Raw genomic sequence first — 56521 nt, forward strand, 5'->3', positions numbered from 1 at the left:
CGCCGGCGTGATTCTGCGCGGGCGTCTGCGCCGCCGCGCGCGCGGCCATCGGGCCCACACCCGCGGCGAGCGCGAGCGCGCACGCAAGCTTCCGAAACCCCATGATGCCGGCCAAGGTGCCACCGCGCCCCGCGCCCAGGACGTGCGGCCGCTCACATCGAGCGCGGTCCCTCATCGCTTTGCCTTGCGTTCGAGACCGGCCGCGCGGCGCAGCACGCTCACATATCCGCGGACCGTGTCCTCTGCCGGCTCGACATCGGGAAAGAGATCGCGCCAGAGCGCGTTCGAGAGCAGCGCGCCCACCAGCATCCCGGACGCTGGAAGGACATCGAGATCTGCGCGCACCTCGCCCTGCGACTTGAGCGTCTCGAGAAACCGCGCGAGCTGCCGGTATTCCTCGTTGGCGTCCTGGCAGAAGGTCGGCGCGATCTCGGGGCGCTCGACCGAATCGCCCATCAGGCGGCGGATGAGGTTTCGATGCTGGTAGAAGCGGTGGAAGGCGGCGAGCGCCCAACGCTCGAGCTCTCCGCTCGGGTCAGGCGCCGCCGAATCGAGCATCGGCCGGCTCCGCAGGTTGGCCGAGGAGAGCGCCTCGCGGATGAGCGCCTCCTTGGTGCCGAAGTGCCGAAAGAGCGTGACCTCGTTGACCTCGGCCTCCTGCGCGATGCGGCGGGTGGTGGTGCCGTGGTACCCCGCCTCCGCGAAAATGCGGGCGGTGACCTCGAGCAGTCGGTCATGGGTGTCTGCCATGCAAGCAAGTATCCACTTGCATCAGGCGCTGTCAACCTCGGGGCTGTCCTCCGCTCGGTAACGCTTGTTCGCCCGCGGGTGCCCGTCGGCGCCGATTCCCCCGATCATTGGCCGGCAGGCGGTTGCCAGAGTTCTACCTTGTTTCCCTCCGGATCGATGACCCAGGCAAACTTGCCGTACTCGGAATCGTCGATCTTCTCGAGCACGTTGCAACCCTCTTCGCGTAAGACTTTGACGAGGGCGTGGAGATCGTCAACCCGGTAATTGACCATGAACGGTGCAGTGCTGGGCGCAAACTGGTCGCTTTGCGCCGAAGCAATGGACCAGGCGGTTGTTCCGGCAACCGGCTTGCCTTCCCCATCGGTCCAGGTAAAGGCCGCGCCGCCCCAAGATTGGACATCGATTCCGAGGTGCCGCTTGTACCAAGCCTGGAGTGCCGGAGCGTCTTTGGCTTTGAAGAAGATGCCGCCAATGCCGGTGACTCGCTTCATAGGAGCTCCGAGGAGGGGTGGTCGGGCATCTCAATTGGCTCCAGCTTGAGGCGGCCAAGCTCCGCGTTGACGGCCGGAACGCCGCGATTCAGCTCAGCGGTGAATCGCGCGAGCCAACCATCCAGCTCGGCCGAGAGCTTCTCGAAGACCGCGTACGACTGCGCCGTCGGTTTCGCCTCCGTGCTCGCAACCACCCCGGCCAGTGCGGCGATCTCGTTGTTGAGCCGGATCGGATAGTTGAGCGGATCCTGCGAGCTTCGGTTCTTCACTTGGTAAAGCGCGGCTTCGATGGTGTCGAGCCGGGCGACGAACGGCCGCGCCACGCGTGCGAGCCCGGCGGCACTGCCCGTGGGCGCCCTGTGCTCCCGGTCTTCGAGCGCCGCGCGCACACGGCGAATGTTGCGCACCGCCTCGTTCGCCGCCGAGGTCCGGTCGCGGATCTTGATAAGGAGCGCGTACTGCTCGGCCAGATCGGCCGGCGTCGCGCTGGTGCGCGGGTCCTTGAGGACGGCAAACGTATCCGTGGACTGCGCACCCCCGACGCTCATGCGCACGCTGTACCGCCCGGGCGGCACGACTGGCCCGCGGAGCGTGCCCGCCCAGAAGACGAGGCTGTCGAAGCCCACCGCATCCGGCGCGCGCAGGTCCCACACGAATCGATTGAGCCCGGCCTTGTTCCCCACGCGGGGCGGACGCGGCGCCGTGGGCGGGCCCTCACCTTCCTCCGGCTCCTCGCCCTCCCGTCGGGCCAGCTCTTCGCCGCTCGCGCGCGAAACGCCGAGCCGCTCCAGGCTATCGACCCGCGATTCGAACGCGAGGCTGTCGGCGGCGGTGAGGCTGTCGGGATCGCTCGTGAAGCGCCGCACCAGCGCGCCGGCTGAATCGAAGAATTGAAGGGTGACGTGCTCCCGCGGCTTGGACAGCGAGTACCAGACAACCGCCCCGCTCGGCGGATTCGCTCCGCTGCCCGGTTCCGCGCGGCCCCACTGAATCCGGTAGGCGTCGCGCGGGCGATAAAGATGCGCCACGCCGCTCCCGGCCGCCCCTGAGTCCGTCGTGAATTGGCGGAGCATCGAGAGATCGTCGAGAATCCAGAACCCGCGCCCGTGGGTCGCCGCGACGAGATCGCCGCTCTTCACCGCGAGGTCGTGCACCGGCACCGGCGGCAGGTTCCGTTGGAGCGAGCGCCAGTGCGCGCCGCCGTCGAACGACACCATCACGCCGCGCTCGGTGCCCGCGTAGAGCAGATCGGCACGCGCGGGGTCCTCCCGCACCACGCGCACGAACGCGGGCGGCTCGAGACCGGCGTCGATGCGCCGCCAGGTGGCGCCATAGTCGTCGGTGCGCCAGCCGTAGGCGCGGAGATCGTCGAGCTGATACCGGTTGGCCGCCACGAACGCGGTGCCCGGCGCGTGCGGCGACGCCTCGATCATCGACACCCGCGTGAATGGCGCCATGTCCGTCGGCGTGACGTTGGTCCAGCTCCCGCCGCCATCGCGCGAGAGGTACACCAGCCCGTCGTCCGAGCCGGTCCACAGCACTCCGCGCGTCTTGGGCGACTCCGCGATCGTGAAGATCGTGCCGTAGTACTCCACGCTCGTCTGGTCCTTGGTGATCGGTCCACCCGAGGGCCCGAGCGTCTTGGGATCGTGCCGCGTGAGATCGGGGCTGATCACGTCCCAATGCTCGCCTTCATCGGTCGAGCGGAAGAGCACGTTGGCGCCGGCGTACAGCGTCTTCGGATCGTCGGGCGACACCAGGATCGGGTACGTCCATTGGAATCGGTAGCGGATGTCTGCCGCCGAGTGGCCCATCGGATTCCGCGGCCACGGATTTACGTCGCGCATGAGACCGGTGCGTGCGTCGCGCCGCGTGAGATACCCGCCGTAGCTTCCGGCGTACATGATATCCGGCTCATCGGGCCGGGTCACGACGTAGCCCGACTCGCCGCCGCCCGCGTCGTACCATTCGCCGATGCCGATGCCGTCCTCCGAGCGGCTGGGCCCGCACAGTGTCGTGTTGTCCTGCTGCGCGCCGCAGACTCGATAGGGAAAGTGCGTCGTGGTCGAGACGTGATAGAACTGGCCGGTCGCGTACGCCTGCGGCGTCCAGCCGTGCCCGCCGTCGCGCGAGACGGTGGCACCGCCGTCGTCGCCCTCGACCATCCGCATCGGGTCGTCCGGCGCGATCCACAGCGCGTGACTGTCACCGTGCGGCGCGCGCACGGCCTTGAACGTCCGCCCACCGTCGGTCGATCGCTGCATCCGCACGTTGTTCACGTAGACCGTATTGGTGTCGCGCGGGTCGGCGGTGATGCGGGTGTAGTACCAGGCGCGCTGGCGCAGCTTGCGCTCGGAGTTCACCCGCCGCCAGTGGTCGCCCGCGTCGTCCGACACGAACACGCCACCCGAGTCCGCCTCGACGATGGCCCACACGCGCGACGGCTTGGCCGGCGACACCGCGAGCCCGATGTTGCCGATGATGCCGCGCGGAAGACCCGGATTCCGCGTCAGCTCCTTCCACGTTGTGCCGCCGTCCGTCGATTTGAAAATCCCGCTTCCGGCACCCCCGCTCACCAGCTTCCACGGCATGCGGCCGGCCTGCCAGAACGCGGCGTAGAGCGTGGCGGGGTCGGAGGGATCGAAGGCGAGATCGATCGCTCCGGTCGAGTCGTTGCGGAAGAGAATCTTCTTCCAGGTGACGCCGCCGTCCGTGCTGCGGTAGATGCCGCGCTCCAAGTTCGGCGCCCACACGTGCCCGAGCGCCGCCACGTACACCACGTCCGGATTCTTGGGATGCACCAGCACCCGCGAGATCTGCCGCGTCTCGGCCAGGCCGAGATAGCGCCAGGTCTTGCCTCCGTCGTCGGTGCGGTAGACGCCGTCGCCGTGGGAGACGTTGCCGCGGATGTCGAACTCGCCGGTACCGACGTACACGATGTCCGGCTTCGATTCGCTCACCGCGACCGCGCCGATCGTCCCGCCGAAGTAGCCGTCGGACACCGCATGCCAATTGAGGCCGCCGTCGGTCGTCTTGAACACGCCGCCGCCCGTCGTGCCCATGTAGTACTCGTTGGGCCGCGCGGCCGATCCGGCCACGGCCACCGAGCGGCCGCCCCGGTACGGGCCGATCTCGCGCCAGGTGAGCGCCGCGAACGCGCCGGTATCGCTCGACGCTCGGGGGTCGAGCTTCGGCGCCTGCGCCACCGCCGTGGTCGCGAGCAGCCCGACGGCAGCGGCAATCGTTGCCGAGGTACGAGCAACCCGACCGATGTCACCCCGCATGCATGTCTCCCGGATCAAGGTTCAGCCGGATCTGTGGCCTCGAGCGCTTCCATTGCGGCGCCCGCGGCGGCCCAGCGTTCGAGCGCCGCATCGAGCGCCTGCCGTGCGCGCGCCAGCTCGGCCGAGAGCGCGCCGGCGCGCTCCCGCGCATCGGGCGCCGTGTAGTCGGCCGGCTCGTCAAGCCGCGCAGCCAGCTCGGCCACGCGCCCTTCCGCCGCGTGGGCCGCGGCTTCGGCCTCCGCCAGCTCGCGGCGCCCCGCGCGCAGGGAAGAGCGCCGTCCGCGGCGCTCCGCATCGGCCGCGCGGCGGCTCTCCTTGTCGCGCACGCGCCGCCGTGCCGCCAGATCGGGCGGAGCATGACGGCGCTCCCCCCGCGGCGCCCCGCTCTCCTCCCACTCGGCGAATCCACCGCCGAAGTCGGTGATGCGCCCCTCGGCGAGGCGCCAGACGCGCGTCGTCACCGCGCGCAGCAGTTCCCGGTCGTGGCTCACGAGTATGATGCTGCCGTCGTACGCCTCGATGGAGTCCTCCAGCGCCTCGATCGATTCGACGTCGAGATGATTGGTCGGCTCGTCGAGCAGAAGCAGGTGCGCGCTCTCGAGCATGAGCATCGCCAGCGCGAGCCGCGCACGCTCGCCGCCCGAGAGCGTCCCAGCCACGCGCAGCACCTCGTCGCCCGAGAAGCCGAACCGGCCGAGGTGGTCCTGTACGGCGCCGCGACCCCAGTGGGGGCGCAGTCCGGCGATGACGTCGTACAGCGTGAGCTCGGTCGGCACCTGGGTGAGATCCTGGCGATAGTACGCGACCGCGAGCGACGGCGGCACCCGCACCATGCCCGCCTCCGGCTGTCGCTCGCCCGCGATCGCGTGCAGCAGCGTCGACTTGCCGGCGCCGTTCGGACCGATGAGGCCCACCACTTCGCCGCGGCGTATCGTGGCGGTGAAATCCTCGAGCAGCGTGCGCCCGGCCGCCTCGAGCCGCAGACGCTCGGCCACGAGCACCTGATCTCCGCCGCGGCCGGGCGTCGAAAGCCGGAGCGCCATCGCGCCCTCGTCGCCCGGCGGCGCGCTCAGCCGCTCGACCCGCGCGAGCCGCCGGCGCCGTCCCTTTGCCTGCCGGCTGTTCTGCCCCGCGATGTTGCGGCGGATGTACTCCTCCTCCGCCGCGATCGCGAGCCGCTGCTGCTCGAACGTCCGCTGCTCGGCGAGGCGGCGCTCGCCGTGTTGGTGCATGAAGCCGGACCAGCCGGCCGCGTATGGTGTCGCTGTCCCGCCCTCGACGTGCAGCACGTGATCGACCACGCGCTCGAGGAAGGCGCGGTCGTGGCTCACCACGAGGCTGGTGCCCCCGAAGCCGAGGAGGTACTGCTCGAGCCACGCGGTGGTCTCGAGATCGAGGTGGTTGGTCGGCTCGTCGAGCAGGAGCAGATCCGGCGCGGCGACGAGCTGGGCCGCAAGGCCGAGCCGCCCCCGCTCGCCGCCGCTCAACCCGGCGATGCCGCGCGTGCGCGCCTCCGCTGGATCGAACCCGAGCCCGTGCAGCACCGCATCGACGCGCGCGGCCACGCGGTAGCCGTCCTCGCGCTGGAAGCGTTCCAGCTGGTGGCCGTACCGCTCGAGCAGCTCCGGAGGGCAGCGCTCGCCGAGCGCGGCGATCCGGTCCGCCAGCTCGGCCAGCTCGCGCTCCCGCGCAAGCAGGCCCGCGACCGGCGCCGCAGCCACCTCCCACGGCGACGCGAATTCGGTGAATTCCCGGTGCTGGTCTAGCAGCCCCACCCTGAGCGCCGCCGCCCGCGACACCACCCCGCGCGTGGGCGCAAGCTCGCCCTCGATGAGGCGGAACAGCGTCGTCTTGCCCGTTCCGTTCCGGCCTACCACGCCCCAGCGGTCCCCGCGCGCCACGGTAAACGTGACCTCGCGCACGAGCGGCACGCCGGCAAAGGCGATGGTGATATCGGCGAAGGAGAGGACGGTCATGCGGGCGCTGCGTCGCGCGCCCCGAGCACGCGCTGCACCGCGGCCTCGCACTCCGCGTCCGCCAGCGCATGATCCGCGGCCTTGGCCGCCGCGAGCAGCGCCGCGATGAGCGCCGAGTCCCCCGCGTCGTAGCCGTGCATGGCGAGCCAGTGCCGCACGTTCGATTTGCCCGACATCGGCGAGATCGCGATCCGCTGCGCGAGCCCGAACTCGCGGGCCGGCAAGCTCGAGTAGAGCGCGTCGGCCAGCGCATCGTCCCCCCGCCCGAGCGCCTTGAGCACGGCCGCCGCGTGCACGCCGCTCGCCGTACGGAATGCATCGCCGCCCACCACCGGGTGGTTGGCCGGGATCGCGACCCCCATCGCACGCGCGGCAGTGATACAGTATTCGGGAAGCCGGGTGAGGTCACCGTATGTGCAACCGCGAAGCCCGAGATTGGCGAGCAGCAACTCCATCTCCGCGTTGCCCGCGCGCTCACCGGTGCCGAGCGCGGTGGCGTGCACCCGGTCCGCACCGGCGTCGATCGCCGCGAGGCAGTTTGCCAGCGCGAGTCCGCGATCGCGGTGCCCATGCCAGTCGATGCCTACCGGCTCAGGCGAGGGCGCCACGACCTCTTCCCGGACGAATTGCACCAGCCGCCGGACACCCTCCGGCGTGGCGGAGCCCGCGGTGTCCGCGAGGCAGATGCGCCGCGCGCCGCACTGGACGGCCGCACGCCCGAGGGTGCGGAGCGTGGCGGGTGCCGCGCGACTCGCGTCCTCCGCCACGAACATGACCGCGAGCCCCTGGCCCACCGCGAACCGCACCGCCCGCTCGAGCGCGCCGACCATCCCGCCGAGCGTCCACCCCTCCGCCGCCATGCGCACGCCCGAAGTGCCGATGAACGCCGCCGCCTCGAGCGCCACGCCGGTCTCGGCCTGCACCGCCGCGATCGGCGCCAGGTCCGCCTCGAGCGTGCGAGCCGCGCAGTTGCCCGCGAGCGGCAAGCGCGCCCGCGCGATTTCCGACGCGAGCAGCCGAGTCTGCGCGAGCATCCGCGGCCCCGCCGCCGGATATCCCAGCGTAACCGCGCCGATGCCGAGCTCAGCCATCAAGTGCAGCAGACGGAGCTTCAGGTCCGGGCCGGGATCGATTGCCGAGGGGCTCTGGAGACCGTCGCGGAGGGTTTCGTCGTTGAGCGCGGGGCACCGGACAGCCGCGGGCGACGGCGGTCGCTCGCCGTTCCAATCGTGGATCAGGCTCTCGGGGTTCAGGATTCGGGGCGCTGAGCGTAGCGCAGCTCACCGAGGAGCGCGCGGGCAGGAATCCCCTCGCGGCTCAGGCGCAGCACCAGCTCGCCGGCGCCGGCGCGCACCACGATGCCCTCGACGCGCACCTTGGAATCACGCTGGAGCCACACGGTGCCCTCGACGATCGAGCCGAGCAGCCAACGCTCGGGATCGCCGCAGCGGGCGCGCAGCCCGCGTTCGCCCAGGTCGATGATCTCGTAGGCCCGCTCGTCGATGACGAGCAACGGGCAGCTTTCGGAGGTGTACGGGAACCGCTCGCGCGAGCGGCGCTCGGGATTGGACATCGGTCGGCGCACCGGAAAATCGGTGCACCCATACTGCGCCTATTCGCCCTCCGGCACAAGCGCCTAGGGCGATCCGGCCTCGTCGCCGCCGAGCTGGGTCTCGCTGCCCGCCGTCGCGAGATCGACGCCGCCGGCGCCGAGCAGGCGGAAGAGCGCCCACTGCGCCCGCTTGGCGGTGCGCGCGCGGGCGCCGTTATAGAGTGCGCTGATCACCAGCACGCCGTCGCGGCGGCCGAGGTAGCCGGCAAGCGCGGAAACGCTGTCCAGCGTGCCCGTCTTGGCGCGCACGACGCCCGGCGCCAGTACCCCGCGCCCGAGCCGGCGCAGCGTGCCCATGCCGTTGGCCGGCAGCAGCAGTGGGAACTCCTCGGCTCCGGGCCGTCTCGGCAGCTGCGCGAGGTAAAGCGCCTCCGTGCGTGCGGCCACCCGGTCATCGGGTGAGAGACCGCTCCCGTCGTGCAGCTCCACGACCGCCGCCGGGCCAACGACCTGGCGCACGTGTCGCGTGAGCCGCTCTGGCCCGTGGCCCGCACCAGCCGCCCAGCGCAACAGCAGCTCGGCGCCGACGTTGAGGCTCCGCCGGTTTACTTCGCTCGCAATCGAGTCGAATGGAGGGGACGACACCTCGGCCAGCACGGCGGGCGCGTCGTCCGGACTCGTACGCGGGGTGACGCGACCGCGGTCCCAGGCGATGCCGGCCCGCTCGAGCGCCGCGCCCCATGCGCATTCCAGCACCTGCTCCGGGTCTTCCGCCACCGCACTGAAGCCCTGGGGGCGCGCAGACAGGCCGATGCTGCCCGTGATGGTCCACCCACCGTCGCCGGTTGCCGCCATGTGAAGGTGGCGCGCGCTGCCCGCGGCGGTGCTCGCCTCGACGCGCACCATCGACTCCAGTCCCGCCGGGATCGTGAAGACGACTTCCGGCGGGTCGCCCAGCTTTCGGCCCGGACGCGCCGTGATGCTCACCGTGTTCTCGTGCAGTGTCACGGCGCCGATCGGCGGGGCGTAGAGCTCGCCTGGGTAGCGGCCGTCCCAGGCCGCGGGAATCACGGTCGCCGTGCGCCCGTTAGCGCTCGTGGTCGTGAGCGCGCCGATAAGCGTGCGCACCCCGAGGGCGTGGAGCTGAGCCGTGAGCTGGCGGAGCATTCGGCCGGACCGCAGGGTGCGCTCGAACGTCGGGTCGCCGTTCAGCTCGAGGGTCCAGGCTCCCTGCCACGTCCCGGCGGAATCGACGTGCCCGAGCCCGACCACCCGTGTCGGCAGCGTCGCGTCGGGGCCCACGATGCTCCGGGCGAACCCGGTCGTGAAGATCTTGGCCGTCGAGGCCGGCAGGAGCGGCTCGTCCGGATTGGCGGACCAGAGCACCTCGCCCGCCGCGTTGGCGATCGCGACGCCCCACTGCCCCGGTGCTGCCTGCGTCGCGTGACCGTACCACTGGTCCAGATCGCGCGCGAGGGCCGCCGGAATCGCCTGTGCGGCGCCCGGGCGTGGGCACAGAAAGAGGGCTGCTCCCCAACAAAGGGAGAAAATCGCGATCGTGCGTCGCATGGATGAGTTGAAGACGGTACTGGCAGACCGGAACGCCGGCGCCTCGACCGGCATGACGGTACGCGATCGACCCCGAAATCAGCAAGCCCCGGGCCAGTGATCGCTGCGAAACCTTGCATGGCATGGAACTTGGTATCGCATGCCCCGCGTGTTCGGCGCCGCGCCGCCTCCGTCTGCGTGAGCTCGAATGCGCATCGTCAACCCTCGCGTGAATCGCGAGCCCCAGGGACATCTGCACGGCTCCGCGCTCGTCGCCCGCCTGCGTTGCTCTCTATCGAAAGACTCGGCCGCCGCGCCGCCAGCCCCGAAGGACGTACGTCATGACCGCAGTGCTTCATCCCCATCCGGCCGCGGCCCTCGCCGCGCCTTCTCGTCCGCTCGCCGCGCCCGCATTCCTCCGCCGCATCTGGCGCCCCGCCACCGATCTCGCCGTCGATCTGGGCACCGCGAATACGCTCGTCGTGGTTCAGGGCGAGGGGCTGGTGCTCGACGAGCCCACCGTCGCCGCCGTCGGCCCCGGCGGCGAGGTGCTCGGCGCCGGCCTCGACGCCAAGCGGATGATCGGCCGCGCGCCCGCGGGCGTGCGGGTCATCCGCCCGCTCAAGGACGGCGTGATCGCCGACTTCAGCGTGGCGGAGCAACTGCTTCGCACGTTCCTTCGGCGGGTGCTCGACCGACATCTCATTCGGATGAAGCCAAGCGTGCTGGTCTGCGTCCCCTCTTGCATCACCGATGTCGAGCGCCGCGCCGTCCGCGACGCGGCTCGGAGCGCCGGCGCCAAGCGGCTCCGCACGGTGGACGAGCCGGTGGCCGCCGCGATCGGCGCGGGCCTGCCCGTGAACGAGCCGTCAGGGAGCCTCGTGGTGGACGTGGGCGGCGGCACGACCGACGTCGCCGTGCTCTCGCTCGGGAGCGTCGTGTGCGATGCGTCGATCCGTACCGGCGGTGATGCGATGGACCAGGCGATCGTCCAGTTCCTGCGGAAGCACTACAACCTGCTGGTGGGCGACGCGACCGCCGAGCGGGTGAAGCTCGCGCTCGGCTCGGCGGCGCCGTTCGAGGTCGAGCAGACGCTGCCGGTGCGCGGCCGCGATCTGATCTCGGGACTCCCGCGCACCGTGACCGTGGAGTCGGTCGGCGTGCGCGACGCGATGCACGAGCCGGTGCAGCGAATCGTGAACGCGGTGCGTCGGGTGCTCGAGGCAACGCCGCCGGAGCTCTCGCGGGACCTGGTGGACCGGGGGATCGTGCTGACGGGCGGCGGTGCGATGATCCGCGGGCTCGACGCGCTCCTCACGTACGAGACCGGGCTGCCGGTGCGGGTGGATCTCGATCCGCTCACCTCGGTGGTGCGCGGAACCGGGATGATTCTGGGCGAGCCTGGGAGGTGGGCGGACGTGCTGGCGGCGTAGTGCCCGAGGCGAGAGTCGAACTCGCACGGGGTTGCCCCCGGTGGATTTTGAGTCCACTGCGTCTGCCATTCCGCCACTCGGGCCCGGCGGGTAACCTCGCGGGGCGCTCGGCGCCACGCAAGCGCGCGGACACGCCGCGAACGCGCTGCCTCGCGTCGAACCTTGTTCCACGCCCGTTCGCCGATACTATTCTGCGCCTATGCCCGCGCCGTCCGCACCCGCCGCCCGCCCCGCGCCCGCGCGCCACTTCCACCCGTGGCACGACATCCCCACGGGCAGAGCGCCGCCCGAGCAGGTGACGGCCGTGATCGAGATCCCCACCAACGAGCGCAACAAGTACGAGCTGGACAAGGAGCTGGGCGTCTTCCGCCTCGACCGCGTGCTCTTCAGCGCGGTCCAGTATCCCGGCGACTACGGCTTCCTCCCACGCACCCTCGCCGATGACGGCGACCCGCTCGACATCCTCGTCCTCATGACCATCCCGGTCTTCACCGGCTGCCTGGTCGAGGCGCGCCCGGTCGGGCTCTTCCACCTGGTGGACCGCGGCATCGCCGACGAAAAAGTGCTTGCCGTTCCGCTCGGCGATCCCTACTCCGAAGGCATCAACGATCTCGCCGACGTTCCGCCGCACTACCTGCGCGAGGTCGAGCACTTCTTCCGGGTGTACAAGGACCTCGAGGGCACCCGAACGGTCACCCGCGGCTTCGAGGATGCGGCCGCCGCGCGCGCGGCCATCGTGCGCGCCATGCAGGCGTACGCGGCCAGGTTCGGCGCCGCCTGACGATGCGCATGGCCCGCCCGCTGCGCCGCCTGCTGGCGCTCGCCCTCCTCGCGACGTTTCCCGGTGTGGGCGCGGCGATGCCGCTCCTGGCCGACGCCGCCCCGCTGCACCACGCCGAACACGGGCACCACCAGGGACACCACTCGGGTCAGCACCCCGGCGACTGCTGCGATCTCTGCATCGCCGCCTGCGCCGTCTGCTCGCTTCCGGATGCGGCCGCGGCGCCGGTCGCGGCCTACACGCCCGCATCGCCGCCGGCGCCGATCGCGCCGGCCGCCGCGCCGCTCCGGGCACCGCGCGATCATCGCCTCCCCTTCCCCATCGGTCCGCCCACGCTCCGCGCCTGATCCGGTCGCCCCGGCGGTGCCATTCCCACCGCCGGCTTATCACGACCCGAGATTTGCGGAGCCTTCATGCGACATGTTTTCGTCGCGCGACGCGTTGCCGTCGCGCTTTTGCTCTGGTGGGCAAACGCTCTCGCCGCACCGGCAGCCGCGCGCGCACAGCAGCCAGCGCACCCCGACACCGCCCGGCAGCAGCCCGACACGCTGCGCCAGCGATCGGATACGCTCGTCCGGCCGGTCACCACGCTCAAAGAGGTGACCGTCACCGCGACGCCGATGCGGCGCCAGTCGCCCGCCTCGAGCACGACCGTGTCCGCCGGCGAAATCGAGCGCGCCCCCGCCACGAACCCGTGGGACCTGTTGCGCCAGACGGCCGGCGTCGAGGTGCACGAGCAGGGTCAGGGGCCGGGCTTCGCGCCCACCGCATCGCTCCGCGGCTTCAGCTCCGACCACTCGACCGACCTGGCACTCTGGGTCGACGGCGTGCCGGTGAACGAGCCGGTGAACGGCCACGCCGAGGGCTACAACGACTGGAGCCTGCTCTTTCCCGAGGCCATCCACGATGTCGAGGTGATCGACGGTCCGGTGAACCCGCGCTTCGGCAACTTTGCGCTCGCCGGGGTCGTCAACGTGCGCACGCTCGAGCGGATGCAGGGGAGCCGTGCCGAGCTTTCGGGCGGCGCGTATGGACGGCTCGAGGGCAGCTTTCTGACCGGCGTCGACCAGCCGACGACCGGCGCCGTGTTGGGCGTTCGCGGGCTGCGCGAAGGCGGATGGCGGCCGCACAGCGGCTACGATCTGGGACAGCTCCACGCCCGCGCAGTGCACCAGCTCTCCGATCGCGCGACGATCGACGCCGGCATCGGCCTCTATGGAGCCGGGTGGGATTCGCCCGGCTATCTCACGACGGCCCAATTCGCCGCGCGCGACTATGACGTGGTGGTGGACCCGACCGACGGCGGCTTCAAGCGGCGCGCGCAGGAGCGGGTAAGCCTCCGCTACATTGCCGGCCCTTCGCTGCTGTGGCGCTCGACGGTCTACGCCACCCAGGGCCGCTGGCAGCTCTTTCTCAACATCCCCCCCGAACCCGGCGAGGGCGAAGGCTCGGGCAGCCAGTCGGAGGAGGAGGACACCCGCTACGGCTTCGGCGCCACGAGTGCGCTCACCTGGAGCGGCTCGCGCGCCGAGGTGACCGTCGGCACGGAAGGGCGGTGGGACCATGCCGATTACGAGAACTGGCTCACGCAGGCGCGCGTGCGCCAGGAGCCCCGCACACTCGTCGGCGCGCGGCAGGCGTCGGGCGCGCTGTTCCTCGCGTCGAGCGCCGATCTCACCCATCACTTCCGCCTGAACCTCGGCAGCCGGGTCGACGTCCTGGGCACTCGCTCGTCACCCACCCCGGTGCCCGACGCAGCGCCGGGTGGCGCCGACGAAACGCAGCCCCCCGCGGCCGACACGCGCGCGGTCGTGAGCCCCAAGCTCGGCGCCCTCTACCACATCCCCCGGCTCGGCGCGGTGTACGTAAACGTGTCGCGCGGCTTCCGCGCCGCCGACGGCGTCATCACCGATCCGTCGATGCCGTTCATCACGAGTTGGGCGTACGAGGCGGGTGTGAAGCTCGATCTCCATCGGGTGACCGCGAGCGCCGCGCTCTTCCGGGCCGACGTGAGCAACGAGCAGACGTTCGATCCGATCACCCTCACCACCACGAGCGGTGGCGCGAGCCGCCGCCAGGGGGTCGAGCTGACGGCGGACGCGCACCTCACCCCGGCGCTGCGGGCCCATGGAGACTGGACCTTTACCGACGCGACCTACCGCGACTTCATCACCGAGGATGGCGATGATCTCTCCGGGACGCCGGTGTTCAACACGGCGAAGTACGTGGGCTCGGCCGCGGTCGAGCTGTCACCCCCGGGCGCGGCATGGCTCGCGCAGGTGAGCACCAACGCCGTGGGTCCGTACACGCCATTCGACCAACCGGGCGTGACACTCCCCGCCTATGCCTTGCTGCATGTCGGCGGCGAATATCGCGTGGGAGATGCGGTGCTGCAGTTGGGCGTGCGCAACGTGATGGACCACGCCTACGCCGAGATCCGTGCCGGCGAGTTTATCGCGCCGGGCCAGCCGCGATCGGTGTACGGCGGAGTGCGCTATCGATTCTGATAGCGGAATCGTGGCCCGGGCCTTCGCCCGCGGCCGCGGGCCGGTGGGAGGCCCTGCTCTTCCCGGCGCCGCTCGCGGATCTGCTGCACCCGGCGCTGGAGCCGCTCCCGCATGACGAAGAGCCGGGAGCGCTGGACCGGTGTCAGATAGCGGGCCATGTCGCGGTTTTCATCGCGAAAGGTCTGCGCGTACGCCGACTTGATGTTGACCAGGCCGTCGGTAAGCCGGGAGACGCTGTCCTGATTGGCGGCAACGCCGGGCCGAAGTTGCCCGGCGAGCGCCTGGCGCAGGTCCCGCTCCCGGCGCTGGAGCTCGCGGCGGCGATCGCCGTAGGTGTTCGCGGTCACTCGGAGCTGCGCGGCCTGCTCATCGCTGAGCCCGAGCTGCTCCTTCACCCGCTCGGCAAAACGATCTTCGATTTGCTGGCGCAGCGCGGCGGCGCGCGAAGGATCCTTATCCGGGCCGGTGGGCACCTGCGCGCGGGCCGGCACCGCGGCGCCCGCGAGGAGCACGACGCACCACCAGCAGATCGCGCGCATCAGCCCTCCAATCCGTTGAGCAGGCTTCTCAGACCTGTCGTGTCGAGGTCGCCCAGGCCAGCGTCGTCGTCGCCCGTGAGCGGCGCAGTCGCCGGGTCATCGGAAGCGGTCGCGGGCTGGTTCATCGCCTGCAGCACCGCCTGCAGGTCGTCCGTCCCCAGGCTGTCGAGCTCCGGGAGCGGGATGCCGAGGGCACCGACCTCGACCGAAGTCGCACTGGCTGGTACGCGGCGCGTGGGCTGACCGGTCCAGATAGCGAGTGCCAGCGCCGCCGCCGCGGCGAGCCCCGCGAGGCCCCACCCCTGCCGCCGCCGCCGGTCCTGCAGCGCCTCGGCCCGGAGCCGGCCGAGCACCCGCTCGGTTAGCTGGTGCACGTCGATCCCCGCCGGGGCGGCAATGCCCAGGCGGCCGGCGGTCGTCACGAGCGCCCATTCGTCCCGGCACGCGCCGCAGGCCGCGAGGTGCCCGGTTTCCTCGTCGCTCCACGCGCCGTGTCCGAGCGACACCTCGGGCATGCGGTCAGACATCTGTTCGCACGTGATCATCATCGCACCAGCTCCTTCAATCGCTTGACCGCATGATGGTAGTGTACCCGTGCCGCGCCGGGCGTAGTTCCGAGCGCAACCGCAATGTCTTCGTACGAGCGGCCCTCCTGCGCCCGGAGGAGAAACACCTCTCGCTGGAGGCGCGGCAGGCGACCCAGCTCTCGCCGCATCCGCTCCTCGGCCTCCGCCGCGGCGAGATCGGCCTCAGGATCGGCGTGGTCCGGAATGTCACGGTCGTCGATCGAGACAACTTGCCGTCCCTTCCGCCTGCGGTAGTCGTCCTTGAGCAAGTTGCCCGCGATGGTGAACAGCCAGCTGCGAAACGATGCCTCGGCCCGCCACCCGTGCACGCTTCGAAAGGCGCGGAAGAACGTTTCCTGCGTGAGATCCTCGATGTCGCTCGTGCCCGCACCCGTACTGTAGAGGAAGCGCCCGACGGCGGCGAGATGGCGGTGCACCAGCGTGGCGGCCGCGCGCTCGTCCCCGGTTCGGTAGGCCGCGACGAGGTCGGCGTCGGTCGGCGCATCGGCTTCGGGCCCGCGGGCCTTGGGCGCGTCAACGCCGCGTCTGGCACTCATTCAGCGCGGTGTGACGCGGGAGGCTGCGGGGCGTTAAGCGAGCGGGGTCGGGCGACGTCCAGCGTACGACGATCCACGGGCGTCCTCCACCAACCGGTGAGCGCAGGCCGCCAAGCGGCAACGCGGTAATGACTTCGATGGATCAGATGAAGCGATTTCGCTGCTGTCAGGATCGCGCTGACCACTGCCCGAGGCTATTTTCGCGCCATGCCCTCCACTCGTCGGCCCCGTATTCTCGCCCACCGCGGCGCGTCGGGCCATGCCTGGGCCAATAGCGCAGACGCGTTCCGCCAGGCGATCGAGCTGGGCGCCGACGGCGTCGAGCTCGACGTCCATGCGACGGCCGACGGCGAAATCGTCGTGCATCACGATCCGTTGCTGCTCGATCTTGGAATGATCGCCACGCTCTCGGCCGCGACCGCGCGCGAGTTCAGATTGCCGAACGGCGAGCGCCTTCCGCTCCTGTCCGAAGCGCTCGAGATCCTCGGCGACCACGAAGTATGGGTGGAGGTGAAGGCGCTCCCCGGCAGGTTCGATGCGCGGCTGCTCGCCGTGCTCGATGCAGGCCCCGCGCCTTCGCGCTATGCGGTACACAGCTTCGACCAACGTATCGTGCGGCGGCTGGGGCGACGCCGGCCCGAGCTCCGCCGGGGTTTGCTGGTGGTCGACTACCCGGCCGATGCCGCAGCCACGCTTCGCGCCGCCGACGCCGGAGCGCTGTGGCCGGAATATCCGCTAATTGACCGTGCCCTCGTGGAGGCGGTCCACAGGGCCGGGGGCGAGGTCATCGGGTGGACGGTGGATGGGCGGGACGAGTGCCGCCGGCTCGCGGCGCTCGGGGTAGACGCCATCTGCGGGAACTGGCCGGACCGCATCGCGGCCGCGCTCCGGGTTTAGATCGTCCCGGCGGCTTCACCGCCCGCAGGCTGCTGCTCGACGCCGTCTGCCTCCGGCACTTCACTTGCCGTCGCGCGCTCGCGCCGGGCGCGCCGCCGGCCCGCGATCTCCGTCTCGAGCTGCCCGATTCGAGCTTCCAAATCGTCCAGCCGGAAGAGCAGCGAGTCCACCCGCCGCACGTCCACCTGGCCGCCGCGCTCGCGGCGGTGCGTGAGCAGGCCGAGATCGCGCGCCGCCGTGTCCTGCTGGCGCCGGAGCCGCAACAGCTCGAGCTGCAGCTTGCCTTCGTCGAATGCCGCGTGTGCCTTGCGGCCGAATGTTTCCAGCTCGCGATTGAGCCGATCGATCAATTGTGTCATAATGACCTCCCAATTGGGCCGGCGGCCCTCTCTCAAATAAAACGCCAGCGGGGTGCGGAAACAGCTCCGCACCCCGCTCATGATTCGGGCCCGGGCCCGCGGACCTCAGGATTCGGTGGGCGACTCGGCCGGATACACCGACACCTTGCGGCGGTTCTTGTCCTTGAACTCGAACGTCACCACGCCGTCCACCAGGGCGAACAAGGTGTCGTTGCGCGCACGGCGCACGTTCTTGCCCGGATGGATTCTGGTGCCGCGCTGGGTGACGAGGATGTTTCCCGCGCGCACCGTCTCGCCGCCGTAGTGCTTCACGCCCAGGTATTTCGGATTGCTGTCGCGCCCGTTCCGGCTCGAGCCGACGCCCTTCTTGTGTGCCATGCTTTCCTCAGCCGAGCTTGAGCTCCGTGATGCGGACCTCGGTGTACCGCTGCCGATGCCCGGTCTTCCGGCGGTATCCTTTCCGCCGCTTGAACTTGAATACGTAGATCTTGGGCTCCTTGCCCTCGCCCACCACCTCGGCCTCGACCGACGCGCCCGGCACGAGCGGCTGACCCGCGCGGATGGTCTGCCCGTCCGACGAGAGTAACACGTCGCTAAAGGTGAGCTTGGCGCCCGGCGCCGCCTCGAGCAGCGGAAGCCTGAGCGTCTTGCCCTGCTCCGCGCGAAACTGTTTGCCGGCGGCCCGGAAGATTGCGTACATGAAGATCCCGATCCTGGTAAATAGCCTGCAAAACTAGCCCAGGCGGGACTTGTGAGCAAGCGCCGCGTCGATCTGCCTGATGAGCGCTTCGGGAGTGAACGGCTTCTGGAGGACCGCACCTTCGAACCCGGCCGGGCGGTCCTCGCGCAACTGTTCGGCCGAATAACCCGACATGAAGAGGATCGGCAGCGCCGGCCAGCGCTGCCGGAGTCCGCGGGCGAGCTCGGCCCCGCCGATCCGCGGCATCATGAGGTCGGTGAGCACCAGGTCGGGTGGTCCCAGCCGCTCGACCACCTCGAGCGCGTCGCCTCCGTCGCATGCCTCGAGCACCTGGAAGCCGCGCTGCGCGAGACTTCGCGCGATGATGGCGCGCACCGCCGCATCGTCTTCGGCCACGAGAATGGTTCCGCCGGGCCGCGGCGCATCCACGCTGCGCGCGCGGCCCGGCCGCGCTTCGGTGGTGGCCGGGCGGGGCACCGCCGGCAGGTACAGCGTAAACGCGCTGCCCTGCCCCGGCGCGCTCGTCAGGCCGATATGTCCTTGGTTCTGCGTGATGATACCATAGACGGCGGCCAGACCGAGCCCGGTGCCCTGCCCGAAGGGCTTGGTGGTGAAGAACGGCTCGAACATCCGGGCCCGCGTCGCGGCGTCCATGCCGGTGCCGGAGTCGCGCACCGTGAGCGCGGCGTAGTGGCCCGGCGGAATCTCCCCGCCATCCGCCGCGGCGGCGGCGCTCGGGAGCTCGGTCTCGGCGGTGTCAATCGCGAGCTCACCACCGGCCGGCATCGCGTCGCGTGCGTTGAGTGCCAGGTTCACGATCACCTGCTCCAACTGGCCCGGGTCGGCCACCACCCACGGCTGATCACGAGACGTAATCACGAGCCGGCGAGCTTCCCCCAGCAGGCGCCGGATGACGGGCTCGAGCGAATGTACCGCCGCATCGAGATCGACGGGCCGCGGTTGATAGAAGCTTCGGCGGCTGAAGGCGAGCAGCTGCTGGGTGACCGCGGTGGCATGCTGGGCGGCCTTGGCGATTTCCCGCACCTCGGCGAGCCGGTCGGCGCCCAGGCCAGGCTGCTGAAGGAGAAATTCGCTGAAGCCCAGGATCACCGTCATCATATTATTGACCTCGTGCGCCACGCCGCCCGCCAGCGCTCCGACCGACTCGATCCGCTGGGCGTGCTGCAGGTGCTGCTCGGCCCGGCGCACCGCCGCCTCCGCCCCGAGCCGGTCGGTGATGTCCCGGATGACCAGATGCACCGAGAGCTGCGCGTCGTCCATGAACGCGAGCGCCCGCACCTCGACGTCGACCACCGTTCCGTCCAGCCGGCGAAAGCGGTCGCGCACCGGCGCCGCGAGCTCGGCCGGGTCTGCGCCCTCGACCAGCTCGGCCCGTACGGCCTTGAGATAGGGCGGGTCGAGAAACCTGCTGATCGGCTGGCCGACAAGCGCGTCCCGGTCCGGCGCCCCGGCGAGCTGCACGGCCGCGCTGTTGGCGAACACGATCCGCTCGCCGTGGTGGATCAGGAGCGCGTCGGGCGCAAGCTCCACCAACTGACGAAAGAGATCATCGCGCTCGCGCTGCCGGCGCTCCCGCTCGCGATGGGTCACGCTGCCTCCGTTCAGGGGCCGCGCGGCTGCGCGACGCCTCGAAACATGGTGCCCGTGTGGCTCACGTAACGCAGCTGAATCAGGCGATCGAGAATGGCATCGAGCGCCTCGCGCGCCAGCCCAGTTTGCTCCTCGATCGCGCTGCGCGACTCGGCACCCCACCGGACGATCGCCTCGAGCACCAGGATCTCCTGCTCGGTGAGTCCCGGATAGCGCCCGTGCCCCAGCCGGTCCTGGCGCGTGGGCATCCCGGTGAGGATGCCGTCGTAATCCCGCAGCGACTGGCGCATCAGCACGCCGTTCGGCGTGAGCTCGTAGACCCGGAACTCGGTGCTGTGGTTGCTGCCGCGCATCTTCATGATGGCGAGCACCTTGAGCAGCTCGCCCTCCACCTCGAGGTAGCGCTGGGTGATGATATCGTCGGTGAGAAAGGAGACGCGATACCCGGTGAGCCGCAGCCCCTCGCTGGCATCCACCACTTCGACGGTCGAGAAGATGGTGACGCCGAGTCCGGTGAGCGTGCCGATGAGGCGGTAGAGGGACTCCCGGAAATCCTCCCGAAACGTCGGGGCCAGCGCCATCTCGAATCCCGAAATCGAATCGATGACGACGCGGGTCGCGTCGATTTCGCGCACCGCGGTGCGGATTTCCTCCAGCGTCTCGTCCACCGACAGATCGAGCGGCCGGAGGTACATGATGCGGAGCCGGCCGTCGCGCAGGGCCGCCCGGAAATCTACGCCCGAGGACCTGGCCTGGTTGAGATAGACGTCGGGGTGCTCCTCGAACACCGCGATCACCACATGCTCGCCGGCGCGGAGCCCGGCCGCGACGAACTGGGTCGCGAACGTCGTCTTGCCGGTGCCGGTCGAGCCCGCGAGCACCAGCGAATCGCCGGCCGGTATGCCGCCGTCCATCATCTCGTCGAGGCCCGGAATCCCGGTCGAAAGCCGCGCGCCTCTGGCGCGCCGGCCGGTGTCGGGCCGCTCGGGAATCCGGGGAAATACCTGCACGCCCCGATCGGTGATGCGCATCGTATGGAGGCCGGGCATGAGCGCCATGCCCCGCGCCTTCACGACCTGGAGCTTGCGCACCACCGAGTTGCGGTCCGGCGCCTGGGAGAGCCAGAGGATGCCGTCGGCGACGGTGAAGACCGGATTGCGCAACTCCTGCTCCTCGTACTCCCCGATGAGGAAGGAGGTGACCTCCCAGGTCGTGAGGTGGAGGGCCAGGCGCTGCACGAATCGGTCGAGCGCGCGGTCCGATTGCTCCTCGGCGCCGGTCCGCGCCAGGGAGCGGAACGAGTCGATGACGACCCACGCTGGTCGGATGCGGTCCACCTCTTCGACGATCCGCGCGAGGACCGCCCCGAGGTCGCCGTCCATCACCTCCTCGCTCAGGTTATGGAAGTGAATCGCCGACCCGACGCGAGCCCGATCGAAAAACTCGAACAGCTGCTGGTAACGCAGCATCTTGAGCGAGGTCTCGCCCAACAACGTGAAATAGAGCGCGGGGTGCTCGGCGCTGGCATTGGCGAACATCAGTTGCATCGCCAGCGTCGTTTTCCCGGTGCCGGGCCCGCCGGCGATCAGGTTGAACGAAAGCGCGGGCAAGCCTCCGCCGAGCACTTCGTCCAGCCCCGGCACGCCGGTCGGCAGCAACTCCAGCGGCGCGCGCTTGCGCTCGCTCCGCTCGCGCGCAGGCTTGACCCGCGCACGCTTCTTAGGCATCGCGTCCTCCAACCGTATCGGATTCAGGTGCACCGGGCCCGCTCAGGGGCCTGGTGCGCTCGACGAGTTGCACGGCCATGTCTTCGCCGATGATGCGTGCCAGGAGATCGATGAACGTCGCCAGCATGGCCACCACACCCGCCCGCACCGCGGCGACGCCGTACACCTGCGCCGCGGCGGCGAAGTCCGGGGCGGCGCTCTCGCGCCACATGAGGCCGAGCAGCGCCCCATGCTCCTGCCGCGCAAGCCCGAGCGCCCGATTGAGCAGCGCGGTGTAGCCGTCCGGTCCGATCCAGCGGGCGAGTCCCCGGCCCAGTTGCGCGAAGATGCGCGATGCCACCGCGCCGACGTCGTCGGGCGTCGCGGCGTCGTTCGCACCGGACGCCCACAGTCGGCGTGCTGCGGCCAGCGCGGCCGGGGATGGCCGCGTCATTCAGGAGCTGCCGGGGCCGGCGCTATTTCTTGGGGGGGGGGGTATACCAGCGATCGGGGCATGTTTGACGTGCGGGCCCAGGGCCCGGGGCCGCAGAGATGCGCGCGCTGCCGTGGAATTTCAACGTCACAGGTAACGGGCTTCGGGAATCGACCGACGCTCGAGTGTCTAATCGTATCCGCCGCGCGCCGCGTGTCAATCCGCCGGCGCTCAGGCGACGGCGTATAGTTCGGTGACGTCCCTCCCCGCCGGTCTGCTCATCAGCCTGAACTCATCGAGCCGCATCATCGGGTCGTCGCGCAATTCGATTTCGATGCCGGTGAGCTTGGTGAGCGTCTGGAGGAACTTGGGCTCCTCCTCCAGCAGATAGAGCGCGACCTCAGGGTGCAGGCGCACCATGATCTGCTGCTCGCGGTGCTCCTGGCCCGCACGGCGCAGCGATCGTTCCAGCCTGCGGGTCACCACTTCGGGGGTGAACACCCGGCCCGATCCGGCGCAGGTGGGGCACTCTGTCGTCATCGAGTGCCAGAGCGACGGGCGCACCCGCTGGCGCGTCATCTCGACCAGTCCGAGCTCCGAGACGGCAAAGGCCTTGGTGCGCGCCCGGTCCCGGCCCAGGTGGGTGCGCAGCTCCTGCAACACCTTGTCCCGGTTCGAGCGGGTTTCCATGTCGATGAAGTCGCAGACGATGATGCCGCCGATGTCGCGCAGCCGGATCTGCCGGGCGATTTCGCGCGCTGCCTCGAGGTTGGTGCGCAGGATCGTCTTCTCCGGGTCCTTCTTCCCGGTGTAACGCCCGGTGTTCACGTCGATCGACACCAGCGCCTCGGTCGGCTGGATCACCAGCGAACCCCCGGTGGGCAGCTCGCACCGCGCCTTGAAGAGGTCGCGGATCTCCGCCTCGATGTCGAACTTGTCGAAGAGGGGCGCGGGCTCGTCGTAGAGGTGTACCCGGCTCATGAGCTCCGGGTCCACTTGTGACAGGTACTGCTCGACCTCGTTGTACAGCTCGCGCGTATCCACCCAGAGCGCGTCAACCTTCGAGCTGAACACGTCGCGGATGAGCCCGCGGGTGAGGCTCGTCTCCCGCTGCAGGAGCGCCGGCGCGCGTCGAATGAACGACTTCTTTCGGTTGACGCGGCGCCACTGCGCGAGCAGCGAATCGATCTCGCGCTTGAAGTGCTCCTCGGTGACGCCCTCCGCCACCGTGCGCACGATGACCCCACCCGCGTCGCTCGGCAGCAGTTTGCCGACCATTTCGCGCAACTTGTGCCGCTGCTCCCTGCTTTCGATTTTTCGGCTCACGCCGACCTTGGAGCCGTACGGCATGTAGACGAGGAATCGGCCGGGCAGGGAAATCTGGGCGGTGACCCGCGAGCCCTTGCTGCTGATCGGCTCCTTGGTGACCTGCACCGGGAGCGTCTGCCCCTTCTTCAGGATGTCGGCGATGTTGGGCAACTGGCGGCGCGAGCTTACCTCGCGCTGGCGCGACTCGACCTTTTCGGCGCTGGCGGCGCCCCGGTTCCGCTGCCGCCGGTCGCGCCCGCGCCAGGGGCGCCGCTCATCGCTCTCCGTGGCGACGTCCTCTACGGCGCGCCGCTCGACTGCCGGCGCCTCCGCCCCGATGTCGGCCGCCACCTCCGCCGGCGCCTCGTCTTCGTCCTCCGCCTCTTCGTCTTCGTCGGGCTCGAGCAGGTCGGAGGCATGCAGGAACGCGCTCTTTTCCTGACCGATGTCGACGAACGCCGCCTGGATGCCCGGCAGCACTGCCTCGACCTTGCCCAGGTAGATATCGCCGACGCTGCGCCGGTGATCCGGCCGGTCGACCATCAGCTCGACCAGCCGGTCGTCCTCGAGGATGGCCACGCGGGTCTCCCGCTGGCTCCCGTTGATCAGGATCTCGCGTTTCAAGTCTCGAGCCTCGGAGCACTACTTCGCGATGTCGCCGAGAATCTCGCGCGCGATGACGATGCGCTGGATCTCGCTGGTCCCCTCACCGATCTCGCACACTTTCGCGTCGCGCATCATGCGCTCGACCGGATAGTCGGTGGTGTATCCGTAGCCGCCGAAGATCTGCACCGCGGCCGTGGTGGCGCGCATGGCGAGCTCGGAGCAGAACAGCTTCGCCATGGCCGCCTCCTTCTTGAACGGTTTGCCTTGCTGCTTGAGCCACGCGGCGTGATACAGGAGATGGGTGCCCGCCTCGATCTCGAGCGCCATGTCGGCAAGCTTGAAGCTCACCCCCTGAAAGCTCCCGATCGCGCGGCCGAACTGGCGGCGCACGCCGGCGTACCTGAGCGCCTCGTCATACGCGCCTTCCGCGATGCCGAGCGACAGCGCCGCAATGCCGATCCGGCCGGCGTCGAGCGTCCGGAGAAAGTTGACGAACCCTTCGCCGGGCTTGCCCAGCACATTTTCCTTGGGGACGACGGCATCTTCGAAGGCGAGCTCGCGCGTGTCGCTCGCCCGCCATCCCATCTTGTCTTCCTTCTTGCCGGCCCGGACTCCCGGCGTCTTGGGCAGATCGTCGCAGTGGCCCACGCCGACGCGCCGCGCTTCGGCGAGGTCTACGGTGTCCTTGGTGACGATGAAGCTGGTGATCCCGCGACTGCCGGGGCCGGGCGTGGTCCGCGCCGTGACGGAAAAGATCTCACCCACGCCCGCGTGGGTGATGAAGATCTTGGAGCCGTTGAGCAGGTAGTGATCGCCGCGGTCGACGGCGGTGCTGGCGGTGCCGCCCGCGTCGCTGCCGGCACCCGGCTCGGTGAGGCCAAAGCCGCCGAGCACGCGCCCGGCGGCGAGGAGGGGCACGTAGCGCCGCCGCTGTTCGTCGGTGCCGAATTCCACGATCGGCGAAGTGCCGAGATTGGTATGCGCGCTCACGGTGAGCGCGTGGCTCGCGTCCACCTTGGCCATCTCGTGGATGGTGATGTAGTACGCGAGCTGATCCATGCCCGCGCCGCCCAGCTCCTCGCTCCACGGCACGCCCAGCAGGCCGAGCTCACCCATCTTCCGGATGTTGTCCCACGGAAAGGCGGAGGTCCGATCGAGCTCGCGGGCGACAGGCGCGATTTCCGCGCGCGCGAACTCGCGCACCATGTCGCGCACCTGATAGTGTTGCTCGGTGAAGTAGAGCGAGAGATCCATGTGGGTCGGTTGGGGTGGACGGGACCGGCGGGCGCGCCACCAATATAACCAGCCCGGGCCCGAAACCCGACCGGCTACGGCGCTTGGACCGCACCCCGGCCCGGCGCCAACGCACGGAGGATGGTGCGCCCGTATCGCTCCGCGATCACCGGCCCAACGCCGGGCACGGCGGCCAGCGCCTCGGGACCATCCGGCGGATGCAGCGCGAGGCGCACGAGGGTCGGCGGCTCCAGCAATGCGCCTCCCCACGCACCTGGTCGACCGGCAAAGGCGCCCTGAAGGCGCCGCAGTCGCTCGGCCGCCGCAGCCGGCAGCCGGGCAGCCACCCGCGGGGGCGCGCAGCCGTCGCAGCCGGCGCAGCGGTGCGGTGCGCGCTCGCCGAAGTACCCGAGCAGCGCGGCGCGGCGGCAGCCGGCGCCGCTGAGGTAGCGCTCCATCACCTGTAAGCGCGCGGCGGCGCGCTGCCGGCGGCGCAGCACCGGTCGCCAGTTCACCGGCCCGCGGTCGGGGTCCAACTCGCCGCGCAGCCGCTCGACGGAGGCCGCAACGCTGCTCGGCAGCCGGCGCGCCGCGGTCGGCTCGCGCCACGCCCGCTCCACGAGAACCGGGGCCGGAAAGGTCACGTCGAGCTGGCGGCGATGGATGGCGGTGTCGTCCGGCCGCCAGAGCACGACGCAGCGGCTCAGTCGCCCGTCGCGCCCCGCGCGCCCCGCCTCCTGGAAGTAGGACTCGGGCGTCGCGGGCACGGTCCAATGCACGACAAGGCGGACATCAGGCTTGTCGATGCCCATCCCGAATGCGCAGGTGGCGACGACGACCTTGAGCTCGTCTGCCAGGAATCCCCGGAGCACCGCTGCCCGACGCTCGCGCGGGAGCCCCGCGTGGTAGGCCGCGGCGCGAAAGCCGGCATCGCGGAGCGATGCGGCGACCCGCTCGGTGCTGCCCCGGGTGGGCGCATAGACGAGGGCCGTGCCATCATCGGTGTCGAGCAGCGCGTTCAGCCGGGTCAGGCGCTCGCGCTCGTCCCGCACCCGAATGACGCCGAGCCAGAGGTTCGGACGGTCGAACGAGCCAAGCTGCTGCTCGCATCCCTCCGGCCCGCGGCCGTAGCGACGGCCGAGCGCGAGCGCCTTGACGATCGCCTCGCGAGTGTCCGGCGTGGCGGTGGCGGTAAGTGCCAGCGCCTGCGGCTGGCCCAAGCGCCAACGCGCCTCGCGGAGCCGGCGGTAACTCGGCCGGAAGTCCTCGCCCCATTCGACGATGCAGTGCGCCTCGTCCACGACGAAGAGAGTGGGCACGCCGAGGATTGCGCGCAGTTGGCCGGCGCTCCGGGCCAGCCGCTCGGGCGAGAGATAGAGCAGCCTGAGCGCACCGCTGCCGGCGCGGGTAAGAAGCGCCGACTGCTCGGCGGCATCGAGACCGCTGTGTAACGCGGCGGCGGGAATGCCCCGCGCGCACGCCGCCGCAACCTGGTCCTGCATGAGAGAGATGAGGGGGCAAACGACGATCGCGATTCCACCTTTGGCGAGCGCGGGCACCTGGAAGCAGATCGACTTCCCGCCGCCCGTGGGCAGCACCGCAAGCACGTCGCGCCCGGCCAGCACGGCGTGAACCACCCGCGCCTGCGCCGGCCTGAACGCATCGTATCCGAAGTGGTGGCGCAGCAATCGCGCTGCATCGCCGAATGAAGACACCCCCGACCATTGCGGAATCGGGGGCGTCCGGTGCTACCAGGATCGCGCGCATCGGCGCGCGGAAATGCGCTCTACTGGCCGCCGAACTGGACCCCGATCGTGGCGAGGATCAGGCTCGCGTTCGACGTACCGCCGATGTTGTCGAGCGTACCGCTGAAGATGTTATGGAAGCGCCCTTCGGCAAAGAACGTCACCGGGCCGTTTCCGAAGTCGAGACCGGCGCCGCCGTTGAGCCCGAATTTGGTCACGTGGCGGTTCCTGAGCGACTCGTCGTCGGGGTTGATCTCGAGCCGGTAGATCCCGGCACCGCCGAGGAGATAGGGCTTTACCACCGTCTCGGTCGATGTTGGAATCGTGAAGACGATATCGGCTGTGCCATCGATGATCTGGGTCTTGCCTGGAAAGCCCGGGATCCCGGGCTCGAGCTTCAACTGCGCATAGTTGCCATCCACCTGGAAGCCGATCGGGCTGCCCGACGGCCGGAAGCGGACGTATGCCTGTCCATGCCAACCCAGCTTGTCCTGGCTATTGAGCGTGCCGAGCGGGACCGCTAGTCCGCCGCCGATGCCGAACTTGACCGGAGAGGTCGAGCCGCCCTCGTCCGTGGTCGTGTACGTCGTATCCAGGTGGGTCCGCGTGTAGGTGGTGTCCGTTCCGGACCGCGTTGTCGACTGCGCCATTGCGGGCGTAGCCGGAAGAGCCAAGCAGATCGCCAGGGGAAAAGCCACAGACCGCCAACCGCATCGCATACCCATATCCTCCCGAACGGAATGTCCAGACGGCAGCACTCCAGCCGTCCGGCATGACCCCGGCCGGATTTCGGTCCGGGGCAGGCGAAGGGAAGGTGTGAGATGTAGTTAAGTCGGCGCAGCGACGCCGGACACAATCCCGCGGTGGAAATCAGGGCCCGGAGAACTTGAACCCGGCCGTGATCGGAATGAGATGCGCGGAGCCGTCGCCCGAGAGGCCGGCACCGAACACGTTGTGAAAGCGGCTCTCGAGGAAGAGCGAGCCGGGGCCGAAGAGCCGCAGGTTGATGCCCGCGCCGCCGTTCAGGCCGAAGAGGGTCGACGTGTCGTCGGGCCCCCGGCTCCGAAAGCTGTAGACGCCGGCGCCGCCGATCACGTAGGGAATGACCTTGGATGTCCGGGTTCGACCGAACTCGTAGAGGATGTTCGCGGTGCCGTTGAACAGTTCGCCGCCTACGGGAACGCCGGCGGAGCCGAATGGCCGGTAGGTGCCGTCGAGCTGGAAGCCCAAGCGCCCGAAGGGGTGAACCTGCAGCAACCCCATGCCCTGCCAGCCCGAGCCGAAGGAAGCTGATCCCAGGCCCAGGTCCGCGGCGGCGCCATTGGCCGGCAGCGTAAGTCCGCCGCCCAAGCCGAAGGTGAACGGCGACTGGGCGCTGGCGGTGGCCGCCGCCGCAAGGCTCACCACGAGGCCCAACGCGATCGTGCGCACTGCACCCATCTCACGCCCTCCTTGCCGGAAATGCCGCCTCGGAGATGCCGCTTCGAGCCGATGTGTGGCGCCGCCGGTTTGGGGGCGCGCCGTTATTCAACGATTCACAATTGTGCACCGCCCGTCAAGTCCGCGCCCGGGGCCCGAAAGCAAACCGCCCCACCCCGAGGGGTGAGGCGGATGCCCGAGCACGTGCCCGCGGTGTTACCGGCCACCGAATTTGACGCCCACCGTGATCGGAATGAACTTCACGTCCGAGCCGGTGACGAACACGTTATGGAACCGGCCCTCCGCGTAGATGGTCGCGCCGCTCACGCCGAAGTCGAAGCCCGCACCGGCGTTGAGGCCGAACTTGGTGTCCGAGCCCGACGAGCCGTCAGTGAACTTGCTCTTCAGGTTGTACACCCCGCCGCCGCCGATCAGATACGGGCGGATCCGGGTTTCCTCAGACACCGGGAAGTCGTACACCACGTCGGCAGTACCGCTGATGATCTGATCCTTGTCGAGCCCGAACGTGTTGGTCTTTGCCTTGAACTGCTGATACATGCCGTCGATCTGGAACCCGACCGGGCTGGCCGGCGGAGTGAACCGCACGAGCGCCTGCCCGTTGAATCCGAGCTTGAGGCCATCGCTCGTCGACCCCGTCGGGATCGACACCCCGCCACCAACGCCGAACTGCACCGGCGTCTGCGCCTCGGCGGTAACGGCGCCCGCCACGACCAGACACCCCGCCGCCATCATAGTTCTGATCATGCCTCTCATCATCCCATCTCCTTGTTTCCGGTCACTGTCGCGATCGCCACGAGCAATCTGGGAAAGTGCCGCCGCCCCGTGCAAGCTTTCTGCCAGCGGCGGCGCGGAGCCAAGTCGTTGGATGGGCGGTGAAAGGGGCGGCGGGAGCCAGTTTGGCCGGCTATTCGTCCCGGCCGTCGGACACGCTGTCTCGCGCGCGGGCCAGCCGGCGGCGGCGAGTCCGCTCGATGAGACGGAGGGCGAGCGATGCAGCGAGCAACGCGATGGCAATCCACACTGCAAGCGGTTGCTCGGTGATGACTGCCAGGACCGCTACGGTGACGCCGGCCATGCCGAGGCCGTGCTTCCATCGGTTCATCGCTGGAGGAAGCGCGCGACCTGGGTTGGGAAGTCGGGGGTAGCGCGTGCGACCGCGTTGACCCGGGCCCCGAGCCGGATTCCATCTTCGACCCCGCGGCCGTCGAGGTCGTAGAGCAGTTGCTTCGTGAGGGCGAGCGCGGTGCCGCTCGCGTCGGCGAGCCCGGCCAGGATCTGCTCGGCATCGGCATCGAATCGATCGTCCGCGAGCGTGCGCGACACGAGCCCAAGCGCCTGCGCCTCCGCTGCCGACAGGAGGCGCCCCGTGGCGACCAGATCGAACGCGACCCGCTCCCCGACCAGGCGGCGCAGGAGCGCCATCACCATCGCCGGTACGAAACCGCGTTGAATTTCGGGATAGCCCAGCCGCGCACTCTCGGCGGCAAGGACGAGGTCGCAGGCGGTGGCGAGTCCACAGCCGCCGGCAAGTGCATTTCCCCTGACCAACGCGACGATCGGCTTGGGTAGCCGGCGGAACTTGAGGAAGAGCGTGCCCAATTCGAGCGCCGCCGCCTCGTTCTCGTCGAGCGTGCGATCGACCGAGGCGAGCAGCTCCGCGAGGTCGGCGCCGGCGCAGAAATCCCGCCCGGCACCGGTCAGGGCCACGACTCGCACGCCGGCATCGAGCTCGGCATGGTCGATGGCGGCGTGCAGCTCGGCCACCAGCGCCTTGTCCAGCGCATTGCGCTTGGCCGGACGGTCGAGGGTGAGCGAGAGCACCCCGTCCGCGCAGGCGCGCCGCAGCGAATCACTCATGCGCGGCCGCGCGTGAACGGCTTCGCAAGGCGGCGGACGCTGCCGGCCATCCCGCCATGCGTGAGACGGCGCGCCAGCGCGCGCGGAACCCGAATGGTCATGCGGAGCAGCGCCGTCGAATACACCTTGCCCTGCGCGTCGGTCTTGAGGGAGAGCGTGCCGCCCCCATCCAGTGCGTCGTACAGCAGAAAGTTGAGCGCATGGAGGTTCGGCAGCTCGAAACGCTCAACCCGGCTCACCATGCCGCGAAAGTGGCGCGCCACGCGCGCCGCCGTAACCTCGCGGTCGAGCAGGCCATAGAGTGACGGCGTGAGGGCGATGAGACCCACGTTGGCCGTGTTGCCCTTGTCGCCCGAGCGGGCGTGGGCCAGATAGCGGAGCTGCACCGGCACGGTAGTCATGCGTCGAGGATCTCCACCCTCACGTGCGGCTCGATCTCGCGCCGATCGATGAGCGCGGGCCAGTAGGCGACGATCTCTTCCACTGCCGGCCGGCCGCCGGCAAACCCGGTGACGCTCGGCGGCCCGGTGAGGACGAGCGGTGCGATTTCCCGGGTGAACCGCTCGACCGGCGCCCGCTCGCGCGCGCGCACACCGACGCGCAACTGCACCTCGGGCGCCTCGGGATCGGGCGGGCCGGCCAGGCGCCCGTGCGTCGCGCCGGCGCCCACGAACTCGGTGAGCACCTGCTCGAACTTGAGCCCCAGGTCCGCCAGGCGGGCGCGCAGAATGCGGTCGGCGGCGCGGGCCTTGGCGTAAGCGTCGGGCCAGGCGTAGACCAGCGTGCCGACAGCCTTATAGCCGTAGAAGTACGCGATACTCACCTTGAGCATGCCGGTGCGCGGACCGCCGCGCACCCCGCTCACCTCCACACGATCCTTGCCCGCCTGGCGCAGCTTGATGCTGGTGAAGTCGGCCACCCCGTCGGGCGTGATGTAATTGCGGGGATCGCCCATCTCGTAGACCAGTTGCTCGGTCACCGATGCGACCGACACGACGCCGCCGCTCCGGCGGTGCTTGGTGACCACGAACGTGCCGTCGGGCGACGCCTCGACGATAGGGAACCCGGGATCGGCCAGCCCTTTCACCCGCTGCCATCCCTTGAGCAGGTTGCCGCCCGAGCACTGCGCTCCGCACTCGATGATGTGCCCCGCCACGGTGCCGGCCGCGATCCGGTCCCAATCGTCGGCGGCCCAGCCGAACTCGTGCACCAGCGGTCCCAAGGTGAGGCCCGTATCGGTCACGCGCCCCGTCACGACCACATCGGCGCCGGCGCCGAGCGCCTCGACGATCGGCGCCATGCCGAGGTAAGCGTTGGCCGATTGCACCCGGTCGCGCACCGTCGAGAGCGGCCGGCCGGTGTCGAGATCCCTGAGCTCGTGCCCGCGCGCGAGCAGCTCGTCGAGCCGCGGCAGGATGTCATCCCCGGTGACGAGCGCGACGCGCAACCGGCCCGCGAATCCGAGCCGGCGCGCGACCGCGCGCACCGCTTCCGCGCAGCCGCGCGGATTCACGCCCCCCGCGTTCGAGGTGACCTTGATACCGCGCTGCGCCACGCGCGGGAGGATCCGCTCCATGAGGGGCACGAAATCGCGGGCGTAGCCGGCGGACGGATCGCGCGACTTCTGCTTCTGCAAGATCGACATGGTGACTTCGGCCAGGTAGTCGAGCATGAGATAGTCGATGGGTCCGCGCTCGACTTGCCTCACCGGCGCCTCCAGCCAGTCGCCCCAGAACCCCTGCCCCGCCGCGACGCGTACCACGCGTCGCTTCACCGCGGCGCCTCGCCCTGCGCGGCATTGCCGAGCGCGGTTTCACGAGTCCAGAACTGGCCGCGCGCGCCCCGCACGACCACGACGCCGAGCGGGTGGAAGCGCTCCGGAAGCGGCCACGGGAGCCGCGGCGCCGCGAGCGTGGCCGTGCGCGCGTCACCCGGTGGAATCGTGAGCGCAGTCCGCGCGTCGGCGGAACGCGCGGGGGCCGTGGCCGAGTCGGCGTAGAGGCGGATCGTCACCCGCGCCTTCCACGTCTCGCTCGAGCCGCGCTCGGCAAGGCCGGGGAACAACTCCAGCGCGACGGGACGCGCCGCCCGATCCGGCGGCAGCGGAGCCTGCAAGCGCCCGAACGCGTAGTTGAGCGGAAGCTTGGCGATCTGGCGCCCGGTCGAATCGAACAGCGTGACGCCGAAATCGGTGAACCGCTCCCACTGCGCCGGCGCCATCGCGATGTCGACCTCGGCGCGGCGCGCCCAGGCCGGCGCGGTGAACGGGATCCGCACGGTATCGCCACCCTGCGAGGTGACCGCTTCGCTCCGCTCCGCGCCTGCGAGCGCGAGCCCCACGCGCGCGGTGACCGGCTGCCGGGTGGCGTTTGCGAGCGTCGCGGCGAGCCCCGCGCCGTCCGCCCGCGTGGTGACCCGCACCGGCGACTGTTCGACCCGCATGGACACGGTGCTCCCGGCCGTCGGGAATCCGACCGCAACGGCCTCGTAGGCGCCCGGCACGACGTCGCGGGCGTCGACGCGGAACACGGCGGCGCCCGAATCGGCGCTCGCCTCCTGTTGCTGCCCGTTGCGGAAAGGCATGCCGTCGGGTTCGTGCAGCGCCGCGATGGCGTGCTGCAGCGGGCTTGCCGTGGCAACCCGCACGATGAAGGGCCGCGCGCTGTCGGCGAGGAACGACGCCCGCCGCTCGGCGCCCGGCGCGAGCTGCGCCGACGAGGCGAGTTCCGCGTTCGCGGCCGGGAACGGCACTACCACGGTGTTGACGAGCCGGAACGCGGGGCCGGCCGCAGTATCGGCCGTCCAGCCGCTCACGAGGCCGGTGTACGTGCCGGGCGTGCGCAGCGCGGCGGCCTTGTATCGGAGCGTCACGGTGGACCTGGAGCCTCCAAGCGCAGCGCTTGCGGGCGCCACCAGCCACGGCGCGTTGGAGCGAAGTCTGAAGCTGTCCGGCGCGCCGCCTTCCGGCACCAACTCGAAACCCTGCAGCGTGTCGCCCGCCGACGCGAGGCCCTGGCCCCGGTACGCCGCCGTGGCGCCGTGGCCACCGAGCGCCCGCACGCCGACGTCGGCCACGTTGTGCCCCTGTCGGAGCCAGGCGAGCGCCGCGTTCACGTCGGGGAGCCCGGCGCCTTCGGCGATGAAAGCGAAGCCGCCTTGCGGCCGTGCGGTCACCATGAGCGCCTGCTTGATGGCGTGCGCGTCGGCCGAGACGTTCGCCTGTACGAGCGCCGAGCGGAGCAGCGCCGCGAGCCCCGCCGTGTGCGGGGCCGAGAAGCTGGTCCCCTCCTTGATCTCCTCGCCCGCGTTGTAGCGTGGCACGGTCGAGTAGGCGAATCCCGGCGCGATCACGTCAGGCTTGGCCAGCTCACCGCCGCGGGCGCTGAATGGAGCGAGCTGATCGGCTGGCGGCCCGAAAGTGCCTGGCAGAAAGACGCCCGGCAGCGTCGCGCCCGCGGTGAGCGCGCGCGCCGCGGAGCCGGGAAAGCCGATGGTGGATAGCCCGGGGCCGTCGTTCCCCGCGCTGATCGTGAACACGAGGTCCGGATGCGCGGCTAGCACCGAGTCCACCAGTGCGTCGATGCGGGCGTCGCCCTCCTGCTCGTTGCCCACGCCAAAGCTCATGTTGAGCACGAGCGGCATCCGGCGCCTGCCGGCGAATCGGATGGCGTAGTCGATCGCGCGCATCATGCTCCCCGTGGTTGTGATGCCGCCCTGCGCGTCGTTGGCGATCTTGAGGCCGAGGAGTTGCGCGCCCGGCGCCACGCCATCGAACCCCTTCACCCCGTAGAGATCGTGGCCCGCCGCGACGCCCGACACGAAGGTGCCGTGGCTGCTCGTGTCGAAGAAAAGATCGAGCGCCGGTTCGTTGCCGGTGCCGGAGAAATTGACCGCGATTGCGACCGGCGCCGCGCGCCCCGGGCCGCGCCAGCCAAAGGTTTCGCCGGCCACGAGGTAGTCGTGGATCGGCCGCTCGTTGGCGAGCGAGCCGTCGCCGTCGGTGTCGGCGAAGAGAACCCAGCCATCGCTCGCGCGCGCGACGACGACGGGCAACGTGTCGCCCGCGGTGCCGTTGCCGTTGAGATCCGACGCAGGTGGATCGCCGAGCGGGATCTCGCGGATGGCTCCGCCCCACACGTCGCCGCGTCCGGCAAGTGCCGCGACGCGGGAGAACCCGGCGAGGGCATGCCCAGCCACGACGACGCTGTCGCCGCTGGGGGCGATTCGCGTCAGCGCCACGGCGCCTTCGCCGGAAAAGTCGCGGAGGTCGAGGACCTTGCGCTCGCCGGTCGTGGTGAGGCTCAGGCCGGGCACCGACGGATCGATGCCGGTGTCCAGAATGCCGATCAGCACGCCGCGCCCATCGGCGGTGGGGTGATCGCGCAGAAAGGCGTCCACCCCGGTGGATGCGAGCGCCATGAGCCCGCGTTGATAGGCCAGCTGGGGCGGGGCGACCCGGTTGGGCTCCGGGACCGGGATGGTGTCACGGTGGACGGTGATGTTCGCACGCTCGCGCGCCGCCGGATCCATCGTGGGCTTGGCGGGCGGCGGAGCGTGGGACGGCTCCGCGTTGGGACGGGGCGCAGGACTCGGCGCGGGAGAAGACGCCGGCGGCGCGCTCGAGCATGCGGCGAGGAGGCCGAGGGCGATCGGCAGAAGACGTGACGGGGACATGCAGTTCCTCACCGGCAGGCGGCGTCGAGCGGTGGCAGCACGAAGGGACCCAGATGCGGGCCGGCGTAGTTGGCGACGACCTGGAGCAGGAAAGCGAGCTGGTCGCGGGTTTCGTCAGGTGTCACGATGGCGTCGACGAAGCCGCGCGCACCCGCAAAGCGGGCATCGAGCTGCTCCTCGTAATCGGCGCGCATGGCATCCACCGCGGCCTGACGGTCAGGCGCCAGCGGCTCGCCCGACTTCCGCGCCTTTTCGAGATCGGGCCCGTGCACCGCCATCACCGCCGCCTCGCCTTCCATCACCCCCATACGGCCGGTCGGCCAGGAAAGGATGAAGTCGGGGTCGAAGCCCTGCCCCGCCATCGCGTAGTAGCCGGCGCCGGACGCGTGGTTCACCGTGAGGACGATCTTGGGCGACACCGCGGTCGCCATCGCCTCGACGAACCGCGCCCCCGCGCGGATGATGCCGGCGTGCTCGGCCTCCGGACCCACCATGAAGCCGCTCACGTCCTGGACGAAAAGAATGGGCATCCGCTCGCGGCTTGCGGTCTCGATGAAGTAGGCGACCTTTTCCGCGCTCCCGGCGTAGACGATGCCGCCGAAACGAGGACGCTCCCCCGCGCGGCCCTTGATCACACCGCGCTGGTTGGCAATCACGGCGAGCGGCCACCCCCCGATATGGCCGTGCCCGCAGATCATCTCCCGCGCGACGTCGGGCTGGAACTCGTCCAGCTCGCCGCCGTCGAGCAGGCACGCGAGCAGGTGGTGGGCATCGTAGGAGAGCCGGTGGTCCTTCGGCAGGACGTCGTACAGCTCGGCGGCCGGGCGGGCCGGCGGCTGCGCCGCGCGCACGCGAGGATGCGCCCCGTCCGCGCGCGGCAGCCGCCCGACGTACTCGCGGATGCGCGCGAGGCACTCGGTGTCGTCGGCTACGCGGTAGTGCGCGACGGCGCTCACCTCGGTGTGGGTGCGGGCGCCGCCGAGCGATTCGGCGTCGATGGTCTGGCCGGTGGCGCCCTTCACGAGATTGGGGCCGCCCAGGCCCATGAAGCTCGTGCCCTCGACCATGAAGATCACATCGGAAAGCGCGGGGAGGTACGCGCCGCCCGCGATGCAGCTCCCCATGACCGCGCTGATCTGGGGCACGTGCAGGTAGCGCCGCATGATCGAGTTGTAGTAGAAGATCCGCGCGGCGCCGTACTGCCCGGGAAAGACGCCGCCCTGATACGGCAGGTTGACGCCCGCGCTGTCGACCAGATACACGATCGGGATGCGCTGGCGCATGGCGACCTCCTGCGCCCGCAGCATTTTCGTGATCGTCTCGGGCCACCAGGAGCCCGCCTTCACCGTGGCATCGTTGGCCACCACGACGGACTCGCGCCCCTCGATCACGCCGACGCCGGTGATGACGCCGGCGCCCGGCGCCTGACCCTCGTAGCGATCGTGCGCCACCAGCAACCCGATTTCGAACCAGGGGGCGCCGGGATCGAGCAGCCGCTGCACCCGCTCGCGCGGGGAGAGCTTGCCCTGCCGGTGCATCCGCGCCACCCGCTCGGCGCCCCCTCCCTGCTGGAGCTTGGCCGCGAGGCGGCGATACTCGTCGGTGAGCTGCCGCAGCCGGCTGGGCCGGCCGGAGGCGGTGGGCGCGCTCACCGGGGGACCGCTCGCAGCGCGCTCACGCCGACAGGTGATCCGCGGCCCAGGCGCGGATGTAGTCGACCAACTCGCTCGTCGTGGTGCCGGGACCGAACAGCCGGCCGATGCCGAGCGCGTGCAGCGCGTCCATGTCCTCGCGCGGAATGATGCCGCCGCCGGTAACGAGGACATCGGCGCGGCCCTGGTCGGCCAGGAGCTGGCGGACCCGCGGGAAGAGCGTCATGTGCGCGCCCGAAAGAATCGAAAGCCCGACCACGTCGACATCTTCCTGCACCGCGGCCGCCGCGATCATCTCGGGCGTCTGATGCAGCCCGGTGTAGATCACCTCCATGCCGGCATCGCGAAGTGCCGCGGCCACCACCTTGGCGCCGCGGTCGTGCCCGTCGAGGCCGGGCTTGGCGACGAGGACACGAATCGGCCGCGGCAGCGGCGGTGCGGTGAGCGGTGCGGGCATCAGCGGAACCGGAGGAGGCCAGCCAGGCCATCGACGTGGCCCGACGCCTCGGCGTCATAGATCACGTTCACATGCACTCCCTGGCGGAGGCCCTCTTCCATCGCATCGTCCACCACGTCGAGCACGGGGATCGGCTCGCCCTCGCCCCGGCACTCGCGCTCGGTGAGGGCGAGTCGGCCGGAGTCGCCGCAGCGAAAGCCCGGCATGGTCGCGTCGGGCTGCACCAGCAGCGTGCGCACCTGTCCGCGCGCGAGTGCCTTGAGCGTGGGCGTGATTCCGTTCACGGCCCAGCCGGCACCCAGGCGCTCGTGCATCTCGGCGACGTCTTCGCGCTCGGAGGCGCGCTCCCACGCCTCCCGCACCTGCAACGTGAGGGCGTGTACCTGGGCCGGTGTCGCTTCCTTGGGATTGAGCTTGCCGGTGCCGCGGACTCGCCCGGCAAGATAGGTATGCAGGAACGGCCGCGCGGCGCCCGCCTCGTTTCCGGGTCCGGCCAGCACGATGCCCTGCGCCGCGCGGCGGCGGTCCAGCTCGAACAGCTCGCGCGCGATCGCCTCGAAGTGCCGGTGCTTCTCTTCGCGGATCCGGTTGTGATAGCTGTGCTCGCCCCATCCGGGGCCGCTCTGGTCGCCGCGAAAGCGGCCCCCGCGCGTGCTGTCCGCGCGGAGGCCCGGGAGCTCGACGGCCTCGTACGCGGTCACCTCGAAGAAACGCGCACCGGTGCGATCCAGCACCACGGTGAGCATCCGCCCGAACTCCTCCTCTATCGACGCGAGCTCGCGTACGAGCGGCGTGCGATCGATCCCGAGGCGCGAGCGGTGCACCACCGGCAGCGGCAGCACCTCGAACAGCTCGAGCGCCTCCGAGGCAAACGCGGCAAGGCCATGGCCCGGCGGCAGGTGTGCGGGGTCGCGCAGGTGATCCACGACGCGGCCGAGGTCGTGTTTCACCTCTTCGGCGGCAGCGCGCTCGAGACCCAGACGCGGAAGCGCCGCCATCGCCTGGCGGACCCGGTTCCTGAGCTTGATCAGATACTTGCCGCGCGCGCGGTCGCGCGGCTCCAGCTTGAGATAGCAGGAGACCACGCGGTGCTCGTCGGACCGGATGCGGGTCAGGCGGTCGAGCTGCGCGGCAATGGCGACGGTGGGCGTGCCCGATGCCGTCCTCCCCCGCCGCTCGACCTGGGGCCAGCGCAGTGCCGTGGCGAGGGCGCCGGCCAGGCCTGCTTCAGAAGAAGATCGGCTCACGATAGCTCCCGTAAATCCGCTCCAGCACATGCCGGATCTCGAACAGCGTGCAGTACGCGCGCGCGCAGTCCAGCATAGCGGGAATGATGTTCTGATTGGCGGCGGCCGCGGCGCCAAGCGCCGCCAGCCGCTCGGCGACGCGCCGCTCGTCGCGCGTGGCGCGCAGGGTGGCCAGGCGCTCGCGCTGGGTGCGTTCGGCGTCGGCGCCGACCTTGAGGATCTCGACCGGCCCCTCGGAGTCTTCCAGGAACTCGTTCACGCCGACGATTACCCGCCGCCCCTGCTCCGCCTCGTTCTGGAAGCGGGTGGAGGAACGGGCGATCTGGCGCTGGAACCATCCCGACTCGATGGCGGCGACGACTCCGCCCTGCGCGTCGATCTCGGCGAAGAGCCCCCGCGCCTCGCGCTCGAGGTCGTCGGTGAGCGCCTCCACCAGGTAGGAGCCGCCGAGCGGGTCGGCGACATTGGCGACGCCGGTCTCGTACGCGAGGATCTGCTGGGTACGGAGCGCGATCCGCACCGACTCCTCGGTCGGCAGCGCCAGCGTCTCGTCGAGCGCATTGGTGTGGAGCGACTGCGTGCCGCCCAGCACCGCCGCGAGCGCCTGATATGCCACGCGCACGATGTTGTTGTGCGGCTGCTGGGCGGTGAGGGTCACACCCGCCGTCTGACAATGGAAGCGCATCTTCCAGCTTCGCGGATCGCGCGCCCCGTAGCGCTCGCGCATGGCCCGGGCCCAGATCCGGCGCGCGGCCCGCAGCTTGGCGATCTCCTCGAAGAAATCGTTGTGCACGTCCCAGAAGAACGAGAGCTGGGGCGCGAAGCGATCGACGTCGAGCCCGCGCGCGATGCCGTGCTCGACGTAGCAAAAGCCGTTCGCGAGCGTGAACGCCAGCTCCTGCGCCGCGGTGGCGCCGGCCTCGCGAATGTGGTACCCGCTGATCGAAATCGTATTCCACTTGGGCGTGTGCTCGGCGGCCCAGTCGAAGAGATCGACGATGATCTTGAGCGCGGGCTCCGCGGGATAGATCCAGGCGTGCTGCGCCATGTACTCCTTGAGGATGTCGTTCTGGATCGTCCCCCTGAGCTCGGCGATCGGCACGCCCTGCCGCTCGGCCGCCGCGACGTAGAAGCAGAAAAGGATGGCTGCCGGCCCGTTGATCGTCATCGACGTCGACACCTGGTCGAGCGGGATGCCGTCGAAGAGCGTCTCCATGTCCGCGAGGCTCGACACTGCCACGCCGCACATCCCCACCTCGCCCTCGGCCCGGGGATGATCGGAATCGTAGCCCATGAGCGTCGGAAAATCGAACGCGACCGAGAGCCCGGTCTGCCCCCGCGCGAGCAGGAACTTGTAGCGTTCGTTGGTGTCCTGAGCCGTGCCGAAGCCGGCGAACTGGCGCATCGTCCAGAGCCGCCCGCGGTACATCGTCTGGTGGATGCCGCGGGTATAGGGATACTCGCCCGGCAGGCTCGCGGGGTCGGTCGGCTCGGCGAGATCGACCGGCGTGTAGACCGATTCGACCTCGCGACCGGAGACGGTGGTGAAATCGGCGTCGGTGCGGAGTGGCTGGCGCGCGGCGGCCGCCCGCCAGGCGCTCACCTCGGCTCGGAGCCGCTCGAGCTCCGCGGCGCGTTGCTCGCCCGACTCGATGTGCCAGGTCGTCATACCCGTTCGCCTTGCCGCAGGCCTTCGATGATCTCGGCCGCCACCTCGTAGGGACTCAGGCGGCCTTCAGCGATTTCGCCCAGGCGTTCGCCCACCAGCCGCTCGGCCGTGGTCTCCGACCACAGCCAGCGCCGTGCGGCGCGCTCCACGACCTCGCGCGTCCGCACGAGCAGACGGTCGCGCCGGCGCCGCTCCAGCTCGCCCGACTGCACGAGCCACCCGTGATGCCGGTCGAGCGCGTCGACCAGCGGATCCACGCCGTCGCCGCGCGCGGCGTTGGTGAGCAGGACCGGCGGGGTCCACGCGGTGGCGGGGCGAACCCGCCGGCCGCCTGACCGGATTCCGAGCATCACCTCGATCTCATGGCCGAGCTTCTCGGCGCCGGGGCGATCGGCCTTGTTCACGACGAACAGGTCGGCCGCCTCCATGATGCCGGACTTGAGCGTCTGGATGCCATCGCCCGACTCGGGCACGAGCACGAGCGCCGTGGTGTCGGCCATGAGGGCGACGTCGAGTTCCGCCTGTCCGACACCGACGGTCTCGACTACGATCCGCGCAAACCCCGCCGCGTCCAGCAAGTCGCACACTTCGCGCGTCGTGGTGGCGAGACCGCCGAGCGAGCCGCGGCTCGCCATGGACCGGATGAACACGCCCGCATCGAGCGCCACCGCCTCCATGCGGATGCGGTCGCCGAGCAGCGCGCCACCGGTGAACGGGCTGGTCGGATCCACGGCCACGACGGCCACCGAAAGATCGCGGGCGCGGTACGCCGCGACGAGACGTTCGGCGAGCGTCGACTTGCCGGCGCCGGGCGGGCCGGTGAGCCCGATACGCCGCGCGCGGCCGAGGTGCGGGTGGACGCCGGCCAGCAGCGCCTCGAAGCCGGGCTGGCCGTTCTCCACCACAGAGATCGCGCGAGCCACGGCCGCCGTGCGGCCGGCCAACAGATCAGCGAGCACGCGATCGGCGAGCATGTCGGAAAAGTCGCCATGGCTGAGAGGAGAGGCAAGCTTACGGCGTGGCGCTGTCCGAGCCGGCGCGCCGGCGCGCGGCGATCTTGATTGCAACGAGGACGAGCGCGGCTATGACGAGCGCCCCGATCACGGCCACTTCGAGCCGCTTGACTCGGCCGACCACGACCTCCGCGCCGTTGCCGATGAGGTATCCGAGCCCGACGAACGCGCCGGCGCCGAGCGTGCACCCGACGGCATCGACCAGGGCGAAGCGGGCGAACCGGAGCCCGTGCAGCCCCCAGAAGTACATGCTGGCGACCTTGGTGCCGTAGACGAATCGCGCGGCCACGAGCTGCCACACCCCGACCCGACGGGCGACCTGCTCGATCTTCGGTCCCACCTTGCGGTAGAACTGGCCGGAGCGAAACCGGCCGGTGTGGGAACGGCCGAGGGCGTACCAGCAACAATCGCCGAGAAAGCTTCCGACGGCCGCGGCACCCACCGCGACCGGGAACGGGAAATAGCCGAGATGCGCCACCACGCCCGCGAGGACCATGGTGAAGTCGCCCTCGATCGCGGCCCCGAGGACGATGGCCGCGATCCCGTGATCGATGAGCAGTTGCTGAATTCCCACTCCGATTGCCGCCCCTGGTCGGTGCCGCGTGGAATCTAAGAGCCCGGGCATCGATGTCATCCGCGGGCGAGTTTGCTGGACAATCTGGCATGGGCCCGTACATCCTTCCGGGACAGAAAGTCCCGCATCGCCGACTGTGGCGAGGCAAAGGGGCTGGCCACTTTCTTGCCAGCAGCCCGCTCGGCTCTTCGGGAGGTAGGCGCGCAGCATGCGGATAGCGCTGGTCACCGAGTTCTACTATCCCCACCTCGGCGGCGTCACCGAGCACGTCCACAACCTGGCCAAAGTGTTCAACGCCGCGGGACACCACACGATCGTCATCACGTCGCACATGCGGATGCCGGTGGGCTCGCCCGATGCGCACGAATACGCGCGGGACGAGCCGTTCGTGCGACGCGTGGGCACGAGCCGGGTGATCTACAGCGCCGGCTCGTTCGCGCGGGTGACCACCGGGTGGCGGCTCCGGCGCCAGCTCAGAGATCTCTTCCGCGCCGAGAAGATCGACGTGGTGCACATCCACGGCGGCCTCGCGCCGACGTTCGGCGTCATCGCGCCGTTCCCAGCCTGGGACCTCGGCCTGCCGGTCGTGGCGACGTTCCACTCCTGGTTCGCGAAGTCGCACCTGCTGCGCACGTTTCGGCGGATCGCGCAGTGGTCAATCGACCGCCACGCCGCGACGATTGCCGTGAGCCAGCCGGTGGTCGACGCGCATGCCCGCTATCTCCACGCCAATTGGGAGATCATCCCGAACGGTGTCGATACGGACTTCTTCGCCTCCGGCGAGGGCGCGCCGGCGGCTCCGCGGCCCACGCTCCTCTTCCTCGGCCGACTCGACCCGCGAAACGGGCTCGAGACCGTGTTGCGTGCGATGCCCGCAATCCTCGACCGCCACCCGACGACCCGCCTGGTCGTGGCCGGCGACGGTCCCCTCCGGCCGCTGTACGAGCGCCTCGCCCGGCCGGTGGCCGGCCACGTCGAATTTCTCGGCCGGGTGAACGGCAACCGGCCCGACGTGTACGGCTCGGCCGACATCTATCTCTGCCCGACGACCAAGGCATCGTTCGGCATCACGCTGCTCGAGGCCATGGCGTGCGGCACGCCGATGGTAGTCTCGGACATCACGGGGTTCCGGGAGCTGGTGGACGGCGGCTCGGAGGCCGTACTGGTGCCGAAGGGCGACCCGGCGGCCTGGGCCTCGGCGACCGGCGACCTGCTCGGCGATCCGGCGCGCCGCGCCGCGATGAGCGCGGCCGGCCGCGCCAAATCCGCCGAATTTGCGTGGCCCCGCGTGGCCGACCGGGTGCTGGCGGTGTATCGCCGGGTGCTCGCGTGATGATCGCCGGCGCCGCAGCGGTGCTCGCGACGGCCGGCGCGCTCACGGCCTACGGCGCGATCGAGCCCAACAACTCGCTGTTCGGCCCCGTCATCGGCCGCGGGCCGCGCGAGCGCAGCGTGTATCTCACCTTCGACGATGGCCCGAACGCCGAGGCCACGCCGCGGATTCTCGATACCCTCGCCGCCGCCGGCGTCCCGGCCGCCTTCTTCATGGTGGGCCGCCATGTGCGGCGCTTCCCGGAGCTCGCGCGGGCCGTGGCGGCACGCGGCCACGCCGTCGGCAACCATACCGAGTCGCACGTCAAGCTGCACCGGCTCGGTCCCCGGCGGATCGATGCGGAGGTGGGTGAGGCACACGAGGCGATCGTCGGCACCACCGGAGTTGCCCCGCGTGCGTTCAGGGCGCCGCATGGATACCGGAATCCGTTCGTCTTCCGCGCGGTGCGCCCGTTCGGCTATCGGGTGTTCGGCTGGACCTTCGGCGTGTGGGACACCGCCCGCCCCGGCGCCGACGAGATCCGCCGTCGAGTGCGCGCGAAGCTCCGGCCCGGCGCCGTGCTGCTGCTCCATGACGGCGACGGATACGACGTCACGGGCGATCGCCGCCAGACCGCGGAGGCGTTGCCCGGGATTCTCGAGGACGCGCGGGCGGCTGGCTATACCTTCCGCCCGCTCGGGGAGTTGCTGGCATCGTGATGCGCCCGCGGTGGTCGCCGGCCCGGTGGCTCCTGATCGCCGTCGTCGTTGCGAGCGTGCCGTTCGCCGCGCGCTTCCTGCTGCGCTTTCCCTGGGGCCGCACCGTCGACGCGATCGCTGACGCCGACTGGATGCTGCTCGCGGCGGCGAGCCTGATGAATCTCGTCTCGCTCGCCTTCAAGGGATGGGCCTGGCATCTGCTGCTCCGGGCCTGGGCGCCGCATCGCTGGCGCAGCGCCGAAGCAGGCACCTTCGTCGGCGCGGCCGTAAACGCGGTGAGCATCTCGGTGAGCGGCGAGGCCGTTCGGCTCGAGCGCGTGGCACGGCGCGACGGCGTACCGCTCGTGGCGGGAGCGGCCTCGCTGGTCTGGGCCCGGATCATCGAGGCACTCGCGTTGGTGGTGTTTCTTGCCGTGTCGCTCCTCTGGCTTCCGCCGGGGCGTTGGACGGTGCCGGCCGAGCTCGTGGCCTGGGGCATCGTTGTAGTGATGATTGTCTGCATCCGCCTCAGGGTCTGGACCTGGCTCGCCGAGCGGCTGCCGTCGCGCTGGCGGAGCCGGCTCACGCCCGCCATGCCGGCGGGGCGCCTCTACCTCCTGGCGCCGCTTTCGTTCTCGACCGCAAACTGGTTCGCGCAGTGGCTCACCTACCACTGGGCCATCGCGGCGACGCACGTCTCGACGTCCCCCGCGGTGTCGCTCGTGGCACTGGTCGCGGCGAACGTCGGCGGCATCCTACGGCTCACCCCGGGCAACGTGGGTGTCCTGCAGTTCTCGCTCATCTTCGGCATGGAAGCGTTTCACATCCCCACCGATCAGGCCCTCGCGGCTGGCCTCGCGCTGCAAGCGGTGCAGGTCCTGCCCGTGCTCCTCGTCGGCGTCGGCCTCGTGGGCGTCGAAGGATTCCGCCGGAGGAGTGCCAAGCGCGCGGAGACGGTCGGGGCGATCTGAGCAATGGGACGGGTCGAAGCACATCCATTTCCGCACGTGGGCGCCGAACGGACGCGATCTGAGCTTGACGGCTCGGAGCGGCCGTCGATGGCGCTCGCGCGCCGGCTTGCGATCCTCACCGCGGTGCTCGCCCTGCTGCTGGTGCTCGGCGCCACGGAGATCGCGCTCTCGTGGTCGGCGCGCTCGCGGCTCGAGGATTTCCGGGATGACGCCGTGTCGCTCTCGACCACGCTCGCGGCCCTGTTGAGCGACGTGGCACCCGACGGCGATCCCCAGCTCCTCTCGCAGGGGCTGGAGGAGTGGTCCCTCCGCCGGCTCGGTCCGACCCGGCGCGCCTGGGTGTATGTGAGCCGCGCGGGCACGCTCTCCGCGGTAGCGGCCAGCGACACCGAGGAGAAGGCGCCCGACGAAGCCGACTACCAGGCGCTCACCCAGGTCACCACGGTGGTCATGCAGCGTGGCGGCCGCGACCCCGGCTGGCAGGTCGCCGCGCCGCTCGGGCGTCCGGAGCATCCGTTCGGCGTACTCGACATTCACGTGTCCACGCGCCGGCTGGAGGAGTGGAGCCGGGTCGAGCGGCAGCGCGCCTATCTCGCGGCCGTGAGTGCGGCGTTGCTCGTGGCGCTCGGCGTGGCGCTGCTCACGCGGAAATGGGTGGGGCGACCACTCGCGGAGCTCGGCAAGGCCATGGCCGGCGCGCATGGCGGCGCGGAGGGATCGCCGCCCGCGCCGGAGATCGGTCCCCACGAATTTCGGCTGCTGGCCCGGCGCTACAATCGCCTGCGCGACGCGCTGGCCGAGCGGGAGCGCGAGAGCCAGGCGCGCGCGGCGCTGCTCGCGCTGCAGGAGCGGGCGCGCGGGCTCGACCGGCTCGCGCTCGTACAGGAGACCGCCACCGCCTTTGCGCACGAGATCGGCACTCCGCTCAACACGGTGAGCGGGCATTTGCAACTGCTGAGGGACGATCTTCGGCACGCCGGGCAACCGGACGCGCTCGACCGCGTGCGGCTCCTGCTGGGCCAAATGGACCGGGTCGCCGGGATCGTGCGCGCCGGGCTCGACCGCGGCCGCTGGCCGGAGCCGTACGTGCGTACCGCCGATCTCACCGAAATCGCCGAGCGCATCCTGCGCTTCCTCGAGCCGGCGTTCAACGACGCGGGAGTGATCGCGCGGCTCGAGCCGACCCGGGCCGCCCGGCCTGTCGCGGTGTGCGACCCCGCGCAGGTCGAGCAGATCCTGCTGAACCTGCTCAAGAACGCGATCGAGGCGCTGCCACCCGGCGGCCTCGTGACGGTCTCGACCGGCGCGGCCGACGGCGGTGTGTACGTGGACGTCGCCGATGACGGCCCCGGCCTGGCGCCCGAGGCGCAGGCAAATCTCTTCAAGCCGTTCGCCACTACCAAAGGCGCGGCCGGCACCGGGCTCGGCCTCGCGGTGAGCCGCCGGCTCGCACGCGGACTCGGCGGCGAGCTGAGCCATCTGCCGGCGAGCCGCGGCACCCGCTGGCGCCTGAGCTTGCCGGGCGCGGAGCCGGCGTGACGATGGCCGGCATTCCGGGTGAGCCGCGCGCCGCCGCGGCCAGCGTCCGCATCCTGCTGGTGGATGATGACGAAGCCGCGTGTCGTCTGCTCGCCGAGGTGCTCGAGCGCGAGGGATACCGCGTCACCTCCGCGCTGTCGGTGGATGAGGCGCAGGCCAAGCTCGATCGCGAAGGGCCGTACGATGCGGTGCTGACCGACCTCCGCATGCCCGAGCGGAACGGCCTCGATCTCGTGCGGGTGCTGCGCGAACGCGAGCCGGACGCGCTGGTGCTCGTCCTCACCGCCTTCGGCGACGCGGCCGCGGCGGGTGAGGCGATTCGGGCCGGCGCCTTCGACTTCATCAGCAAGCCATACGACATCGGCGCCCTGCGCGAAACGCTCGCGCGCGCGCTCGGCCGGCGGCGGCTCGCAAGCGCGCGGCGGGAGAGCCGCGGCGGGGCGGCTGTCGGCCGCCGCGACGGCGACCGCGACGCCGAGTCGCGCGCCGCGCCGGCGCTCGTCGGCCACAGCCCGGGCATCATCGAGGTCATGAAGATGGTGGCCCGCGCCGCCCCGACCCAGGCCACCGTGCTGCTCCTGGGCGAAACGGGCACCGGCAAGGAGCTGGTCGCCCGCACCATCCACCAGTATTCGGAGCGGCGCGCGCGCCGGTTCGTGGCGGTGAACTGCTCGGCGCTGGCCGAGGGACTGCTCGAGAGCGAATTGTTCGGCCACGTGCGCGGAGCATTTACCGGCGCCGCCGGCTCGCGGCCCGGCCTCTTTCGGGAGGCCGATCACGGCACGCTCTTTCTCGACGAGATCGGAGATGTTTCCCCTGCCCTTCAGGCGCGGCTGCTGCGCGTGCTGCAGGAGCACGAGATCGTGCCGGTGGGGTCCGAAGCGCCGGTGCCGGTGGACGTGCGGGTGATCGCGGCAACCCACCGCGATCTGGGCGCGCTGGTGCGCCAGGGCCGCTTCCGCGAGGACCTCTACTACCGGCTCAAGGTCGTGAGCCTGGAGTTGCCTCCGCTGCGCGCCCGCCGGCAGGACGTGCCGCTCCTCATGGATCACTTCCTCCGCGAGCTCACCGAGCGCCACGGGCGCGGCCCGGTCGCGGTGGACCCGGAGGCGCAGCGCCGACTCCTCGGCTACGACTGGCCGGGGAATATTCGCGAGCTGCAAAACGTGCTCGAGCGCGCGATGGTGCTCGCCGAGCAGGACGTGATCGGGCCGGAGCATCTGCCGGGCGAGGTGCGCGTGTCGGGCGGGGGCGCCGCTCCCAACCCGGCGGATGCACCCCCAGCCGAGGCGGCCCCGGCCACCGCAACGATTCCCACCGCCGAGGCGCGGCCGCGGCTCCCATCGCTGGAGGAGGTGGAACGCCAGCACGTCCTGCATGTCCTCGAGGCGACGGGCGGGAGTCGCGAAGAGGCCTCGCGGATTCTGGGCATCTCGCGGCGGACGCTCACCCGCATGGTGCAGCGCTGGGGTCTGCCGCCACGGCGCCCGCACGGCTGATCACGGCGAGCGCCGCGCGTCAGCTCAGAGGAGCAGCCACTCCGCGAGGCCAAGCAGAAAGAGAAATCCGCAGACGTCGGTGAACGTCGTGACGAAGATCGACGACGCTACTGCGGGGTCCACCCCGAACCGCTCCAGCAGGATCGGGATGAACGCGCCGGCAAAGCCTGCGACCAGCAGGTTGCCGGCCATCGCGAGGAACACCACCACGCCAAGGATGGCGCCTTCGTGCAGCAACACCGCGACGACGCCGACCACGAGCCCGTTGGCGAGCCCGTTGATCAACCCGACCAGGATTTCCTTCCCCACGACCCGAACGAAGGCATTCGGCGCGATGAGCCCGAGCGCGAGGCGCCGCACGGTGACGGCGAGGGCCTGCGTGCCGGCATTGCCGCCCATGCCCGCGATGATCGGCATCCAGACGGCGAGCGACACGGTGCGTCGCACCGTGTCCTGAAAAACATAGACCACGCCGCCAGCGAGAAAGGCGGTGAGCAGGTTGACGTAAAGCCACGGCAGCCGGCTCCGCACCGCGGCATTCCAGCCCGCTTCCAGCTCCTCGTGGGCCGGCACGCCGCCGAATCGCAGGATGTCCTCCGTGGACTCGGCTTCGACCACGTCGATCACGTCGTCGAACGTGATGCGGCCGAGCAGCCGGCCCAGATGATCGACCACCGGCACGCTCTCGAGGTTGTAGCGCGCCATGATCCGAGCGACTTCCTCCTGGTCGAGCTCGGGGTCCACATAGATATCGGCCGGGGCCATGAAGTCACGGACCGGACGATTCGGCGGACTCAGGACCAGGTCCTTGAGCGGCACGGCGCCGACCAGCCGCTGCCCGCGATCGACCACGAACACCTGGTAGAAATCCTCGACGTCCTCGGCCTGGCGCCGGATGGCATCGAGCGCCTGGGTTGCGGTGTCGACATCGCGCACGGTGACGACGTGCGTCGTCATCCGCCCGCCGGCCGTCTCCTCGTCGTAGCGGAGCAGCCGATCTACTTCGGCGCGATGCTCGACCTCGGCGAGGATCCGCTCCTGCGTGTCGCGCGGCAGTTCGCCGAGCAGGTCGGCCGCATCGTCGTCCTCCAGCTCCTCGACGATTTCGGCGGCGCGCTCGGGGCCGAGCGCGGCCAGTGTCTCGCCGGCGTGGGCTCCTTCCGGCATCTCGACCAGCGCGTCCCCCGACAGCTCGGGCGGCAGCGCCTCGAGCACCTTGAGCCGCTCGGCGTCATCGAGCGCGGCGAGGACGTCGGCCAGATCGGCGGCTTCGAGGTCGGCGGCGCGCCGGACGAACGCGTCGACGTTGCCGGCGCGCGCGAGGTCTACCAGGGATTGGAGATGGTCGGTCGGGGCGGTCACGGCACGGCCCGGGCGAGCGGCACCACCGGGGCCGGGCCGGGCCGGATGAGGATGCGCTCGATGCGCATCGGCGACGCCTGCACCACGTCGAACTCGAGGCCGAGGAGGACGAAGCGCTCGCCGGGGGTGGGGATGCGCCCGGCGAGCTCCGCCAGACGGCCACCGATGGTGGTGGCCTGGCCCGGCGGCAGCACGACCTCGAATCGTTCTTCGATGGCCGACGCCGGCGTGGTGCCATCGGCCTCGAACACCTCGGCCGCGGCACTCGCGGGCGCCTGCGCCTCCTCGTCGTGCTCGTCGAAGATCTCCCCGACCAGCTCCTCGAGCAGATCCTCCAGCGTCGCGATGCCGAGGGTGCCGCCATACTCGTCGAGCACGACGGCGAGGTGGCGGCGCTCGCGCTGCATGTCGAGCAGCAGGTCGCCGCAGCTCCGGCTGGCGGGCGACACCGCGACGGGGCGCACGGGAAGCGGATCGCCGGGGCGAAGCTTGAAGAGATCGAAGGCGTGCAGCATGCCCACGATCTCGTCGAGCGTGCCGCGGTAAACCGGGATCCGGCTGTACCCGCTGTGCGCAAACACGAGCCGGATGTCGCCCAGCGCGGCATCCTCCGCGATGGCCACGATGTCGGTCCGCGGCGTCATCACCTCGCGCACTGCGCGCTGGGTGAAGGCCATGACGCCGCCGGCCATGACCAGCTCGTCGTCACCCCCGAGACCGACCGCCGCACCTTCGCGCCAGATCGAGCGCAGATCGTGCGGGCGCGCGGCGGCGCGGGCCGGCAGCACGGCGCGCAGCACCGAGCTCCAGTGCCGGAGCACGGGCACCAAGCGGCCGGTGACGCCGCCCGGAAGCGACTGGGTGAGCCACCGCGGCACGAAGTAGCCGCTGAAAAGGACGAAGGGGACGGCCACGAGCACCAACAGGAGGAGCGAGCGCACCGCGCCAGAGCCCGCGAACATCGCCGGGATCGCCGCCCCGATGAGCAGCACGCCGAGCGAGGTCGTGGCCGACGCCGCGGTGAGATAGGTCTCGATCTCGCCGAGCGAGGCCATCTGCGGCGTGGCGCCGCGCAGCCGGCGCGTGAGCATGCGCGTGAGCTCGCTCCGGCTCAGCGCGATGAGCGCGCCGCCCGCCATGGCGCCGAAGACGGCGAGCACGAGGCCCGCGAGCACGGCGATCCAGGTCATGCGCCGTTCCCGCCCGTGGCGGCCGGCAGCGGCGCGCGCCGCACCGTGATGCGCTTCACCCGGCGGCGGACCACCTGCTCCACCATCAGTTGAAAGCCGTCGCGCTCGAGCATTTCGCCGCTCCGCGGCACCCGCCCGAACTCGGCGAGCACGAGCCCGCCGACGGTGCTCACGTCCTCCCGCTCGAACCGGTGGCCGAGCACCGCCTCGAGCTCGGTGAGCGCGACGCCGCCCTGGACGCGGAACTGCTCCTCGCCCAGCTCCTGGATCGGCGCCACCTCGTCGGTATCGTACTCGTCGCGAATCTCGCCGACGATCTGCTCCAGGATGTCTTCCAGCGTGACGATGCCCGCGGTGCCGCCGAATTCATCGACCACGACCGCGATGTGGCTCGGCCCGCGCTGGAAATCCCGCAATTGATGGTCGAGCGTCTTGGCCTCGGGCACGAACGTGGCCGGCCGGATGAGAGCGTGCCACGACGTGGTCGCGTCCTCCAGGCTCGCGAGCATGTCCTTGGCATGGATCACTCCGGTGATGGCGTCCGGATGTCTCTCGTACACGAGGAGCCGCGCGTGCTCGCTGCTCTGGAGCGTCCGCACCACTTCGTCACGACAGGCGGACGCGTCGACCGCGATAATGTCGATGCGGGGCGTCATCACCTCGGACACCGTGGTGTCGGCGAGCGAAAAGACGCCGAGCAGCATGTCGCGCTGGGCATGGCCCAGGTCGCGCTGCGCCACGCCGCGCCCGGGCCTGCGCATGCGGTGGTCAGCCCACGCGATCGCGCGCAGCAGCGGCCGGAAGGGACCCAGCGTCCGCGGCGCGGCGCGACGCACCGGCGCCGCGAGGTCCGGTGCCACGGCGGCGACGATGCGAGGCAGCAGGTCGCCCAGGATCCAGACGAGGAGCACTGCGAGGATGAGCCGCGCGAAGCCCGGCAGCGGCGACCACACCCACCACGCACTCGTGGCGCCGGCTGCGGCGCCCGCGAGCACGAGGAGCGCGAGGTGCGCGACGTGGAGCTGGCGCGAGAGCGCGACCGGCCCCACGTCGGTCTCGAGCTGTCCGCTGAGCGACCGCGGCAGGTCGGCATCCGCCTCGGCGGCGAGCGCGAGCCACGCGGCCCAGAGCGTGAGCGCCGTCAGGATGAGCGGCCCGAAGAAGAGCCGGAGCATCGCGATCATGCGAGCGCCTCCACGTAGCGCTCCTGCCGCCGCCACATCGCCGAGCGCGTGCGCCCGGCGCCTTCGGGATGATCGCGCCCCAGCACGTGAAGCGTGCCGTGGACGACGAGGCGCACCAACTCCTGGCGAAGGGGGACGGTGTGCGCCCGGGCCTCGCGCGCCGCAACCGCCGCGCAGATGTAGATGTCCGCCACCGCGGGGCCGCGCGGCGGCCGCAGGGTGAACGCGAGCACATCGGTGGGCCGGTCGGCACCCTTGTAGCGCGCGTTGAGCCGCCGCATGCGCTCGGGGCCGAGAAAGGTGACCGACACCGTCGCGAGCGGCGCGCTCCGGCGCCGGCCTTCGCCCGCGAGTACGGCCCGCACCACCCGGCGCACGGTGCCCGCCGGGAGCGGCAGCCGCCGCCCGTGCACCGTCACCTCAGGTGCGCTCGGCCGGCGCGAACTCGGGCTCGATCCCGCCGCTCGCACGCGGATAGCCGATCCGGTTGTGGTACATCCCCGCCATCGTGCGGCAGAACTCGTCCTTGATGCGGTCGAGATCGCGCAGCGTGATCGGCGCCTCCTCGAGCTGGCGCGAGTGAAGCTTCTGCTCGACCAGGTGCTCGATCGCGGTGCGGACCATCGCGGGCGTCGGATCGTCCAGCACCCGCACGGCCGCCTCGGACGAATCGGCCAGCATGGCGACGGCGGTTTCGACCGACTGCGGCCGAGGTCCCGGATAGCGGAAGTCGCGCACATCGACTGCCGCACCGGCCGAGCGCCGCCGGGCCCGGTGCAGGAAGTAGTTGATCTCGGTCGTGCCATGATGCTCCGGTATGAACGCGCGGACCACCTTGGGCAATCCGGCCGCTTCGGCGAGCTGCGAGCCGTAGGCGACATGGTCCCGGATGATGCTGGCCGATTCCTCGGGGCTCAGCGCGTCGTGCGGGTTGTTGCCCGGGGTCTGGTTCTCGACGAAGTACTGCGGGTTCCTGAGCTTCCCGATGTCGTGATAGTAGCAGCCGACCCGCGCCAGGAGCCCGTTGGCGCCGATCACGTTGCAGGCCGCCTCGCACAGGTTGGCCATCGCGATGCTGTGCGCCCAGGTGCCGGGGGCCTCGAGCGCCAGCCGCTGGAGCAGCGGGCGGCCCAGGTCGGACAACTCGAGCAGCGTGAGGTCGGTCGTGATCCGCGTCGCCGACTCTGCGAGCGGTACCATGAGCAGCGCGAAGGACGCGCTCGAGAGCGCCACGATCGAGCCGGTAATGGCGGTGGTGGCGATGGCTCCGGTGTTCCAGCTCCCGATGAGACCGGCCGTGAGCGCCGCCAGCGTATAGGCGCCCGCCACGACGCCGATCGTCACGTAGAGGTGGCGCCGCCGCCGCACCACGCGCATGCCGAGCGCCGCCGCCACGCCACCGACCATGCCGAAGAACACGGTGTTGCTCTCTCGCAGGGCCCACTGGCCGCCGAGCAGGATGGCGAGCGTGAACGCCGCCACCACGGCCGTACGGCCGTTGTACAGCATCGTGATGAGAATGGCCGCGAAGGGGATCGGGAGCAGCTCGGGGCGCCAGGGAAAGACGTGCGTCAGCGTGCCCGAGAGGAGTACCACGAGCCCGAAGAGCACGCCGAAGAAGACCATTTCGCGCAACTGGGCGTAGGTCTCCGGCAGATAGAGCAGGATGAGAAGCCAGAACACGGCCAGCACGGTCGCATTGTACAGCAGGCCGCCCAGTACCGTGCGAGCCACCACCGCGTCCTCGCCGCGGCGGTGCAGCTCGTCGCGCAGGCCGAGCAACTTGTCGCGCGCCTCTTCGGTCACCGGCCGCCCCGCGAGCACGATCCGCTCGCCCGCGGGCACCGAGTACTTGACGGTGTCGACGGAAAGGCGCAGCTCCTCCCGGCGCAGATTGGTGAGCGCCGGATCGGGCACGATGGTGGGACGGTAGAAGGCGGTCGCGAGCTGCCGGACGGTGCGCCGGCCCACCTCGTCGGAGACGCCGGGATGCGGCTGCTCCGCTCGCGCCAGGAGATCGGGGAAGGTCAGGATAGAGTCGCGCGGCACGACCCGCTCGGCCTCGCCGCGACGCAGCGCGAGGAAGCGGCTCGGCTCGGCGCGCATCACGCCGGCATCCGCCACGCCCTCGGACAACGTTCCCCGGAAGAACGAGGCAAGCGCCGCCTGCGCCGCGCGGCGGCGCCCACGGTCGAGGAGAGCGGTCACTTCCTGCGGCCCGAGCCGGGTGCCCGCGTTCTCCACGACTTTGCGCACGTCGTTCTCGCCGTCCTGCGCGGCAAGGTCGAGGTTGGCAAAAAAGGTGTCGACCATCGCGGTGACGGAGTCGTAGGCTTCGCCGTCAAAGCGATAGACCGGGCGCGCGGCGAGCGCGCGCGCCTGCCCCTCGAGCGCGCGCTCGCCGTCGGACTTGGGTACGATGAAGTAGAACGGCGCGGTAATCGTCTGATCGGCCACGTCGCCCACGCGGAGCGCCGGCGCCGCGAGGTGAGCCGGGAGCGGGAACACGAAGTACGTGAGGACGGCGACGCCCACGAGCGGCAGCCAGCGCAGGACGTGGTACGTCGCCGCGCCGCGCCAGCCCCCCTCGGACACATGCCACCCCGCGAACACGCCCCGGCGATCCCGCATCAGCCGCCCTGGTCCTCCGCGTAGGCCCGGATGATTTCGCGGACCAGCCGGTGGCGCACCACGTCCGCCTCGTGCAGGTAGCAGAAGGCAAGCCCGTCGATGCCCGGCAGGATCCGCTCGATCTGAATCAGCCCCGATTCCTCCCGTTTCGGAAGGTCGATCTGAGTCTTGTCCCCCGTGACCACCGTCCGGCTGTTCACGCCGAGGCGGGTGAGGAACATCTTCATCTGCGCGCCGGTGGCGTTCTGCGCCTCGTCGAGGATGATGAACGCATCGGCGAGCGTGCGCCCGCGCATGTAGGCGAGCGGCGCGATCTCGATGGTCCGGCTCTCCAGCGCCCGCTGCACCCGCTCGTGCGGCATCATGTCCTCCAGCGCGTCGTAGAGCGGGCGGAGGTACGGATCGACCTTGGCCTGGAGATCGCCCGGGAGAAAGCCGAGCGACTCGCCCGCCTCGACCGCGGGCCGCGCCAGGATGATTCGCTTTACCCGCTTCCGCGCCAGCGCCTCCACTGCCTTGGCCACGGCGAGATAGGTCTTGCCGGTGCCGGCCGGCCCGATGCCGACCACGATATCGTTGGCGTTGATCGCCTGGAGGTACTCGAGCTGGCCCTGGGTCTTGGGGACGATGGCGCGCCGGAGCCCGGGGAGCAAGATCTTGCCCTCGCCCGCCGGCGGCACCTCGGCCTGGGCGCCGTCGGCCGCGAGACGGTAGACGTCCTCGGCCGTGACCGATTCACCCATGCGCGCGAGATCGGCAAGACCCTGCGCCACCGCGGTGGCGCGCTCCACCTGTTCGGGCGCGCCACTGATCGAGAGCGCATCGCCGCGGAACGCGACCCGCACGTTGAGCGTCCGCTGCAGCTCGAGCAGGTTGGCATCGTTGACGCCGGCGAGCAGGAGCGGATCCGCGCCTTCAGTGGACACCCGCTGGATAACGTCGTCGCTCATCGGTCCCCTTTTCAGTCTCCGATCACGCCGAGATGCAGCGCCCGCAGGTCGTCCGGATCGACCGGCGTGGGGGCGCCCTCGAAGAGAGCGCGCGCGGCCGTGGTCTTGGGAAACGCAATCACGTCGCGCAACGAGCCGGCGCCGGCGAGCAGCATCGTGATCCGGTCGAAGCCCAGGGCAAACCCACCGTGGGGTGGCGCGCCGGCGGCGAGTCCGTCGAGCAGGAAGCCGAAGCGCCGCCGGATCTCCTCGTCCGAGAGGCCGAGCAGCTCGAAGATGAGCCGCTGCACGGCGGGATCGGTGATGCGGATGGAGCCGCTGCCCAGCTCGTTGCCGTTGTACACCGCGTCGTAGTGCAGCGCCCGGCAGCTCGCCGGATCGCTGATGAGACGCGCGCGGTCCTCCGGATGGGGGGCGGTGAACGGATGGTGGGCCGGCACGGAGCGACCGGTCGCGGGGTCGCGCTCGAAGAGCGGGAAATCGACGATCCAGCAGAAGGCGTGCGACGTCGTGCGCGCCGTGCCGGGGCGCCGGCCCAGGGCCGTGCGCACGGCGTGCAGCGCGGGCGAGGTGCCATGGTCGGGGCCGACGGCGGCGACAAGGAGATCGCCCGCGCCGGCCTCGTCGAGCAACGCCAGCGCGTCCGCGCCGATCGCCTTCACCCCCTGCCCTTCCCAGCCGTCCGCGGTGCGCCGCGCCCAGATGAGCCCCCCAGCCCCGGCCTCGCGCGCCAGCGCGGTGAGCGCGTCCAGCTCCTTGCGGGTCAGGTCCGCGGCGCCCGGCGCGAGGATGCCGCGCAGCCGCTCGCCCCGCGCGCGCGCGTCGAGCACGAACGGCGCCGCGTCGGCGCCGACGAGAGGTGTGAGGTCGTTGATCTCGAGCCCATAGCGCAGATCCGGCTTGTCGACCCCGTACCGCTCCATTGCCTCGCGCCATGCGAGCCGCGGGAAGGGCGCGCCCACCGTGATGCCTGCCTCGGCCCAGAGCGCCACCAGCACGCGCTCCACGATCCTCTGGACATCCTCGGCCGTCACGAACGACGCCTCGAGGTCGATCTGGGTGAACTCCGGCTGCCGGTCCGCTCTCAGATCCTCGTCGCGAAAGCAGCGGGCAATCTGGAAGTAGCGGTCGTACCCGGCCACCATGAGGAGCTGCTTGTAGATCTGCGGCGATTGGGGGAGCGCGTAGAACTCGCCCACGTGGAGCCGGCTCGGCACGAGGTAGTCGCGGGCGCCTTCCGGCGTGGGCTTGGTGAGGATCGGAGTCTCGATCTCTAGGAAATCGAGGTCCGAGAGCGTACGGCGGGCCCGCTGCAGGAGCCGATGTCGGAGGATCATGTTCGCCTGCAGCTCGGGCCGGCGCAGGTCGAGGATGCGCTGCTTCAAGCGCAGCTCTTCGGCCGGCAGCTCTTCGTTTTCCTTCCGGGCGACGGGAATGGCCGGCGTGTCAGCGGGGCCCACCACCTCGAGGTCGGTCACGTGTACTTCGACCTCGCGCGAGACCAGGCGCGGGTCCCGCGACGGCTCGGGGCGGAGCGCCACGACGCCGGTGGCGAGAACGACGGTTTCCGCGCCCAGCCCGGCCGCGCGCTCCATCACCTCCGGCGGCGTCCACGCGGGATTGCAGGAGAGCTGGACGAGGCCGTCACGGTCGCGCAGATCGATGAAGACGATGCCGCCCAGGTCCCGCCGCCGATGCACCCATCCACCCAGCCGGACGGTCTGGCCCACATCCGCGCGGGTGAGCGAGCCGCAGCGGTGGGTCCGCATGCCCGTGGCCGTCATCCTGTGACCATCATAGATGAGCTGTTATCGCTCCTCCGCGGCGAGCAGGGCCTCGTGGAACTCGACCGGCGTGCGCGCCCGCAGCAATCGTTCGCGCACCGCGTCCTGCCGCACCAGCCGGGCGATCCGGCTCAACACCTTGACGTGCTGCCCCGCCGATGCTTCCGGCCCGACGATCAGGAAGAAGAGCCGCACCGGCTCGCCGTCCACCGCGCCGTACGCAATCGGGACGCGGC

The 56521-nt window shown here is 70.6% G+C and carries 51 protein-coding genes and 1 tRNA gene (1 of these 52 cut by a window edge); 10 read left to right on the top strand and 42 right to left on the bottom strand.

The genetic code is table 11. The features are described 5' to 3' along the window. Window positions 1–171 precede the first annotated feature (171 nt). The 7 genes from VFW66_04325 to dacB form a co-directional block, all read right to left on the bottom strand. On the bottom strand, window positions 172–750 hold the full coding sequence (locus tag VFW66_04325; protein ID HEX5385906.1) for a helix-turn-helix domain-containing protein: 579 nt from the start codon (window positions 748–750) through the stop codon (window positions 172–174). 104 nt (window positions 751–854) lie between these two features. Further along, window positions 855–1241 carry a VOC family protein gene (locus tag VFW66_04330; GenBank protein ID HEX5385907.1) on the bottom strand — a complete coding sequence of 129 codons (387 nt, stop codon included), beginning with the start codon at window positions 1239–1241 and terminating at the stop codon, window positions 855–857. After that, window positions 1238–4525, bottom strand: coding sequence for a glycosyl hydrolase (locus tag VFW66_04335; protein HEX5385908.1), 3288 nt, complete (start codon window positions 4523–4525; stop codon window positions 1238–1240). Before VFW66_04335 ends, VFW66_04330 begins: the two co-directional genes overlap by 4 nt. 14 nt (window positions 4526–4539) lie before the next feature. Next, window positions 4540–6501 carry an ABC-F family ATP-binding cassette domain-containing protein gene (locus tag VFW66_04340; GenBank protein ID HEX5385909.1) on the bottom strand — a complete coding sequence of 654 codons (1962 nt, stop codon included), beginning with the start codon at window positions 6499–6501 and terminating at the stop codon, window positions 4540–4542. After that, window positions 6498–7757: a LeuA family protein gene (locus VFW66_04345; protein ID HEX5385910.1), complete on the bottom strand. Its 1260-nt coding sequence runs from the start codon at window positions 7755–7757 to the stop codon at window positions 6498–6500. The genes VFW66_04340 and VFW66_04345 overlap by 4 nt, the downstream gene beginning before the upstream one ends. Beyond that, entirely contained in the window at window positions 7751–8074 is a 324-nt protein-coding gene (locus VFW66_04350) for a hypothetical protein (protein HEX5385911.1), read from the bottom strand. Before VFW66_04350 ends, VFW66_04345 begins: the two co-directional genes overlap by 7 nt. Before the next feature lie 63 nt (window positions 8075–8137). Continuing rightward, a complete protein-coding gene (gene dacB, locus VFW66_04355; GenBank protein ID HEX5385912.1) occupies window positions 8138–9622 on the bottom strand; it encodes a D-alanyl-D-alanine carboxypeptidase/D-alanyl-D-alanine-endopeptidase in 1485 nt (494 codons plus the stop codon). 320 nt (window positions 9623–9942) lie between these two features. On the opposite strand from dacB, the gene VFW66_04360 reads away from it, so the two are divergent. Beyond that, the gene (locus VFW66_04360) at window positions 9943–11034 is read left to right on the top strand and encodes a rod shape-determining protein (protein ID HEX5385913.1); all 1092 of its coding nucleotides are present in this window, start codon (window positions 9943–9945) and stop codon (window positions 11032–11034) included. Here VFW66_04360 and VFW66_04365 read toward each other — a convergent pair. Continuing rightward, window positions 11035–11117 (bottom strand) — tRNA-Leu (locus tag VFW66_04365). It lies immediately after the preceding gene. Between the two features lie 116 nt (window positions 11118–11233). Between VFW66_04365 and VFW66_04370 the strand changes: the two genes are divergently transcribed. From VFW66_04370 to VFW66_04380, 3 genes are all read left to right on the top strand, one after another. Further along, window positions 11234–11815, top strand: a complete 582-nt coding sequence (locus VFW66_04370; GenBank protein ID HEX5385914.1) for an inorganic diphosphatase — start codon at window positions 11234–11236, stop codon at window positions 11813–11815. Window positions 11816–11823: 8 nt separating this feature from the next. Further along, the gene (locus VFW66_04375) at window positions 11824–12162 is read left to right on the top strand and encodes a hypothetical protein (protein ID HEX5385915.1); all 339 of its coding nucleotides are present in this window, start codon (window positions 11824–11826) and stop codon (window positions 12160–12162) included. A gap of 66 nt (window positions 12163–12228) precedes the next feature. After that, complete coding sequence (locus tag VFW66_04380; GenBank protein HEX5385916.1) at window positions 12229–14322, top strand: TonB-dependent receptor; 2094 nt, start codon at window positions 12229–12231, stop codon at window positions 14320–14322. On the opposite strand, the gene VFW66_04385 is transcribed toward VFW66_04380, so the two are convergent. The 3 genes from VFW66_04385 to VFW66_04395 are packed head-to-tail and all read right to left on the bottom strand — an operon-like array spanning window position 14310 to window position 15984. Then, on the bottom strand, window positions 14310–14861 hold the full coding sequence (locus VFW66_04385; GenBank protein HEX5385917.1) for a Spy/CpxP family protein refolding chaperone: 552 nt from the start codon (window positions 14859–14861) through the stop codon (window positions 14310–14312). The two genes, VFW66_04380 and VFW66_04385, sit on opposite strands and share 13 nt — an antisense overlap. After that, window positions 14861–15409 (bottom strand): hypothetical protein, encoded by a 549-nt coding sequence (locus VFW66_04390; protein HEX5385918.1) that lies wholly within the window; start codon window positions 15407–15409, stop codon window positions 14861–14863. The genes VFW66_04385 and VFW66_04390 overlap by 1 nt, the downstream gene beginning before the upstream one ends. Beyond that, the gene (locus VFW66_04395) at window positions 15406–15984 is read right to left on the bottom strand and encodes an RNA polymerase sigma factor (protein ID HEX5385919.1); all 579 of its coding nucleotides are present in this window, start codon (window positions 15982–15984) and stop codon (window positions 15406–15408) included. The genes VFW66_04390 and VFW66_04395 overlap by 4 nt, the downstream gene beginning before the upstream one ends. 207 nt (window positions 15985–16191) lie before the next feature. On the opposite strand from VFW66_04395, the gene VFW66_04400 reads away from it, so the two are divergent. Continuing rightward, window positions 16192–16881 (top strand): glycerophosphodiester phosphodiesterase, encoded by a 690-nt coding sequence (locus VFW66_04400; GenBank protein ID HEX5385920.1) that lies wholly within the window; start codon window positions 16192–16194, stop codon window positions 16879–16881. On the opposite strand, the gene VFW66_04405 is transcribed toward VFW66_04400, so the two are convergent. The 23 genes from VFW66_04405 to VFW66_04515 form a co-directional block, all read right to left on the bottom strand. Then, window positions 16878–17240, bottom strand: coding sequence for a hypothetical protein (locus VFW66_04405; GenBank protein ID HEX5385921.1), 363 nt, complete (start codon window positions 17238–17240; stop codon window positions 16878–16880). The two genes, VFW66_04400 and VFW66_04405, sit on opposite strands and share 4 nt — an antisense overlap. Window positions 17241–17345: 105 nt before the next feature. Then, window positions 17346–17618: a 50S ribosomal protein L27 gene (gene rpmA, locus VFW66_04410; GenBank protein HEX5385922.1), complete on the bottom strand. Its 273-nt coding sequence runs from the start codon at window positions 17616–17618 to the stop codon at window positions 17346–17348. Between the two features lie 7 nt (window positions 17619–17625). Then, window positions 17626–17940 (bottom strand): 50S ribosomal protein L21, encoded by a 315-nt coding sequence (gene rplU, locus VFW66_04415; protein HEX5385923.1) that lies wholly within the window; start codon window positions 17938–17940, stop codon window positions 17626–17628. Window positions 17941–17973: 33 nt separating this feature from the next. Next, window positions 17974–19551 carry a response regulator gene (locus VFW66_04420; protein ID HEX5385924.1) on the bottom strand — a complete coding sequence of 526 codons (1578 nt, stop codon included), beginning with the start codon at window positions 19549–19551 and terminating at the stop codon, window positions 17974–17976. Window positions 19552–19562: 11 nt separating this feature from the next. Beyond that, window positions 19563–21278, bottom strand: coding sequence for an ATPase domain-containing protein (locus VFW66_04425; GenBank protein ID HEX5385925.1), 1716 nt, complete (start codon window positions 21276–21278; stop codon window positions 19563–19565). Next, a complete protein-coding gene (locus VFW66_04430) occupies window positions 21271–21711 on the bottom strand; it encodes a hypothetical protein (GenBank protein ID HEX5385926.1) in 441 nt (146 codons plus the stop codon). The genes VFW66_04425 and VFW66_04430 overlap by 8 nt, the downstream gene beginning before the upstream one ends. A 210-nt stretch (window positions 21712–21921) precedes the next feature. Further along, the gene (locus VFW66_04435) at window positions 21922–23622 is read right to left on the bottom strand and encodes an Rne/Rng family ribonuclease (protein ID HEX5385927.1); all 1701 of its coding nucleotides are present in this window, start codon (window positions 23620–23622) and stop codon (window positions 21922–21924) included. An 18-nt stretch (window positions 23623–23640) separates the two neighbouring features. Beyond that, window positions 23641–24858, bottom strand: coding sequence for an acyl-CoA dehydrogenase family protein (locus VFW66_04440; protein ID HEX5385928.1), 1218 nt, complete (start codon window positions 24856–24858; stop codon window positions 23641–23643). A gap of 74 nt (window positions 24859–24932) precedes the next feature. Continuing rightward, window positions 24933–26552, bottom strand: a complete 1620-nt coding sequence (locus VFW66_04445; protein ID HEX5385929.1) for a RecQ family ATP-dependent DNA helicase — start codon at window positions 26550–26552, stop codon at window positions 24933–24935. A 71-nt stretch (window positions 26553–26623) separates the two neighbouring features. Beyond that, window positions 26624–27232: a hypothetical protein gene (locus VFW66_04450; protein HEX5385930.1), complete on the bottom strand. Its 609-nt coding sequence runs from the start codon at window positions 27230–27232 to the stop codon at window positions 26624–26626. 220 nt (window positions 27233–27452) lie between these two features. Next, complete coding sequence (locus tag VFW66_04455) at window positions 27453–28022, bottom strand: outer membrane beta-barrel protein (protein ID HEX5385931.1); 570 nt, start codon at window positions 28020–28022, stop codon at window positions 27453–27455. A gap of 195 nt (window positions 28023–28217) precedes the next feature. Further along, a complete protein-coding gene (locus tag VFW66_04460; GenBank protein HEX5385932.1) occupies window positions 28218–28778 on the bottom strand; it encodes a porin family protein in 561 nt (186 codons plus the stop codon). Window positions 28779–28926: 148 nt separating this feature from the next. Next, a complete protein-coding gene (locus tag VFW66_04465; protein ID HEX5385933.1) occupies window positions 28927–29124 on the bottom strand; it encodes a hypothetical protein in 198 nt (65 codons plus the stop codon). Next, on the bottom strand, window positions 29121–29879 hold the full coding sequence (locus VFW66_04470; protein ID HEX5385934.1) for an enoyl-CoA hydratase/isomerase family protein: 759 nt from the start codon (window positions 29877–29879) through the stop codon (window positions 29121–29123). Before VFW66_04470 ends, VFW66_04465 begins: the two co-directional genes overlap by 4 nt. Continuing rightward, window positions 29876–30280, bottom strand: coding sequence for a hypothetical protein (locus VFW66_04475; protein HEX5385935.1), 405 nt, complete (start codon window positions 30278–30280; stop codon window positions 29876–29878). The genes VFW66_04470 and VFW66_04475 overlap by 4 nt, the downstream gene beginning before the upstream one ends. Further along, on the bottom strand, window positions 30277–31653 hold the full coding sequence (locus tag VFW66_04480; GenBank protein HEX5385936.1) for an acyclic terpene utilization AtuA family protein: 1377 nt from the start codon (window positions 31651–31653) through the stop codon (window positions 30277–30279). The genes VFW66_04475 and VFW66_04480 overlap by 4 nt, the downstream gene beginning before the upstream one ends. Next, complete coding sequence (locus tag VFW66_04485; GenBank protein HEX5385937.1) at window positions 31650–34553, bottom strand: S8 family serine peptidase; 2904 nt, start codon at window positions 34551–34553, stop codon at window positions 31650–31652. The genes VFW66_04480 and VFW66_04485 overlap by 4 nt, the downstream gene beginning before the upstream one ends. 8 nt (window positions 34554–34561) lie before the next feature. Beyond that, the gene (locus VFW66_04490; GenBank protein HEX5385938.1) at window positions 34562–36205 is read right to left on the bottom strand and encodes a carboxyl transferase domain-containing protein; all 1644 of its coding nucleotides are present in this window, start codon (window positions 36203–36205) and stop codon (window positions 34562–34564) included. Between the two features lie 22 nt (window positions 36206–36227). Further along, complete coding sequence (locus tag VFW66_04495) at window positions 36228–36662, bottom strand: cobalamin B12-binding domain-containing protein (GenBank protein ID HEX5385939.1); 435 nt, start codon at window positions 36660–36662, stop codon at window positions 36228–36230. Continuing rightward, on the bottom strand, window positions 36662–37909 hold the full coding sequence (locus tag VFW66_04500) for a hypothetical protein (protein HEX5385940.1): 1248 nt from the start codon (window positions 37907–37909) through the stop codon (window positions 36662–36664). Before VFW66_04500 ends, VFW66_04495 begins: the two co-directional genes overlap by 1 nt. Continuing rightward, window positions 37890–39578 (bottom strand): methylmalonyl-CoA mutase family protein, encoded by a 1689-nt coding sequence (locus tag VFW66_04505; protein HEX5385941.1) that lies wholly within the window; start codon window positions 39576–39578, stop codon window positions 37890–37892. Before VFW66_04505 ends, VFW66_04500 begins: the two co-directional genes overlap by 20 nt. Next, a complete protein-coding gene (meaB, locus tag VFW66_04510; GenBank protein ID HEX5385942.1) occupies window positions 39575–40552 on the bottom strand; it encodes a methylmalonyl Co-A mutase-associated GTPase MeaB in 978 nt (325 codons plus the stop codon). The genes VFW66_04505 and meaB overlap by 4 nt, the downstream gene beginning before the upstream one ends. Window positions 40553–40589: 37 nt before the next feature. Then, window positions 40590–41216, bottom strand: coding sequence for a DedA family protein (locus VFW66_04515; GenBank protein HEX5385943.1), 627 nt, complete (start codon window positions 41214–41216; stop codon window positions 40590–40592). Window positions 41217–41373: 157 nt separating this feature from the next. Between VFW66_04515 and VFW66_04520 the strand changes: the two genes are divergently transcribed. The 5 genes from VFW66_04520 to VFW66_04540 all read left to right on the top strand — a co-directional run bounded on the left by VFW66_04520 (window position 41374) and on the right by VFW66_04540 (window position 47184). Beyond that, complete coding sequence (locus tag VFW66_04520) at window positions 41374–42498, top strand: glycosyltransferase family 4 protein (protein HEX5385944.1); 1125 nt, start codon at window positions 41374–41376, stop codon at window positions 42496–42498. Next, complete coding sequence (locus tag VFW66_04525) at window positions 42498–43196, top strand: polysaccharide deacetylase family protein (protein HEX5385945.1); 699 nt, start codon at window positions 42498–42500, stop codon at window positions 43194–43196. Before VFW66_04520 ends, VFW66_04525 begins: the two co-directional genes overlap by 1 nt. Next, window positions 43196–44146 carry a lysylphosphatidylglycerol synthase transmembrane domain-containing protein gene (locus VFW66_04530; protein ID HEX5385946.1) on the top strand — a complete coding sequence of 317 codons (951 nt, stop codon included), beginning with the start codon at window positions 43196–43198 and terminating at the stop codon, window positions 44144–44146. Before VFW66_04525 ends, VFW66_04530 begins: the two co-directional genes overlap by 1 nt. Before the next feature lie 87 nt (window positions 44147–44233). Continuing rightward, window positions 44234–45685 carry an ATP-binding protein gene (locus VFW66_04535; GenBank protein HEX5385947.1) on the top strand — a complete coding sequence of 484 codons (1452 nt, stop codon included), beginning with the start codon at window positions 44234–44236 and terminating at the stop codon, window positions 45683–45685. 2 nt (window positions 45686–45687) lie between these two features. Next, a complete protein-coding gene (locus VFW66_04540) occupies window positions 45688–47184 on the top strand; it encodes a sigma-54 dependent transcriptional regulator (protein ID HEX5385948.1) in 1497 nt (498 codons plus the stop codon). A 24-nt stretch (window positions 47185–47208) separates the two neighbouring features. Here the strand turns inward: VFW66_04540 and mgtE are convergent, their stop codons facing one another. The 8 genes in view from mgtE to VFW66_04580 are tightly spaced (at most 24 nt apart) and all read right to left on the bottom strand, a layout consistent with a single transcriptional unit that may run on beyond the window. Next, window positions 47209–48546: a magnesium transporter gene (gene mgtE / locus VFW66_04545; GenBank protein ID HEX5385949.1), complete on the bottom strand. Its 1338-nt coding sequence runs from the start codon at window positions 48544–48546 to the stop codon at window positions 47209–47211. After that, window positions 48543–49736 (bottom strand): hemolysin family protein, encoded by a 1194-nt coding sequence (locus VFW66_04550; GenBank protein HEX5385950.1) that lies wholly within the window; start codon window positions 49734–49736, stop codon window positions 48543–48545. Before VFW66_04550 ends, mgtE begins: the two co-directional genes overlap by 4 nt. Further along, the gene (locus tag VFW66_04555; protein HEX5385951.1) at window positions 49733–50920 is read right to left on the bottom strand and encodes a hemolysin family protein; all 1188 of its coding nucleotides are present in this window, start codon (window positions 50918–50920) and stop codon (window positions 49733–49735) included. The genes VFW66_04550 and VFW66_04555 overlap by 4 nt, the downstream gene beginning before the upstream one ends. Beyond that, entirely contained in the window at window positions 50917–51339 is a 423-nt protein-coding gene (ybeY, locus tag VFW66_04560; GenBank protein HEX5385952.1) for an rRNA maturation RNase YbeY, read from the bottom strand. The genes VFW66_04555 and ybeY overlap by 4 nt, the downstream gene beginning before the upstream one ends. Before the next feature lies 1 nt (window position 51340). Continuing rightward, the gene (locus VFW66_04565) at window positions 51341–53551 is read right to left on the bottom strand and encodes an HDIG domain-containing protein (protein ID HEX5385953.1); all 2211 of its coding nucleotides are present in this window, start codon (window positions 53549–53551) and stop codon (window positions 51341–51343) included. Continuing rightward, the gene (locus VFW66_04570) at window positions 53551–54501 is read right to left on the bottom strand and encodes a PhoH family protein (protein ID HEX5385954.1); all 951 of its coding nucleotides are present in this window, start codon (window positions 54499–54501) and stop codon (window positions 53551–53553) included. The genes VFW66_04565 and VFW66_04570 overlap by 1 nt, the downstream gene beginning before the upstream one ends. An 11-nt stretch (window positions 54502–54512) precedes the next feature. Then, the gene (gene aspS / locus VFW66_04575) at window positions 54513–56285 is read right to left on the bottom strand and encodes an aspartate--tRNA ligase (GenBank protein HEX5385955.1); all 1773 of its coding nucleotides are present in this window, start codon (window positions 56283–56285) and stop codon (window positions 54513–54515) included. Window positions 56286–56309: 24 nt separating this feature from the next. Next, a protein-coding gene (locus VFW66_04580) for a PTS sugar transporter subunit IIA (protein HEX5385956.1) crosses the window boundary here: on the bottom strand, window positions 56310–56521 show its 3' end. It continues 244 nt past the right edge of the window; the window shows 212 of its 456 coding nt (coding positions 245–456); its start codon lies off the right edge, out of view; it ends in the stop codon at window positions 56310–56312.

The sequence above is a fragment of the Gemmatimonadales bacterium genome, assembly GCA_036279355.1.
Classification (GTDB): domain Bacteria; phylum Gemmatimonadota; class Gemmatimonadetes; order Gemmatimonadales; family GWC2-71-9; genus DASQPE01.

What these genes read in the sequence shown, in the direction of transcription:
- VFW66_04325 (HEX5385906.1), bottom strand. Translation starts at nt 750, where the DNA reads ATGGCAGACACCCATGACCGACTGCTCGAGGTCACCGCCCGCATTTTC.
- VFW66_04330 (HEX5385907.1), bottom strand. Translation starts at nt 1,241, where the DNA reads ATGAAGCGAGTCACCGGCATTGGCGGCATCTTCTTCAAAGCCAAAGAC.
- VFW66_04335 (HEX5385908.1), bottom strand. Translation starts at nt 4,525, where the DNA reads ATGCGGGGTGACATCGGTCGGGTTGCTCGTACCTCGGCAACGATTGCC.
- VFW66_04340 (HEX5385909.1), bottom strand. Translation starts at nt 6,501, where the DNA reads ATGACCGTCCTCTCCTTCGCCGATATCACCATCGCCTTTGCCGGCGTG.
- VFW66_04350 (HEX5385911.1), bottom strand. Translation starts at nt 8,074, where the DNA reads ATGTCCAATCCCGAGCGCCGCTCGCGCGAGCGGTTCCCGTACACCTCC.
- dacB (HEX5385912.1), bottom strand. Translation starts at nt 9,622, where the DNA reads ATGCGACGCACGATCGCGATTTTCTCCCTTTGTTGGGGAGCAGCCCTC.
- VFW66_04360 (HEX5385913.1), top strand. Translation starts at nt 9,943, where the DNA reads ATGACCGCAGTGCTTCATCCCCATCCGGCCGCGGCCCTCGCCGCGCCT.
- VFW66_04370 (HEX5385914.1), top strand. Translation starts at nt 11,234, where the DNA reads ATGCCCGCGCCGTCCGCACCCGCCGCCCGCCCCGCGCCCGCGCGCCAC.
- VFW66_04375 (HEX5385915.1), top strand. Translation starts at nt 11,824, where the DNA reads ATGGCCCGCCCGCTGCGCCGCCTGCTGGCGCTCGCCCTCCTCGCGACG.
- VFW66_04380 (HEX5385916.1), top strand. Translation starts at nt 12,229, where the DNA reads ATGCGACATGTTTTCGTCGCGCGACGCGTTGCCGTCGCGCTTTTGCTC.
- VFW66_04385 (HEX5385917.1), bottom strand. Translation starts at nt 14,861, where the DNA reads ATGCGCGCGATCTGCTGGTGGTGCGTCGTGCTCCTCGCGGGCGCCGCG.
- VFW66_04390 (HEX5385918.1), bottom strand. Translation starts at nt 15,409, where the DNA reads ATGATGATCACGTGCGAACAGATGTCTGACCGCATGCCCGAGGTGTCG.
- VFW66_04395 (HEX5385919.1), bottom strand. Translation starts at nt 15,984, where the DNA reads ATGAGTGCCAGACGCGGCGTTGACGCGCCCAAGGCCCGCGGGCCCGAA.
- VFW66_04400 (HEX5385920.1), top strand. Translation starts at nt 16,192, where the DNA reads ATGCCCTCCACTCGTCGGCCCCGTATTCTCGCCCACCGCGGCGCGTCG.
- VFW66_04405 (HEX5385921.1), bottom strand. Translation starts at nt 17,240, where the DNA reads ATGACACAATTGATCGATCGGCTCAATCGCGAGCTGGAAACATTCGGC.
- rpmA (HEX5385922.1), bottom strand. Translation starts at nt 17,618, where the DNA reads ATGGCACACAAGAAGGGCGTCGGCTCGAGCCGGAACGGGCGCGACAGC.
- rplU (HEX5385923.1), bottom strand. Translation starts at nt 17,940, where the DNA reads ATGTACGCAATCTTCCGGGCCGCCGGCAAACAGTTTCGCGCGGAGCAG.
- VFW66_04425 (HEX5385925.1), bottom strand. Translation starts at nt 21,278, where the DNA reads ATGCCTAAGAAGCGTGCGCGGGTCAAGCCTGCGCGCGAGCGGAGCGAG.
- VFW66_04430 (HEX5385926.1), bottom strand. Translation starts at nt 21,711, where the DNA reads ATGACGCGGCCATCCCCGGCCGCGCTGGCCGCAGCACGCCGACTGTGG.
- VFW66_04440 (HEX5385928.1), bottom strand. Translation starts at nt 24,858, where the DNA reads ATGGATCTCTCGCTCTACTTCACCGAGCAACACTATCAGGTGCGCGAC.
- VFW66_04450 (HEX5385930.1), bottom strand. Translation starts at nt 27,232, where the DNA reads ATGGCGCAGTCGACAACGCGGTCCGGAACGGACACCACCTACACGCGG.
- VFW66_04455 (HEX5385931.1), bottom strand. Translation starts at nt 28,022, where the DNA reads ATGGGTGCAGTGCGCACGATCGCGTTGGGCCTCGTGGTGAGCCTTGCG.
- VFW66_04460 (HEX5385932.1), bottom strand. Translation starts at nt 28,778, where the DNA reads ATGATGAGAGGCATGATCAGAACTATGATGGCGGCGGGGTGTCTGGTC.
- VFW66_04465 (HEX5385933.1), bottom strand. Translation starts at nt 29,124, where the DNA reads ATGAACCGATGGAAGCACGGCCTCGGCATGGCCGGCGTCACCGTAGCG.
- VFW66_04470 (HEX5385934.1), bottom strand. Translation starts at nt 29,879, where the DNA reads ATGAGTGATTCGCTGCGGCGCGCCTGCGCGGACGGGGTGCTCTCGCTC.
- VFW66_04475 (HEX5385935.1), bottom strand. Translation starts at nt 30,280, where the DNA reads ATGACTACCGTGCCGGTGCAGCTCCGCTATCTGGCCCACGCCCGCTCG.
- VFW66_04485 (HEX5385937.1), bottom strand. Translation starts at nt 34,553, where the DNA reads ATGTCCCCGTCACGTCTTCTGCCGATCGCCCTCGGCCTCCTCGCCGCA.
- VFW66_04495 (HEX5385939.1), bottom strand. Translation starts at nt 36,662, where the DNA reads ATGCCCGCACCGCTCACCGCACCGCCGCTGCCGCGGCCGATTCGTGTC.
- VFW66_04505 (HEX5385941.1), bottom strand. Translation starts at nt 39,578, where the DNA reads ATGACGACCTGGCACATCGAGTCGGGCGAGCAACGCGCCGCGGAGCTC.
- meaB (HEX5385942.1), bottom strand. Translation starts at nt 40,552, where the DNA reads ATGCTCGCCGATCGCGTGCTCGCTGATCTGTTGGCCGGCCGCACGGCG.
- VFW66_04515 (HEX5385943.1), bottom strand. Translation starts at nt 41,216, where the DNA reads ATGCCCGGGCTCTTAGATTCCACGCGGCACCGACCAGGGGCGGCAATC.
- VFW66_04520 (HEX5385944.1), top strand. Translation starts at nt 41,374, where the DNA reads ATGCGGATAGCGCTGGTCACCGAGTTCTACTATCCCCACCTCGGCGGC.
- VFW66_04525 (HEX5385945.1), top strand. Translation starts at nt 42,498, where the DNA reads ATGATCGCCGGCGCCGCAGCGGTGCTCGCGACGGCCGGCGCGCTCACG.
- VFW66_04530 (HEX5385946.1), top strand. Translation starts at nt 43,196, where the DNA reads ATGCGCCCGCGGTGGTCGCCGGCCCGGTGGCTCCTGATCGCCGTCGTC.
- VFW66_04535 (HEX5385947.1), top strand. Translation starts at nt 44,234, where the DNA reads ATGGCGCTCGCGCGCCGGCTTGCGATCCTCACCGCGGTGCTCGCCCTG.
- VFW66_04540 (HEX5385948.1), top strand. Translation starts at nt 45,688, where the DNA reads ATGGCCGGCATTCCGGGTGAGCCGCGCGCCGCCGCGGCCAGCGTCCGC.
- VFW66_04550 (HEX5385950.1), bottom strand. Translation starts at nt 49,736, where the DNA reads ATGACCTGGATCGCCGTGCTCGCGGGCCTCGTGCTCGCCGTCTTCGGC.
- VFW66_04555 (HEX5385951.1), bottom strand. Translation starts at nt 50,920, where the DNA reads ATGATCGCGATGCTCCGGCTCTTCTTCGGGCCGCTCATCCTGACGGCG.
- VFW66_04565 (HEX5385953.1), bottom strand. Translation starts at nt 53,551, where the DNA reads ATGCGGGATCGCCGGGGCGTGTTCGCGGGGTGGCATGTGTCCGAGGGG.
- VFW66_04570 (HEX5385954.1), bottom strand. Translation starts at nt 54,501, where the DNA reads ATGAGCGACGACGTTATCCAGCGGGTGTCCACTGAAGGCGCGGATCCG.
- aspS (HEX5385955.1), bottom strand. Translation starts at nt 56,285, where the DNA reads ATGACGGCCACGGGCATGCGGACCCACCGCTGCGGCTCGCTCACCCGC.